This is a genomic window from Pseudomonas sp. B20(2017) (assembly GCF_002113125.1).
Classification (GTDB): Bacteria; Pseudomonadota; Gammaproteobacteria; order Pseudomonadales; family Pseudomonadaceae; genus Aquipseudomonas.
The window spans coordinates 1-57671 of the sequence record NZ_NEJP01000016.1; the positions used below are offsets into that span (position 1 = coordinate 1).

The following is a 57671-nucleotide window of genomic DNA, read 5'->3' on the forward strand; positions in this document are numbered from 1 at the left end:
CTCCTTGTATGTAGGCCATAACGAAAAATGCTCCGTATCTTTCGATACGGAGCATTTTCTTAAAGGGCCGGACAGATTGCTAGGTTTTCACACAGTCTGTCGCGGGCCTTTTTGCTTTTCCGGGTTTTGCTTTTCTTCAGGCAAAAAAAAGGGGCGGTTTGACCCGCCCACATTTTTTCCCTATTCCCTGTGTTCCTTTTCATCGTCCTGATGAATCGCTTCCTGCGATATCCATTCCCCTCTTCCCTGAAGGGCGTGTCTATCCGTCGACACAACCCAGATACTAGAGATTTCCCCGCCGGGGGCAACTGGCCTCCGGCGCACAAACCTGCTGTCATAAGCCCTTCACATTAAAAAATAACCATATAAGTCATTAAGTTATGAATCAACAACGAGCGTAATCGCCTTCAGCGGCAGTGTACAAATAACGAACACTTACGACACAGTCAGCAAAGGCTTACAACGCAAACCTACAAGCTGGGAACGTATCCCGCTTTCAGTGCGCCAACAAAAAGCCCCGAACCAGTCGGGGCTTTCTGCATAGCGGTCATGCGGGTGGCTTATTGAAACAGCGACTCGCTCGACAGGCCGTTTTTCTCAAGGATTTCACGAAGGCGCTTGAGGCCTTCAACCTGGATCTGTCTTACCCGTTCCCGGGTCAGGCCGATCTCCAGGCCTACATCTTCCAGCGTGCTGCTCTCGTGGCCGCGCAGGCCGAAGCGACGCACGACCACCTCGCGTTGCTTGTCGGTCAGTTCAGAGAGCCATTGATCAATGCTCTGCGAGAGGTCGTCATCCTGCAGCAGTTCGCACGGATCGGTCGGACGATCGTCCGTCAGGGTGTCCAGCAGGGTTTTATCCGAATCCGGACCCAGCGAGACGTCGACCGAAGAAACCCGCTCGTTCAGGCCCAGCATGCGCTTGACCTCGCCCACCGGTTTTTCCAGCAGGTTGGCAATTTCTTCGGGTGAAGGTTCGTGGTCGAGCTTTTGCGTCAGCTCCCGTGCAGCCCGCAGGTACACGTTGAGCTCCTTGACCACATGGATCGGCAACCGGATGGTCCGGGTCTGATTCATGATCGCGCGTTCGATGGTCTGACGAATCCACCAGGTCGCGTAGGTCGAGAAGCGGAAGCCGCGCTCGGGATCGAACTTTTCCACCGCGCGGATCAGTCCGAGGTTGCCCTCTTCGATCAGATCCAGCAGCGACAGCCCCCGATTGACGTAACGCCGGGCGATTTTGACCACCAGCCGCAGGTTACTTTCGATCATGCGCTTGCGCCCGGCAGGATCGCCACTTTGCGACAAGCGCGCAAAATGAACTTCTTCTTCCGGGGAGAGCAGTGGGGAAAAGCCGATTTCGTTGAGGTACAGCTGCGTGGCATCGAGTGCCCGAGTGTAATCGATGTACTTGTGTTGTTTAAGTGAAGCGGAGTGTTTGGATTTGGCACGAACGGAAGGTGGAGCAGCCCCTTCATCATTCGACATCGAATCCGAATCGATGCCGGTCTCCATCAGGAGAACCTCATCGTCGATGTCAAACTCCGGCACTTCTTTACTGAGAGCCATTGTTATAGTCCTTTGGTGAGTTCGACCCCAAGCTCAAGCGGCGCCTTTATCCTTGGCAACGCTGGAGCCTGTCCCCTCTACGCGACGGAACAGGCTGGTCTGCAAATCAACGTCTTGGCAGGAACTGCAGCGGATCTACAGGTTTACCTTGTCGGCGAATCTCAAAATGCAGTTTCACCCGGTCTGTACCCGTTGACCCCATTTCGGCAATTGTCTGTCCGACCTTGACCTGCTGCCCCTCCCGTACCAACAGCCGACGGTTGTGTCCGTAAGCACTGACGTAGGTTTCGCTGTGTTTGATGATGACTAATTCGCCGTAGCCCCTTAAGCCACTCCCGGCGTAAACCACCGTCCCATCAGACGCAGCTAAAACAGGCTGTCCCAAATCTCCGGCGATATCAATTCCTTTATTCAAACTACCGTTTGAAGAGAATTTACCAATCAGAATGCCATTAGATGGCCATCCCCAGCCGGCCGGGGCCGGGCCCGGAGGAGGCAATGGAGCGGGCGTTTGCTTGTTGGCGACGGACGGTACAACCGTCGTAGAAGCCGCGCCGGACCCCGTAGTTGTGGTGGTCGTCGTGCCATTCGCCTGGCGCCGGATAACCGTGGTTTTACTGGACGAAGACGCTGAAGAACCGGCGTTGCTGACGACCGCCGTCGACGTTGAACCGGTGCGGCCGTCGAAGCGAATCGTCTGACCCGGATGGATCGTGTATGGCGTAGGAATATTGTTCCGGGCGGCGAGGGCTTTGTAGTCCCAGCCGTAGCGAAAAGCGATGGAAAACAAAGTATCGCCCGGACGGACTACATACTGCCCGGTCGTCACGACCGGACGCTGGGCCACCGCATTGTTGCGATCGACGACCCGAACGTTGCTCGATTTTGTGCTGGAGCAACCGACCAGCAAGGTGCTCAAGACAAGGCCAGTCACCAGGCGCTGAAAGCTCGTGTTACCCATACGCTGCGCAATGACTGTGAGACTCACCCGCCGCTCCCTTTGTGGTGGCTGAAAAAAGTGGAATGCCGACTCCGGCATGAAACTTCGCAAGTATAACGGGCGCAACCGGCTTTACCTTTATAGAAGCGCTATTGCTCGACGCACACGTTTGCTTGTAAACGATCCATCCTGTTTAAACACTCGCTGCCGCTGTAAGACAGGCGCGCTCGACAGGAATTCAGCATCCTGAAACAAATGCTCAGGCCAGTGGACCGTTGAGCAACGGTACGAAACGCACTGCCCCCAGAACGTGTCGGGAGAAGCCGTTTTCTTCGCGCACGATCAGCATCAATTGCTGCACTTCACCCGAACCGACGGGGATCACCATCCGCCCGCCCGGAGCCAGTTGATCAAGCAGAGCCTGAGGCACATCGGTGGCGACCGCCGTGACGATGATGCCGTTGTACGGCGCCAGCGCCGGCCAGCCTTCCCAGCCATCACCCCAGCGAAACACCACGTTGCGCAGGTTGAGTTCGACCAGGCGTTCCTTGGCCCGATCCTGCAACACCTTGATGCGCTCCACCGAGAACACCCGCTCGACCAGTTGCGACAGCACCGCCGTCTGGTAACCGGAACCGGTGCCGATTTCCAGCACTTTATCCAGTGGCCCGGCTTCCAGCAGCAGCTCGCTCATGCGCGCCACCATATAAGGCTGGGAAATGGTCTGGTTGTTGCCGATCGGCAGCGCGGTGTCCTCATAGGCACGGTGCGCCAGCGCTTCATCGACGAAAAGGTGTCGCGGGGTACGGCGGATCACTTCCAGCACGCTGGCGTTGGAAACGCCCTCTTCGTACAGACGCTGGATCAGGCGCTCACGGGTCCGCTGGGACGTCATCCCGATGCCGCTGCGCAGCCTGTCGTCTTGTTCACGAGCCATCAGTTGAGCCCCTCCAGCCAGCCGTCGAGACTTCTGAAGGCATCATTGAAGGTGCGATCGAGCTGCAACGGAGTGATGGATACGTAACCTTGCATTACCGCATGGAAATCGGTGCCCGGCCCGCCGTCTTCCACGTCGCCTGCCGCTGCGATCCAGTAACCGGCCTTGCCGCGCGGGTCCACGACTTTCATCGGTGCAGCCGCACGGGCGCGATGGCCGAGACGGGTCAGTTGAATGCCGCGAATGTGATCGATCGGCAGATTCGGAATGTTCACGTTCAATACCGTGCGCGGAGGCAGATCGAGCCCGGCATGGGCCTCGACCAGTTTGCGCGCAAAGTAGACGGCCGTGGGCAAGTTGTCGACCTGCCGCGAAACAAGCGAGAAGGCAAACGACGGGCGCTCGAGAAAGCGGCCCTCGAGGGCGGCTGCCACCGTTCCGGAATACAGCACGTCATCACCCAGGTTGGCGCCCAGGTTAATACCCGAAACCACCATGTCCGGCTCGCGTTCGAGCAAACCGTTGAGCCCCAGATGGACGCAGTCGGTCGGCGTGCCATTGAGGCTGATAAAGCCGTTGGCCAGGTATTGCGGGTGCAGCGGACGGTCGAGTGTCAGCGAACTGCTGGCGCCGCTCTTGTCCTGTTCCGGGGCGATAACCACGCACTCGGTGTAATCCGCCAACGCAGCATAAAGCGCGGCAAGACCGGGCGCAGTCACCCCGTCGTCGTTAGAAATCAGAATACGCATGGGCTGTCCGTCTGCCCCACCGGCACCAGATCAACGAGTTCGCGCACCAATACGGTGGCGAAGCATCCGGCCGGGAGGACGAATTCCAGTTGCAGAATGTCAGGCTCGGGATAATGCCACGTCAACCCGCCAATGGGCAGCCGCAGGATGCGACGTTCGTGGCTCATACCGGCATTAATCAACCAATCGCGCAGATCCGCCTCGCGTGCGGCAATCCCCTGCTCCAGATCATGGACAACCCCGGCCGCCGGCGAGTCACCTTCGCCCCACTGCGGGCCGGTCGGATGCAGATCGAGAATCGCAAGGCGCGGGTCGCTGCATTCGGCTTCACCGGCCGGAAAAAAGCTGCGGCTGTCGGTGAATGCCAGCAGATCGCCGACCTGCGCGCGCTGCCAGGTGCCATCGGCCACCCGCGCCGCGAGCACTTGATTGAACAGAAAACTGCGCGCGGTCGACAGCAAGCGCGAGCGCACATTGCGCTGCTCCGGCAGTGCCTTGCGCGCGGCCCACGAACGGGCATCGACCACGTTGCCACCGTCATGGCCGAAACGCTGGGCGCCGAAGTAATTCGGGATGCCCTGTTTGGTGATCAGTTGCAGACGCTCGTCGATGGCGGCCTTGTCGCCATTGAACTGAGTCAGACGCAGCGTGAAACCGTTGGCCGAATGCGCGCCACGTTGCAGCTTGCGCTTGTGGCGGGTGGTCTTGAGGATTTTCAGCGTGTCGTTTTCCGCCGCCGACAGATCCGGATCGGCCTTGCCCGGCAATTGCACGCTGAACCACTGACGGGTCAGCGCCTGACGATCCTTGAGCCCGGCGTAGCTCACCGTACGCAAAGGTACACCGGCAGCCTTGGCGATGCGGCGTGCAGCCTCTTCTGTATTCAGGCCGCGTTTTTCCACCCAGATCCACAGGTGCTCGCCGTCACCGCTGAACGGAATGTCGAGGACTTCATCAACCTGGAAATCTTCGGCGATGGCTTTCAGTACCGCGGTGCCGAGGGCATCGCCATAGGCCCGCGGGCCGAGCAGTTGCAGTTCGTTCATGCGCGCAGCAACAAGGCAACGGAATGCACGGCGATGCCTTCTTCGCGACCGACGAAGCCGAGCTTCTCGGTGGTGGTGGCTTTCACGTTCACTTGATCCAGTTCTACTTGCAGATCCTCGGCAATCAGCGCGCGCATCGATTCGATATGAGGGGCCATCTTCGGCGCCTGGGCAACGATGGTGTTGTCGACGTTGCCGACCTTCCAGCCTTTGGCGTGGATCAGACTGACCACGTGACGCAGCAGTACGCGGCTGTCGGCGCCCTTGAATTGCGGGTCGGTGTCCGGGAAATGCTTGCCGATATCACCCAGCGCCGCCGCGCCGAGCAAGGCGTCGCTCAAGGCGTGCAGCAAGACGTCACCGTCGGAGTGAGCGAGCAGCCCGAAGCCGTGTGCGATTCGCACGCCGCCCAGAGTAATGAAATCGCCTTCAGCGAAACGGTGCACATCATAGCCGTGGCCAATACGCATAAAAAAACGCCCCGAATTTTGTCAGGGCGTGATTCTACCTGCATTAACCCTTCAGGGCGCGTGCGTGATGCTGCAAGTGGTCGTCAATGAAGCTCGCGATGAAGAAATAGCTGTGGTCGTAGCCCGGTTGCAGGCGCAACGTCAGCGGATGCCCCGCCTGTTTTGCCGCTTGTTGCAGGGCTTCAGGCTTGAGCTGGGTGGCGAGGAAATCGTCGCGGTCACCCTGATCCACCAGCAATGGTAGTTTCTCGTCGGCCTCGGCGATCAGCGCACAGGCATCCCACTCGCGCCATTTCGAACGATCTTCGCCCAGATAGCGGCTGAACGCTTTCTGGCCCCAAGGGCAATCAATCGGATTATTGATCGGCGAGAACGCAGACACCGACTGATAACGTCCCGGATTGCGCAACGCACAGACCAGCGCACCGTGACCGCCCATCGAGTGGCCGCTGATGCTGCGTTTTTCCGACGCCGGGAAATGCGCTTCAACCAGTGAAGGCAATTCCTGCACAACGTAGTCATGCATCCGATAGTGACGCGACCACGGTTCCTGCGTGGCATTCAGGTAGAACCCGGCACCGAGGCCGAAATCCCACGCGCCCTCCGGATCGCCCGGTACATCCGGGCCGCGCGGACTGGTGTCCGGCGCCACGATGATCAGGCCAAGTTCGGCCGCCATGCGCATGGCACCGGCCTTCTGCATGAAGTTCTCGTCCGTGCAGGTCAGGCCCGACAGCCAGTACAGCACCGGTAGCTTGCCGCCCTGCTCCGCCTGCGGCGGCAGGTACACGGCGAACACCATGTCACAGCCCAGCACTTCGGAGCGATGACGATAGCGCTTGTGCCAACCACCGAAACTTTTCTGACAGGAGATGTTTTCCAGACTCATGTAGGACTCCTACGCAACCACGGCTGCACGCTGGCAGCCGTGGCATCGCGATTGATCAGAAATGAATGACAGTGCGAATGCTCTTGCCTTCGTGCATCAGGTCGAAGGCCTTGTTGATGTCTTCCAGGCCCATGGTGTGAGTGATGAAAGTATCCAGCGGGATTTCGCCGCTTTGCGCCATGTCGACATAGCTTGGCAATTCGGTACGGCCACGCACGCCACCAAACGCCGAACCACGCCAGACGCGACCGGTCACCAACTGGAACGGACGGGTAGCGATTTCCTGGCCGGCACCGGCTACGCCGATGATGACCGACTCGCCCCAGCCCTTGTGGCAGCACTCGAGGGCCGCACGCATCAGTTGCACGTTGCCGATGCATTCGAAGGAGAAGTCGACGCCGCCGTCAGTCATGTCGACGATCACTTCCTGGATCGGACGATCGAAGTCTTTCGGGTTCACGCAATCGGTGGCACCCAGTTGTTTGGCGATCTCAAACTTGGCCGGGTTGATGTCGATGGCGATGATGCGCGAAGCCTTGGCCTTCACCGCGCCAATCACGGCCGACAGACCGATGCCGCCGAGACCGAAGATGGCCACGGTGTCACCTGGCTTGACCTTCGCGGTGTTGATCACTGCGCCGATACCGGTCGTCACGCCGCAACCGAGCAGGCAGACCTTTTCCAGCGGCGCGTCCTTGGAAATCTTGGCCACGGAGATTTCCGGCAGCACGGTGTACTCGGAGAACGTCGAAGTACCCATGTAGTGGAAAATCGTTTGGCCCTTGTAGGAAAAACGCGAAGTGCCGTCCGGCATCAGCCCCTTGCCCTGGGTGGCGCGAATGGCCTGACACAGGTTGGTCTTGCCCGACTTACAGAATTTGCACTGGCCGCATTCCGGGGTGTACAGCGGAATCACGTGGTCGCCGACGGCCACGGAAGTCACGCCTTCGCCGATCGCTTCAACGATGGCGCCACCTTCGTGGCCGAGGATCGACGGGAAGATACCTTCCGGGTCAGCGCCGGACAGGGTGTAAGCGTCAGTGTGGCAAACCCCGGAAGCCACCACGCGCAGCAACACTTCACCGGCCTTGGGCATGGCGACATCGACTTCTACGATTTCCAGCGGCTTCTTGGCCTCGAAGGCAACGGCGGCGCGCGACTTGATCATGCTGTCTCTCCAGTGAATCCATTGAATAAAAAATCAGACAAGGAGTGTAGTCCAGCGCTGCTTGATGAATAATCCGGACAAAAGCAAAACATTATTGCCATACAGGGATAATCCCGATGTCCGAAAACCGCTGGGAAGGTATCGACGAGTTCGTCGCCGTCGCCGAATGCAGCCAGTTCACCGCGGCTGCCGAACGCCTGGGCGTCTCTTCCTCGCACATCAGTCGACAAATCGTACGGCTGGAAGAGCGTTTGCAGACGCGACTGCTTTATCGCAGCACCCGGCGCGTCACCTTGACCGAAGCGGGCCAGACATTTCTGCAACATTGTCAGCGCCTGCAGGACGGACGCGAAGAAGCGTTGCGTGCGGTCGGCGACCTGACCAGCGAGCCGAAAGGCATGCTGCGCATGACCTGCGCCGTGGCGTACGGCGAACGCTTCATCGTGCCGCTGGTGACCCGGTTCATGGGGCATTACCCGCAACTGCGCATCGATATCGAACTGACCAACCGCCAACTTGATCTGGTGCATGAAGGCCTCGACCTGGCGATCCGGCTTGGGCGTCTTCAGGATTCCCGGCTGGTGGCCACCCGCCTGGCACCACGGCGCATGTATCTGTGTGCGTCGCCTTCCTACCTGGAACGGTACGGGCGCCCACACAGTTTGTCGGAACTGGGACGGCACAATTGCCTGATCGGCAGCTCGGATATCTGGCAGCTTGAGCAAAACGGGCGAGAATTTTCTCAGCGGGTGCAGGGAAACTGGCGCTGCAACAGTGGGCAAGCGGTGCTGGATGCGGCACTACAAGGCGTTGGGCTTTGTCAACTGCCGGACTATTACGTGCTGGAGCATCTGCACAGCGGTGCGTTGATTTCGCTTTTGGAGGCGCATCAACCGCCGAATACGGCGGTGTGGGCGCTGTATCCGCAGCAGCGGCACTTGTCGCCGAAGGTGCGCAAACTGGTGGACTTTCTCAAGGAAGGTTTGGCCGAGCGGCCGGAGTACCGGATTTAACGCCGGTTGGTCCAGCGCTGGCGCAACCATTCGAGGTCTTCCGGGCGGGTGACTTTCAGGTTGTCCGCACGGCCCTCGATTAGACGCGGCGCCATGCCTGCCCACTCCATCGCCGAGGCTTCATCGGTGATCACTGCATCGGCCACCAGACTGTCCGCCAGTGCGCGGTGCAAAGCACCGAGGCGGAACATCTGCGGCGTGTAGGCCTGCCAGATCACGCTGCGATCGACGGTTTCGACCACCCGACCGTGCTTGTCGACCCGTTTCAGGGTGTCCTTCGCCGGCACGGCAAGCAGGCCACCGACCGGATCATTTGCCAGCTCAGCGAGCAGTTTGTCGAGATCTTCACGGCTCAGATTAGGTCGTGCAGCATCGTGCACCAGTACCCAATCCTCATCGTCGGCACCTTGTGCGTGCAAATGCAGCAAGGCGTTGAGCACCGAACCAGAACGCTCGGCGCCACCATCGACCCGTTGAATGCGCGGATCGCTGGCACTGGCCAGGGTCGGCCAATAAGGATCATCAGCGGCAAGACTGACCACCAGGCCCTTCAGGCTCGGGTGATCGAGGAAACAGCCGAGGCTGTGTTCGAGAATTGTGCGCCCGCCCAGTTGCAGATATTGCTTGGGACGATCCGCGGCCATACGGGCACCGACGCCCGCGGCAGGAATCACGGCCCAGAAGGCCGGCAGGGAATCGATCATTGGGCCAACTGGTAAAGGGTTTCGCCGTCCTTGACCATGCCCAGTTCGTGACGAGCCCGCTCTTCAACGGTCTCCATGCCTTTCTTCAACTCGCTGACTTCAGCGTCCATCACCCGGTTGCGCTCCAGCAAGGCTTCGTTCTCGGCGTGTTGATCAGCAATCTGCTGATTCAGTTCGGCGACTTGCGCCAGACTGCCATTGCCCACCCACAGGCGGTACTGCAGACCGGCCAGCAGCAAGAGCAAGACGAGAAACAACCAGTAAGGACTGCGCATCGAATATCAGGTATCCAGTGAAAAAAGACAGCCACGCCAAAACTTTGAAGCATCTGATAGCACGAAGCCTGGAATATCCAGGCTTGTGCATATAAGGCATCAGATTAGTGGCAAATCCATCGCTGTCACGACTTTTCCGACACAATCCGGTGTCTTTTTAACATGTAGCAATCAGCCGCGGAACTCGGAGCGACCGTTGTACTTGGCCTTGCCATTCAACTGCTCTTCGATACGCAGCAGTTGGTTGTACTTGGAAACGCGGTCGGAACGGCACAGCGAACCGGTCTTGATCTGGCCAGCCGAAGTACCCACAGCCAGGTCGGCGATGGTCGAATCTTCGGTTTCGCCCGAACGGTGCGAGATCACGGCGGTGTAACCGGCAGCCTTGGCCATCTGGATGGCTTCCAGGGTTTCAGTCAGGGTGCCGATCTGGTTGAACTTGATCAGGATCGAGTTGGCGATCTTTTTATCGATGCCTTCTTTCAGGATCTTGGTGTTGGTCACGAACAGGTCGTCGCCGACCAGTTGGGTCTTCTCGCCGATCTTGTCGGTGAGGATCTTCCAGCCAGCCCAGTCGGACTCGTCCAGACCGTCTTCGATCGAGATGATCGGGTAACGTTCGGTCAGACCTTTGAGGTAGTCGGCGAAACCTTCAGCGGTGAACACCTGGCCTTCGCCGGACAGGTTGTACTTGCCGTCTTCGAAGAATTCGCTGGCTGCGCAGTCCAGAGCCAGGGTCACGTCGGTGCCCAGTTTGTAACCGGCGTTGGCGACTGCTTCGGAGATTACTTTCAGTGCGTCTTCGTTGGAAGCCAGGTTCGGTGCGAAACCGCCTTCGTCACCAACAGCGGTGCTCAGGCCACGAGCCTTCAGCACGGCTTTCAGGTGATGGAAAATCTCGGTGCCCATGCGCAGACCTTCCGAGAAAGACTTGGCGCCAACCGGCTGAACCATGAATTCCTGGATGTCGACGTTGTTGTCGGCGTGTTCGCCACCGTTGATGATGTTCATCATCGGAACCGGCATCGAGTACACACCCGGTGTGCCGTTCAGGTTGGCGATGTGTGCGTACAGCGGCAGGTCCTGATCCTGTGCAGCCGCCTTGGCCGCAGCCAGAGACACGGCGAGGATGGCGTTGGCGCCCAAGGTCGCTTTGTTTTCAGTACCGTCCAGCTTGATCATCGCGTGATCCAGCGCTTTCTGGTCGCTTGGGTCGGTGCCCAGCAGCAGATCGCGGATCGGACCGTTGATGTTGGCTACCGCCTTGAGCACGCCCTTGCCCAGGTAACGGCTCTTGTCGCCATCACGCAGCTCGAGCGCTTCACGCGAGCCAGTGGATGCACCGGACGGCGCGCAAGCGCTGCCGATGATGCCGTTGTCGAGAAGCACGTCCGCTTCCACGGTGGGATTGCCACGGGAGTCGAGAACTTCACGACCTTTGATGTCGACGATTTTTGCCATTGTTGTAAACACTCCAAAGTTGACGAAAACGACGCAGCTAGAGGAAATCTTTTTACCGTCGGCAAGTGGTGTGCAGCGGGCAGCTTGCAGACGACAACGCTCATACCCGAGGGCATGAGCGACAAATCGTGCGGTACTTTACCGGAGAATTGAGGTTTACGCGGTTTCTACCGTCGGAAAACTCTTCACCAGTTCGTCCAGGGCTTTGAGCTGGGCCAGGAATGGCTCCAGTTTGTCCAGACGCAAGGCGCAAGGGCCGTCGCATTTGGCGTTGTCCGGATCCGGATGCGCTTCGAGGAACAGCCCCGCCAGCGACTGGCTCATGCCAGCCTTGGCCAGGTCGGTGACTTGGGCGCGGCGACCGCCGGCGGAGTCGGAACGACCGCCAGGCATTTGCAGCGAATGGGTCACGTCGAAGAATACCGGGTACTCGAACTGCTTCATGATGCCGAAGCCGAGCATGTCGACCACGAGGTTGTTGTAGCCGAAGCTCGAACCGCGCTCGCAAAGGATCAACTGATCGTTACCCGCTTCCACGCACTTGTTCAGGATGTGTTTCATTTCCTGAGGCGCGAGGAACTGGGCTTTCTTGATGTTGATCACAGCGTTGGTCTTGGCCATCGCGACGACCAGATCGGTCTGGCGCGACAGGAAGGCCGGCAACTGGATGATGTCGCAGACCTCGGCGACGACCGCGGCCTGGTCAGGCTCGTGGACGTCGGTGATGATCGGCACGCCGAAGGCTTGTTTGATGTCCTGGAAGATGCGCATGCCCTCTTCCAGGCCAGGACCACGATAGGAGGTCACAGAAGAACGGTTGGCCTTGTCGAAGCTGGCCTTGAACACGTAAGGGATACCGAGTTTTTCGGTGACCTTCACGTACTCTTCGCAAACCTGCATGGCCATGTCACGGCTTTCCAGCACGTTCATGCCACCGAACAGCACCATGGGTTTGTCGTTGGCAATCTCGATGTCGCCGACGCGGATGATCTTCTGTGCCATCGGGGTTACGCCTTCTTCTGGTGTTGAGCCAATGCCGCTTTGACGAAGCCGCTGAACAGCGGATGGCCATCGCGTGGCGTCGAGGTGAACTCAGGGTGGAACTGGCAAGCGACGAACCATGGATGATCCGGAGCTTCGACCACTTCAACCAGCGCTGCATCGGAAGAACGACCGGAAATCTTCAGGCCGGCCTCGATGATTTGCGGCAGCAGGTTGTTGTTCACTTCGTAACGGTGACGGTGACGTTCGACAATCACATCCTTGCCGTAGCAGTCGTGCACCTTGGAGCCGGCTTCGAGCAGGCATTCCTGAGCGCCGAGGCGCATGGTGCCGCCCAGATCGGATGCTTCAGTACGGGTTTCGACTGCACCGGTAGCGTCTTCCCACTCGGTGATCAGACCGACAACCGGATGGCCGCTGGCACGATCGAACTCGGTGGAGTTGGCGTCTTTCCAGCCCAGCACGTTACGGGCGAACTCGATGACCGCCACTTGCATGCCCAGGCAGATACCCAGGTACGGAACCTTGTTTTCGCGAGCGTACTGAACGGCAGTGATCTTGCCTTCCACGCCACGCAGACCGAAGCCGCCCGGTACGAGGATCGCGTCGACGCCTTCCAGCAGCGCGGTGCCCTGGTTCTCGATGTCTTCGGAATCGATGTAGCGCAGGTTGACCTTGGTACGGTTGGTGATGCCGGCGTGACTCATCGCTTCGATCAGCGACTTGTAGGCGTCCAGCAGTTCCATGTACTTGCCGACCATCGCGATGGTGACTTCGTGCTCCGGGTTCAGCTTGGCATCGACGACCTTTTCCCACTCGGACAGGTCGGCGCCATTGCATTGCAAGCCGAAACGCTCGACGACGAAGTCGTCCAGACCCTGAGCGTGCAGCACGGCCGGGATCTTGTAGATGGTGTCGACGTCTTCCAGGGAGATCACCGCACGCTCTTCAACGTTGGTGAACAGCGCGATCTTGCGACGCGACGACACATCCACCGGATGGTCGGAGCGGCAGATCAGCACGTCTGGCTGCAGACCGATCGAACGCAGCTCTTTTACCGAGTGCTGGGTCGGTTTGGTCTTGGTCTCGCCCGCGGTAGCGATGTACGGAACCAGGGTCAGGTGCATCAGCATCGCGCGCTTGGAACCGACTTCCACACGCAACTGGCGGATGGCTTCGAGGAACGGTTGCGACTCGATGTCGCCAACGGTGCCGCCGATTTCCACCAAGGCCACGTCGGCATCGCCGGCACCCTTGATGATGCGACGCTTGATTTCGTCGGTGATGTGCGGAATCACCTGGATGGTTGCACCCAGGTAGTCACCACGGCGCTCTTTGCGCAGCACGTGCTCGTAGACACGGCCGGTGGTGAAGTTGTTGTTCTGGGTCATGGTCGTGCGGATGAACCGCTCGTAGTGGCCCAGGTCCAGGTCGGTCTCGGCGCCGTCGTGGGTGACGAACACTTCACCGTGCTGGAACGGGCTCATGGTGCCCGGGTCGACGTTGATGTACGGATCCAGCTTCAGCATGGTGACCTTAAGCCCCCGCGCCTCCAGGATGGCCGCCAATGAAGCCGATGCAATGCCTTTCCCCAAAGAAGAAACAACACCGCCCGTGACGAATATGTAGCGCGTCATGAAAAACCCTAGAAGTCTGCGTTAAAGCGGTCCGAGCCGCCGGGGAAAGCGAAGGAAGGCCGAAGCCCCCGATCACCTGCATTAATCACAGTGCACCTTTCAAAAAAACCGCCGCGTTGGGACAGACCGGAAGTGAAAACACCGGTACGTTGCTCGCTACACATTTTTTGGAATCGCCCAGCAAAGACTGCTTGGTAATCGGCAACTCCTGCAATTCAGGCGAATCCACAGAAGTTGTATCAAGAAGGGAGCGTAGTCTACCGGAATGCCCCCTTCATCTCAAACCTTGATCTTCGTCAGAAGGCTGCCAATGCAATCGCCAACCTTCCAGCGCATTGCCGTCGAGCCCCGGCAGGTTCGCCACGGCGAGCAATTCTTCACCGCGAAACAGCAGCGGCAATCTGCCACGCACGAAGCCCGGCACCGCGCGCTCATTGAGCAGGCGCTTGAGATCACGATGACCGCGATCCGTCAGATCCATCACCTCGCCGCCCTGCCGATAGCGGATTTGCAGCGGCCCGGCGGGAGTCTGGCCGATGAACATGACACGTCCGTTATCGGGCAAGCCTAGCGCTGACGACAGGTCGTGCCAGTCGCCGCTGACCACCGGCGTACGTAGCCATTGCCCGCTGAGCCACCACAAGCGACCGGCGCTTCGATGCAACTCGCCATCCGCCAGACGCCAGATTGGCGAGGCATCGATGCCAGCATCACGCAGATCCACCCAACCCGACCAATGGTCGGTGTCCGGCAGTCGGGTCAGCGACCCAAGCCAATGGCTGAGCGCGTTTCGCTGGCGGGCATCGGACAAGTTCGCGATAGCCGCAAACTCCAGTGACGGCAATCCCGACCACCCGAACTCACCGGGCAAGCCCGCCGTAGCCAGATCGATTCGCGCCAGCTCATCGAGCAAGCCTTGCGCCTCACGCAGATGCGCCGCACTACGGGCCATGCTGGCCTGCGCCTGCGGCCAGCGGCCGATCAGCAGCGGCATGACCTGATGGCGCAGATAGTTGCGCGAGAACTGCCGATCCTGATTTGACGGGTCCTCGACCCAACGCAGGCCATGATCCCGCGCATAGGCTTCCAACTCTGCGCGTGTGACGTCGAGCAACGGCCGCACCAGACTGCCCTGCCCCAGCGCTCGCGTGACCGGCATACCGGACAGCCCACGCACGCCGGCGCCACGCAGCAGACGGAACAACAGCGTTTCTGCCTGATCATCGCGATGCTGCCCGGTCAGCAACACATCATTGGCCTGTGTCGCCTCACTGAACGCCGCATAGCGCGCATCCCGCGCCGCGCGCTCCACACTCGCCCCCGGCTGCACCTGCACAAGCACAACTTGCAATGGCACCGCCAGTTCATCGCAGAAAGCCTGACAATGCGCCGGCCACGCGTCGGCCGCAGCCTGAAGGCCGTGATGAACATGGATGGCGCTTAGCGCCGGAATGGATTCGGTTTTGGCGAGATTGGCCAGGAGGTGCAGCAGAACGGTGGAATCGAGGCCACCGGAGAAGGCGATGCGCCAATGGGATGCACAGAGCCAGGGCTTGAGGTTGCGCAGAAGTCTGGAAGGCAAATCAATCGAGGGCTGACCCATTTTTCTACCTTTTCACAAACCAAATGTGGGAGCGGGCTTGCTCGCGAAAGCGGTGAAACAGCCAACACAGTCGTTGAATGTTACATCGCATTCGCGGGCAAGCCCGCTCCCACAGTGTTTTGCATTGTCAGCCAAAACGGCGTTCGATCAGAGACCGTAGCTCATCAGACGATCGTAACGACGCTTGAGCAGCGCTTCGTTGTCGAACTTCTTCAGCATCGCCAGTTGCGAGCTCAGCTCGGCGCGGATCGATGCAGCGGCCGCGGCCGGATCGCGGTGAGCGCCGCCCAGAGGCTCGCTGATCACCTTGTCGACGATGCCCAGGCCTTTCAGACGCTCGGCGGTGATGCCCATCGCTTCAGCAGCATCCGGCGCTTTCTCTGCGGTTTTCCACAGAATCGAAGCGCAACCTTCCGGCGAGATCACCGCGTAGGTCGAGTACTGCAGCATGTTCAACTGGTCGCACACACCGATTGCCAGTGCACCGCCGGAACCACCTTCACCAATCACGGTGGCGATGATCGGGGTTTTCAGGCGAGCCATGACGCGCAGGTTCCAGGCGATCGCTTCGCTCTGGTTGCGCTCTTCGGCATCAATACCAGGGTAGGCACCCGGGGTGTCGATGAAGGTCAGGATCGGCATCTTGAAACGCTCGGCCATTTCCATCAGGCGGCAAGCCTTGCGGTAGCCTTCCGGACGCGGCATGCCGAAGTTGCGGCGCACCTTTTCACGCACTTCACGGCCCTTCTGGTGACCGATCACCATCACTGGCTGGTCTTCCAGACGTGCCACGCCGCCCACAATGGCCGCGTCGTCGGAGAAGTGACGGTCACCGTGCAGTTCGTCGAACTCGGTGAAGATGTGGTCGATGTAGTCCAGGGTGTAAGGACGTTTCGGGTGACGCGCCAGACGTGCGATCTGCCAGCTGGTCAGCTTGCCGAAGATGTCTTCGGTCAGCGTCTTGCTCTTGTCCTGCAGGCGGGAGATCTCATCGCCGATATTCAGCGAATTGTCATTACCGACCAAGCGCAACTCTTCGATCTTGGCTTGCAGGTCGGCGATCGGCTGTTCGAAATCTAGAAAATTCGGGTTCATAGGCGTCCGTCTTGGGTCGTGTCCCAAGTGAGCTTGGGCCGGCCGGTTGTCTATTCGCGCCCTACCTTAAGGGAGAGGCGCGCTGAGGTCGAGATTAAAAATTCAGGTTGTGGGCAGGCGCTTTGATAGCACCTGCCGGTCAACGGTATTGGAGGAAGACGTTGTCTCGCCCGAACTGGTCACGCAGGGCTTGAATCAAGGCATCCGCCGGGTCGATCCGCCAGGTCTCGCCAAACTGCAGCAAGGTCTTCGCATCAGGACTGGTGTATTCCATGGTGATCGGGCAGGCCCCGCGATGACGCTTGAGCAAATCACCCAACCAGCGTAGCTGATCGCCTTTCAGATCCTGGGTCTGCAACTTCAGGCGCAGGCTCTCGGCCAGGTTGGTGCGCGCATCTTCCATGCTCATCACCCGCTTGACCCGCAGGCGCAGGCCGCCGGAGAAATCATCGTTGCTGACCTCGCCTTCGACCACCACCATCGCATCGGTCTGAAGCAGCGATTGCGCGGAGTGGAACGCATCGGCGAACAGCGACGCCTCGATCCGCCCGGAGCGGTCGTCGAGGGTAATGAAGCCCATCTTGTCGCCCTTTTTGTTCTTCATCACCCGCAGGGCGATGATCATCCCCGCCACGGTCTGCGTGTCCCGGGCCGGTTTCAGGTCGATGATGCGCTGACGGGCGAAACGGCGGATTTCACCTTCGTACTCGTCAATCGGGTGACCGGTCAGGTACAGGCCCAAGGTGTCTTTTTCACCTTTGAGGCGTTCCTTGAGGGTCAGCTCTTTCGCCTTGCGGTGGATCGCGTAAACGTCCGCGTCTTCCTCGACGAACAGCCCGCCAAACAGGTCGGCGTGGCCGCTGTCGCGGGTGCGCGCGGTCTGCTCGGCCGACTTGATCGCCTCTTCCATCGCCGCCAGCAGCACGGCGCGGTTGCGGTCGATGTTGGCCTGATAAGCCTTTTGTTCGTCGTGGAAATACGGACCGAGGCGATCCAGCGCACCGCTGCGGATCAGACCGTCCAGCGTGCGCTTGTTGATGCGTTTGAGGTCGACTCGGGCGCAGAAGTCGAACAAATCCTTGAACGGACCGGCCTGACGCGCCTCGGTGATCGCTTCCACCGGACCTTCGCCGACACCTTTGATCGCGCCCAGGCCGTACACGATGCGGCCTTCGTCGTTCACCGTGAACTTGAACTCCGAGGTGTTCACGTCCGGTGCGTCGAGGCGCAGCTTCATCGTGCGCACTTCCTCGATCAAGGTCACGACCTTGTCGGTGTTGTGCATATCCGCCGACAGTACCGCGGCCATGAATGGCGCCGGGTAGTGGGCTTTCAGCCAGGCGGTCTGGTACGAGACCAGGCCGTAGGCGGCGGAGTGGGATTTGTTGAAGCCGTAACCGGCGAACTTTTCTACCAGGTCGAAAATGTTACCGGCTAGATCCGCGTCGATGTTGTTCTTCGCGCAACCCTCGATGAAACCGCCGCGTTGCTTGGCCATTTCCTCAGGTTTCTTTTTACCCATCGCCCGACGCAGCATGTCCGCACCACCGAGGGTGTAACCGGCCATCACCTGGGCGATCTGCATCACCTGTTCCTGATACAGGATGATGCCGTACGTCGGCGCCAGTACCGGCTGCAAACCTTCGTACTGGTAATCCGGGTGCGGATAAGCAAGCTCCGCGCGACCGTGCTTACGGTTGATGAAGTCATCCACCATGCCCGATTGCAGCGGGCCCGGACGGAACAGGGCCACCAGTGCGATCAAGTCTTCGAGGCAGTCAGGCTTGAGCTTTTTGATCAGCTCTTTCATGCCGCGGGACTCAAGCTGGAACACTGCGGTGGTTTCAGCTTTTTGCAGCAGTTGATAAGTCGGCTTGTCATCCAGCGGGATGAACGCGATGTCCAGCGGCGGCTCGTTGACCTTGGCGCGGTCGCGGTTGATGGTCTTCAGCGCCCAGTCGATGATCGTCAGGGTCCGCAGGCCGAGGAAGTCGAACTTCACCAGACCGGCCGCCTCGACGTCGTCCTTGTCGAACTGGGTCACCAGACCATCGCCAGCCTCGTCGCAATAAATAGGCGAAAAGTCGGTCAGCTTGGTCGGCGCAATTACCACACCACCGGCGTGTTTACCGACGTTCCGCACCACGCCTTCGAGCTTGCGCGCCATCTCCCAGATTTCCGCCGCTTCTTCATCGACCTTGATGAAGTCGCGCAGGATTTCTTCCTGCTCGTAGGCTTTTTCCAGGGTCATGCCGACTTCGAACGGAATCATCTTCGACAGGCGATCCGCCAGGCCGAACGACTTGCCCTGGGCCCGCGCCACGTCACGCACCACAGCCTTCGCGGCCATGGAACCGAAGGTGATGATCTGGCTTACGGCGTTACGGCCGTATTTTTCGGCCACGTAATCGATTACCCGGTCGCGACCATCCATGCAGAAGTCGACGTCGAAGTCGGGCATCGATACCCGTTCCGGGTTGAGGAAACGTTCGAACAGCAGGTCATATTCCAGCGGGTCGAGGTCGGTGATCTTTTGCACATAGGCCACCAGCGATCCGGCACCCGACCCCCGGCCAGGGCCTACCGGCACACCGTTGTTCTTGGCCCACTGGATAAAGTCCATCACGATCAGGAAGTAACCAGGGAACCCCATCTGGATGATGATATCCAGCTCGAAATTCAGCCGGTCAACGTAGACCTGACGCTTGGCCTCGTAGTCCTCGGTGGTGTCCTTGGGCAGCAGCACGCTGAGGCGCTCTTCCAGGCCATCGAAAGAAACCTTACGGAAGTACTCGTCGATGGTCATGCCATCGGGAATCGGGTAATCCGGCAGGAAGTGCTTGCCCAGCTTCACATCGATGTTGCAACGCTTGGCGATCTCGACGGTGTTCTCGATCGCATCCGGCAGGTCGCTGAACAGCTCGGCCATTTCCTCGGCGCTTTTCAGATACTGCTGGTCGCTGTAGTTCTTCGAACGCCGCGGATCGTCGAGGGCCCGGCCCTCACCGATGCAGACACGGGTTTCGTGAGCGGCGAAGTCCTCCTGCTTGATGAAGCGCACGTCGTTGGTGGCTACCAGCGGCGCACCGAGCTTGTCGGCCAGGGCCACGGCGCCGTGCAATTGTTCTTCGTCGTTCGGACGATTGGTGCGCTGGATTTCCAGATAGAAGCGATCCGGGAACACCGCCATCCATTCGCGCGCCAGGGTTTCGGCCTCGGCAGGGTTGCCGCCGATCATGGCCATGCCGATCTCGCCTTCCTTCGCGGCGGACAGCATGATCAGGCCTTCGTTGGCCTCGGCGACCCACTCGCGCTCGATGATGACCATGCCGTTGCGCTGACCGTCGATGAAGCCACGGGAAATCAGCTCGGTCAGGTTGCGATAGCCCTGGGCATTCATGACCAGCAGGCTGAGGCGGCTCAGCGGACCATCCGGGTCCTTGTTCGACAGCCACAGGTCGGCGCCGCAGATCGGCTTGATCCCGGCGCCCATGGTGTTTTTATAGAATTTGACCAGCGAACACATGTTGTTCTGGTCTGTCACCGCAACGGCCGGCATGCCCATGCCGGTCAGGGCCTTGACCAGCGGCTTGATCCGCACCAGCCCGTCGACCAGGGAGTATTCAGTGTGCAGGCGTAGATGAACGAATGAAGCCGGCATAGTGATCCTGTCCAGTTACATAGAGACAACAAGGCCCGGATTGTACCGGGCCCTGAACAAAACATCAGCCTTGCCGCTAAACCTGCGTCAGGCCTTCGAGCGCTTCATAAGCCTGCCGCACCGGGGCAAACGAACGCCGGTGAATCGGCGTCGGCCCGAGGCGTGACAGCGCTTCCAGATGAACGGGGGTCGGATAGCCTTTATGGCCGCCGATGCCGTAACCCGGGTAGATCAATTCGAACGCCGCCATCTCGCGGTCGCGGCTGACCTTGGCCAGAATCGATGCTGCTGCAATCGCCGGCACCTTGCCGTCGCCCTGCACCACGGCTTCGGAACGCATTGGCAGTTTCGGACAGCGGTTGCCGTCGATCATCGCCAGTTTCGGCTGGATGTGCAGGCCAGCGACCGCGCGCTGCATCGCCAGCATGGTGGCGTGGAGGATGTTCAGCTCGTCGATTTCTTCGACTTCGGCGCGGGCGATGCACCAGCTCAACGCTTTTTCGCAAATTTCATCGTAGAGCTTTTCACGCCTGGCTTCGGTCAGTTTTTTCGAGTCGTTGAGACCGAGGATCGGCCGGTTCGGATCGAGGATAACCGCTGCCGTGACGACCGCACCGCACAACGGGCCGCGACCGACTTCATCGACGCCGGCCACCAGCTCTTCGACTTCGGCGACCAAGTTGAAATCCAGGCCCATCTGCATGCTTGTCTTGCTCATCGTGTTTGCCCGATCAGGTTCAGAACGGCGTCAGCCGCCTGATTGGAAGCGTCCAGACGCAGAGTGCGATGGATCTCGTCGAAGCCTCGCGTCTGCTCTTCGCCACCGTCGATCAACGGCGACAAGGTCTGGGCAAGTGCTTCGACCGTAGCATCATCCTGCAACAATTCCGGTACCAGCAATCGCTGGGCCAGCAGGTTCGGCAGAGATACGTACGGGCTCTTGACCATGCGCTTGAGAATCCAGAACGTCAGTGGTGCAAGACGGTAGGCCACGACCATCGGGCGCTTGTACAGCAGCGCCTCGAGGGTCGCAGTGCCTGACGCGATCAGGACTGCGTTGCACGCTGCCAGGGCCAAGTGGGATTTGCCGTCGAGCAAGGTCACCGGCAGGTCGCGACCGGCCAGCAGCTCTTCGAGCTGGGCACGGCGCTCGGGGTTGGCGCACGGTATGACGAAACGCACGCCCGGGCGCATGGCGCGCAGGCGCTCGGCGGTATCGAGGAACAGCGCGCCCAGACGACTGACTTCACCGCCACGGCTACCGGGCATCAACGCAACCAGCGGACCGTCCGGTAGACCCAGTTCGGCGCGCGCAGCGGTGCGATCGGCTTCCAGCGGAATGGTGTCGGCCAGCGTGTGGCCGACGAACCGCACCGGTACGCCCTTCTCTTCGTAAAATCTTGCTTCGAACGGCAGCAGCGTGAGCATCAGGTCGCAGCCTTCGCGAATCTTCAGCACCCGCTTCTGCCGCCACGCCCACACCGAAGGGCTGACGTAGTGCACGGTCTTGATCCCGGCCTGACGCAGCTTGAGTTCGATATTGAGATTGAAGTCCGGTGCGTCGATACCGATGAATACATCCGGCTTTTCAGCGATAAGCGTGGCGATCAGATCCTTGCGGCGCTTGAGCAGTTCACGCAACCGACCAAGAACCTCCACCAGCCCCATGACCGACAAACGCTCCATCGGAAAGTACGAGGTCAGGCCTTCGGCCTGCATCAGCGGACCGCCAACACCGATGAACTCCACCGCAGGATGCTGTGCCTTGAGGGCACGCATCAGACCGGCGCCCAGAATGTCACCGGAAGCTTCCCCCGCCACCAGCGCAATACGCAGATTGGCCATGGTCAGCGAGTGATGCCGCGGGTCGACGACTGGATGGAGTCACGGAACATCGCGACTTCCGGGAACTGTGCAGACGGCTCGGCCAGTTCTGCCAGCGCCTGTTCGACGGTCAGTCCCTGGCGATACACCGTTTTGTACGCACGGCGCAGCGCGTGAATGGCGTCTTCGCTGAAACCGCGACGGCGCATGCCCTCGAAGTTCATGCTGCGCGCTTCGGCCGGGTTGCCGAATACGGTGACGAACGCCGGAACGTCCTTGCCGATGGCCGTGCCCATGCCGGAAAAGCTGTGGGCGCCAATGTGGCAATACTGATGCACCAGGGTGAAACCGGACAGGATCGCCCAGTCATCAACGTGCACATGGCCAGCCAGCGCGGTGTTGTTGACCAAGATGCAGTGGTTGCCGATGACGCTGTCATGTCCGATGTGGGCATAGGCCATGATCAGGTTGTGATCACCCAGGGTCGTTTCGGAACGATCCTGAACCGTGCCACGGTGAATCGTCACGCCTTCGCGGATGACGTTGTGGTCACCGATCACCAGGCGAGTTTCTTCGCCTTTGTATTTCAGGTCCGGGGTGTCTTCGCCTACCGAGGAAAACTGGTAGATGCGATTGTGCTTGCCGATACGGGTCGGACCTTTGAGGATCACGTGTGGCCCGATCACCGTACCCTCGCCGATTTCCACACCTGCACCGATGATCGACCACGGGCCGACCTCGACGCCGTCAGCCAGAACGGCCGACGGATCGATGATTGCGCGAGGGTCAATCAAATTCATACTTTTTGTTCCGCACAGATGATCTCGGCCGAGCAGACCGGTTTGCCATCGACCGAAGCCTGGCATTCGAACTTCCAGATCTTGCGCTTGCAGCTGATAAACGTGGCTTCCAGGATCAACTGGTCACCAGGCTTGACCGGCTGACGGAAACGCAGTTTGTCGGAGCCAACGAAGTAGTACAAAGTGCCATCAGCCGGCTTCACGTCGAGCATCTTGAAACCGAGGATCCCGGCAGCCTGAGCCATCGCTTCAATGATCAGCACACCCGGCATGATCGGATGCGCAGGGAAGTGGCCATTGAAGAACGGTTCGTTGATGCTGACATTCTTGTAGGCGCGAATGCGCTTGCCTTCCGTATCCAGCTCCACTACCCGGTCCACCAGCAGGAACGGGTAACGGTGAGGCAGGTATTCGCGAATCTCGTTGATGTCCATCATTTCGGGGGGAAGCCTATGTAAAGATTGGGAGTGCGACTGACGCGCACTCCTCTAGCAAATCAAGGAGGCAGTCCAGAGGCTGTGCACACTTGATATGGAAATGGTATCAGCCTTCAGATGAAGCATTACCGCCAGGGGTCACTTCCCCTGCCTGCTTTTCCAGCTGTCGCAAACGTCGCGCGATGTCATCGAGCTGACGGATGCGTGCCGCGCTTTTGCGCCACTCGGCAGCCGGCTGCATGGCCGTTCCGGAAGAGTAGGCGCCCGGCTCGGTAATCGAGTGGGTCACCATGGTCATCCCGGTCAGGAATACGTTGTCGCAAATATCGATGTGTCCTACCAGGCCGACACCGCCAGCAAGCATGCAATGCTTGCCGATCTTGGTACTGCCGGAAATCCCGACACATGCCGCCATGGCGGTGTGATCACCGACCTGAACGTTGTGGGCGATCTGAATCTGGTTATCCAACTTCACACCGTTGCCGATCACGGTATCGGCCAAGGCGCCGCGGTCGATGGCGGTATTCACGCCGATCTCCACATCGTCGCCTATGGTCACGCCGCCGATCTGCGCGATCTTCTGCCAGATACCTTTCTCGTTGGCAAAACCGAAGCCTTCACCACCGAGTACGGCGCCGGACTGGATTACCACACGCTTACCAATCCGCACATCGTGATAGAGCGTGACCCGTGGGGCGAGCCAGCCGCCCTCGCCGATTTCGCTGCGGGCACCGATGACGCAATGAGCACCGAGGGTCACGTCCGCGCCAATTCGGGCACCAGCTTCGATCACCACGAAGGGGCCGACACTGGCGCTCGGATCGACCACGGCATCCTCGGCGATCACCGCCGTCGGATGAACGCCGGCAGTTGCCTTGGGCTTCGGATCGAACAGATGAGAAATGCGTGCGTAAGCCAGGTAAGGATCCGGCACCACTAGCGCATCACCGGCATAACCTTCGGCATCGGCAGCCTTGAGCAACAGGGCTGCAGCTTGCGAGCCTGCCAGGTATTTACGGTATTGGGGGTTTGCCAGAAAGCTCAACTGAGCTGGGCCAGCCTCCTGCAAGGTGGCCAGCCCAGTAATTTGCTTCTCGGGGTCGCCACTCAGGGTGGCGCCGAGGAACTCGGCCAACTGGCCGAGCTTGATAGTCACGGTCATGGGTTACTTCAGCTGATTCATGCGCTCGATAACCTGGCGCGTGATGTCGTACTGAGGTTTGACATCGATCACTGCGCCACGCTCGAACACCAGGTCAAAACCACCTTTCTTGATGACTTCTTCCACTGCGCTATCCAGTTTCGGCTTCAGTTGCTTGAGCATTTCGCGGTCGGCAACGGCTTTGGCTTCGTTCAGCTCCTTGGACTGGAACTGGAAGTCACGGGCCTTTTGCTTGAACTCGAGCTCCAGACGCTCGCGCTCGCCTTGCTGCATTTTGTCGCCACCAGCCATCAGACGATCCTGAATGCCCTTGGCGCTGCTTTCCAACGTCTTGAGCTTGGTCAGTTGCGGACCGAATTTCTTCTCGGCATCCACGGCGTATTTCTTGGCCGCGTCGGATTCCAGCAGAGCCATCTGATAGTTCAGGACGGCGATTTTCATGTCGGCAAATGCCGGGCCTGCCACCAGTACGGAGGCCAGGAGAACCAATTGAGTCAACTTACGCACGATGCACTCCTACAAAATCCATTGTCGTTGTCTTGGGTCAGACGCTTAGAAAGTCTGGCCGAGGGAGAATTGGAACACTTGAGTTTCAGCGTCATCCGGTTTCTTGATCGGCATCGCCAGTGCAAAACTCAGCGGGCCCAGTGCGGTGACCCAAGTCACGCCGACACCGACGGAACTGGCCATGTTGCTCAGACTGATGTCGTTGCATTGGGTGTTCGATTTCGTACCGTTGGCGTTCGTAGTATCGGAACACTTGGAGTCGAATACGTTACCGACATCCCAGAATACCGAAGTACGCAGGGAACGCTGATCCTTGACGAACGGCAGCGGGAACAGAACCTCGACACCGCCCTGGATCAGGACGTTACCACCGAACGGCAGCGGATCCTGGTCCGGGTCTCTCAGGGTGCCTGGGTTACTACCGGTACTTGGCGTGCTTCGCGGGCCAAGGGTGCTGTCTTTGAAACCACGGACCGAGTTGAAACCACCAGCATAGTAGTTTTCATAGAACGGCAGGCCGTCGGTCGAACCGTAACCGTCGCCATAACCCAGTTCGGTGTGTAGACGCAGGGTGTAGTTTTCGCTGATCGGCTGGAACAGCTGGCCACGGTAGTCAAGTTTGTAGAACGACAGATCGCTGCCTGGAATGGTGGTTTCCAGCGTCAGGCTCTGGGAACGACCGCGGGTCGGCAGTACACCCTTGTTCAAGGTGGATTCGGACCAGCCGGCCGAAGCCTTGAAGTTCAGGTACTTGTCGCCTTCCTTGTTAACGAAGTCGAAAATCTCGTCAACGGTGTAGGTACCGGTCTTGATCTCGTCCTGCTGAGCGGACAGACCAAAGGTCAGACGCGAAGTCTCGCTGATCGGGTAGCCCACGTTCACCCCGGCACCCAGGCTGTCTACCGCATAGCTCGCTACGTCGACGTCGAGGTCTTTGTAGTCGGTGGTGCGGTAGAACGCGTTGTAACCCAGGCTCACGCCATCGGCGGTCCAGTAGGGGTCCACGTAGCCGAAGTTGTAGCGGCTCTGGTATTCGCTGCGGGTCAGGCCGACGCTGACGCGGTTACCTGTACCCAGGAAGTTGTTCTGGGTGATCGAACCACCGAGGATCAGACCGGCGCTCTGGGCGAAACCGACGCTGGCGGTGATCGAACCGGAAGCCTGTTCTTCAACGCTATAGTTCACATCAACCTGGTCGTCGACGCCCGGTACGGCCGGGGTCTCGACGTTGACTTCTTTAAAAAAGCCCAGACGCTCCAGACGGGTCTTGGACTGGTCGATCAGGTAGGTCGAAGCCCAGCCACCTTCCATTTGACGCATTTCACGACGCAGCACTTCGTCCTCGGACTTGGTGTTGCCACGGAAGTTGATGCGGTTGACGTAGGCACGCTTGCCCGGATCGACAGCAAACAGGATATCGACGGTGTGATCTTCGTCGTGCGGTTGCGGCACGCCGTTGACGTTGGCGAAGGTGTAACCCTCGTTACCCAGACGACGGGTGATCAGTTCGGAAGTGGTGGTCATCAGCTTGCGCGAGAACACCTGGCCCTTCTGTACCAGCAACAGCGACTTGACTTGATCTTCAGGGACTTTCAGGTCACCGCTGAGCTTGACATCACGAACGGTGTACTTTTCACCTTCGTTGACGTTGACGGTGATGTAGACATGCTTCTTGTCCGGGGTGATGGACACCTGGGTCGAAGCGATATCCATGTTGATATAACCGCGATCCAGGTAGTAGGAACGCAGACGCTCCAAGTCACCGGAAAGCTTTTCACGAGCGTACTTGTCGTCGTTCTTGAAGAACGACAGCCAGTTGGTGGTTTTCAGTTCGAACAGGTCGGTCAGGTCTTCCTCGGGAAAAACCGTGTTGCCTACCACGTTGATGTGCTGAATGGCGGCGACGGTGCCTTCGTTGATCTTCACTTTCAGGCCGACACGGTTGCGCGGCTGCGATACCACTTCGGTATCGACGGTAGCCGAGTAACGACCTTGAGCAACGTATTGACGTTGCAGCTCGTTACGCACGCCCTCGAGGGTCGCGCGCTGGAAGATCTCGCCTTCGGCCAGACCGGATTGTTTCAGGCCTTTCATCAGGTCTTCGGTAGAGATCGCCTTGTTGCCTTCGATCTCGATGCTCGCGACCGAGGGACGTTCAACGACGGTGATCACCAGAACGTTGCCTTCGCGACCCAGCTGGATATCTTGAAAGAAACCGGTTTTGAACAACGCACGAGTGGATTCCACCAGGCGACGATCGTCTACCTGTTCACCGACGTTCAACGGCAACGCCCCAAAGACGCTACCCGCGGAAACCCGCTGGAGGCCGTTGACGCGAATATCAGAGATGGTGAAGGACTCGGCGTGAACTTCGGCGATCATCAATGCGGTAAGCACCGCAGTTAGCAGCAGACGTTTCATGAAGTCCTTTCTTATTCCAACTGGCAATAAACAAACTGCCGCAAAATGCGGCAGATTCGCAATTCAGCGAAGCGTTACAGACGACCCAGATCGTTGACCAGAGCAAGCAACATCACCCCGACCACCAAACTGATGCCGATCTGTATCCCCCAACCTTGCACCCGATCCGACAAGGGACGACCACGCGCCCACTCGATCAGATAAAACAGCAAATGCCCCCCATCCAGTACAGGAATGGGCAGCAAATTCAGAACCCCCAGGCTAATACTCAGATAAGCAAGGAAATTCAGGAAATCAGCGACGCCCGACTGGGCAGAAGCGCCCGCCACTTTAGCAATGGTTATCGGTCCACTCAAGTTTTTTACCGAGAGCTCGCCGAAGAGCATTTTCTTCAGTGAATCCAGCGTCAGGACGCTCATGGTCCAGGTACGTCGGGCACCCTCGCCAATCGCTGCCAAAGGCCCGTAGCTGACCTCGCGAATCATCTCCGGCGGCCAGTCGACAGCCTTCACACCTGCCCCCAGGTAACCGCTTGGCGACTTTTTATCGCCACGTGCAGCCAGCGTGACAGGGACGTCGATTTGAACACCGTCGCGCTCGACGCGCAGCACGATTTTGGTATCAGGACGCGTACGAACGGTGTCGACCACCTGCTGCCAGTCATCCAGCGCCTTACCATCCAGCGCCAGCAGACGATCGCCGGTTTTCAGTCCGGCAGCCTGGGCCGGACCTTTCGGGTCGAGTTCGGCCAGCACCGGCGGCAGTGCGGGGCGCCAAGGGCGAATGCCGAGAGAACGAATCGGATCCGGCTCGTCAGCCCCCTTGAGCCATTTATCGAGTGCCAGTTCACGAGGCGTATCAGCCGTAGAGCCCTGCTCGCGCACCAGTACCTGCAAGGAACCGCTTTCTCCGAGACGTCGCACCAGTTGCAGGTTGACCGCCGCCCAGCCCGAGGTCGGCTCGCCGTCGATCGCGACAATTTCCTGACCGGCGCTCAGTCCGGCCGTTGCGGCGATGCTGCCCGGCTCCACCGAACCGATGACCGGGCGAATCTGCTCGCTACCGAGCATGGCCAGCACCCAGAAGAACGCCAGCGCGAGCAGAAAGTTGGCCACAGGGCCGGCCGCGACGATGGCAATGCGCTGACGAACAGACTTGCGATTGAATGACTGATGAAGCTGATCGGCCGGTACTTCGCCTTCGCGCTCATCGAGCATCTTGACGTAGCCACCCAGCGGAATGGCCGCGACCACGAACTCGGTGCCCTGTTTGTCATGCCAGCGCAGCAGCGGCATGCCGAAGCCCACGGAGAAACGCAGAACCTTGACCCCACAGCGACGCGCGACCCAGAAATGGCCGAATTCGTGAAAGGTGACCAGCACACCCAGAGCGATCAGGGTGCCGGCAATCATATAGAGCGCGCTCATCTACTTTCTCCGCAATCCTGTCCAGTGCCGCGTGAAGCCATGTGTTGCAAGACCTATCGGTCGTGACGCTTCAACCACTGCCCGGCCAATGCCCTGGCAGTCGCGTCCGCGGTAAACACCGCATCGAGATCGTTCAACGCCACTACCGGCTCGAGATTCAAGACTTCCTCGATGATACTCGCGATTTCCAGATAGCGAACCCGTCCGTCGAGAAACGCGGCAACCGCCACTTCATTCGCCGCATTGAGCATGGCCGGGGCGCTGTTTCCAGCCTCGGCAGCCTGGCGCGCCAGACGCAGGCACGGAAAGCGCTCTTCGTCGGGGGCTTCGAAATCCAGGCGCGCAACAGCGAACAGATCCAGCGGCGCCACACCCGAGTCAATGCGCTCAGGCCAAGCCAGGGCGTTGGCAATCGGCGTGCGCATGTCGGGATTACCCAACTGCGCCAGCACCGAACCGTCCACATAATCGACCAGCGAATGAATCACGCTCTGCGGATGAATCACCACCTCGACTTGCGAAGGCTTGGCATCGAACAACCAGCAGGCCTCGATCAACTCGAGCCCTTTGTTCATCATGCTGGCCGAATCCACGGAGATCTTGCGCCCCATCGACCAGTTCGGGTGTGCGCAGGCCTGATCAGGTGAAACATGCGCCAACTCAGCCATCGGCGTCTGCCGGAAAGGGCCGCCAGAGGCTGTCAGCAAAATCCGACGGACTCCAACGTTACTCAACCCGCGAGCAAAGTCCTGCGGCATGCACTGGAAAATCGCGTTGTGCTCGCTGTCGATCGGCAACAGCACCGAACCACTCTTGCGCACGGCCTGCATGAACAAGGCGCCGGACATAACCAGCGCTTCCTTGTTGGCCAGGAGAATCTTCTTGCCCGCCTCGACAGCCGCGAGAGTCGGGCGCAGACCAGCGGCGCCGACAATGGCGGCCATGACAGCATCCACCTCGGGCGCAGCAGCGACCTGACACAAGCCTTCCTCACCGACCAGCACCTGCGTCGACAGGCCTGCCGCACGCAAATCGTCCTGCAGGTTGCGAGCAGCGCCGGCTTCCGGCACTACTGCATATTTCGGGAGATGGCGAATACACAGGGCAAACAGTTCGCTCAAACGGGTAAAGCCGCTCAAGGCGAAAGCCTGATAACGCTCCGGATGCCGGGCGATGACATCCAGGGTGCTCAGACCGATCGAACCGGTCGCACCCAGAACTGTAACCTGCTGCGGGCGACTCACGACGCCGCCATCCACAACAGCACCGCAAAGACCGGGATCGCCGCCGTCAGGCTGTCGATGCGGTCCAGCACGCCACCGTGGCCGGGCAGCAGATTACTACTGTCCTTGATGCCAGACTGACGCTTGAACATGCTTTCGGTCAGATCGCCCACCACCGAGATGAAGACGATCACCGCAGCACCGATCAAGCCCTTGAACAGTTGCGCTACCGTCCAGTCACGGAACAGAGCGACCAGCGTGGTGATAACCAGGCTCAGCGCCAGACCGCCATACACGCCTTCCCAGCTCTTGCCGGGACTGACTTGCGGCGCCAGCTTGCGCTTGCCGAACGCACGACCGGAGAAATACGCCCCGATGTCAGCGCCCCAGACCAGCACCATCACCGCCATGATCAACCAGTTGCCGAGCGGGTATTGCTTGATCTGCACCAGCCCTTGCCAGGCGGGCAACAGAATCAGCAATCCGATCACCAGTTTGCTGGCGGCACTGGACCAGCGCTCGCTGGAACGCGGGTACGTCAGCACCAGCCATGTTGCCAGTGCCCACCAGATCACCGAAGCGCCCAGCACCCATGGCGCCAGCCCCGGCAGGATGTACATGACGAACAGCATCAGCGCGACCACCGCGGCGTAGCCGACACGAAATGCCTGCGCAGTGAAGCCGGCCAGACGCGCCCATTCCCAGGCGCCCAGGCTCACGACCAGACCGATGAACAGGGCAAAACCGGAACCCTCGAGCAGGAAAAAACCGCCCAGAGCGATCGGCAGCAGAATCAGTGCAGTGATGATGCGTTGTTTAAGCATTAAACCCGGGCTCCAGCTTCGACCTGCTCGCTCGTTTTACCGAAGCGGCGCTGGCGCAAAGCGAAATCGGCCAGTGCATTGCGCATGGCTTCGTGTTTGAAGTCCGGCCAGAACAGGTCGGAGAAGTACAACTCGGCGTAAGCCAGCTGCCACAAGAGGAAGTTGCTGATGCGGTGCTCGCCACCGGTGCGGATACACAAGTCGGGCAACGGCAGATCACCGGTGACCAGACAGGTCTGCAGCAGATCCGGCGTGATGTCTTCCGGCCGCAGATGACCGGCCTGGACCTCGCGTGCCAGACGCTGCGCCGCTTGCGCGATATCCCACTGACCGCCGTAATTGGCGGCGATCTGCAGGATAAAACGGTTGGCACCGGCGGTCATCGCTTCGGCTTCACGCATGGCTGCCTGAAGCTCCGGATGAAACCGCGTACGATCACCAATGATGCGCAGACTGATGTTGTTGTCGTTCAGGCGCTTGGCCTCGCGACGCAGCGCCTTGAAGAACAGATCCATCAAGGCACTGACCTCATCAGCCGGACGCTGCCAGTTTTCACTGGAGAAGGCGAACAGGGTCAGCACCTCGACCCCGGCCTCGGCACACACCTCGATCACCGCCCGAACAGCGTCCACGCCCGCTTTATGCCCGGCGACACCCGGCATAAAGCGTTTTTTCGCCCAGCGATTGTTACCATCCATGATGATCGCGACATGGCGCGGCACCGCGGACGGCGCAGTCTGCTTGGTCTTGTCCATTAAAACTCGACCCTTAAACGGCCATCAGATCCGCTTCTTTTTCCTTGGTAGCCGCGTCGATATCCGCTTCAGCCTTGTCGGTCAGTTTCTGGATATCAGCCGCTGCACGGCGCTCTTCGTCTTCGCTGATTTCCTTGTCCTTGACCAGTTTCTTCAGATCGCCCAGCGCATCGCGACGAATGTTGCGTACCGCGACACGAGCATCTTCGGCGGCAGCACGGGCCTGCTTGGTGAAGCCCTTGCGGGTTTCTTCAGTCAGAGCCGGCATGGAAACCAGCAGCAACTCACCCAGGTTGGTCGGGTTCAGGTTCAGGCCGGCATTCATGATCGCCTTGTCAACCGCGGTCAGCATGTTGCGCTCGAATGGCACGACCTGCAGGGTCCGGGAGTCTTTCACCGTGACGTTGGCAACACCGCTCAACGGTGTGTCTGCGCCGTAGTACGGCACCATCACGCTACCCAGGATGCTCGGGTGAGCCTTGCCGGTACGAATCTGGCCGAATGCATGACTCAGCGACTCGATCGACTTCTTCATGCGCTCTTGAGCGTCTTTCTTGATTTCGTTGATCATTGTTGGACTTCCTCGATCAGAGTGCCTTCAGCGCCACCATGCACGATGTTCAGCAGGGCGCCCGGCTTGTTCATGTTGAATACGCGCAGCGGCATCTTGTGATCGCGGCACAGGCAGATAGCCGTCAGATCCATTACACCCAGCTTGCGATCCAGTACTTCATCGTATGTCAGATGATCGAACTTCTCGGCATGCGGGTCTTTGAACGGGTCAGCGGTGTAGACGCCATCGACCTTGGTCGCCTTGAGCACGACATCAGCGTCGATTTCAATGGCGCGCAGGCAGGCTGCCGAATCCGTGGTAAAGAACGGATTGCCGGTACCGGCCGCGAAAATCACCACGTCTTTTGAGTTCAAGTGGCGCATGGCCTTGCGACGGTCATAGTGATCGGTCACACCGACCATGGAAATGGCCGACATCACGATGGCCGAGATATTGGCACGTTCCAAAGCATCGCGCATGGCCAGAGCGTTCATCACAGTGGCCAGCATGCCCATGTGGTCGCCCGTGACCCGGTCCATGCCGGCCTTGCTCAGCGCCTCACCGCGGAACAGGTTGCCACCGCCGATCACCAGACCGACCTGTACGCCGATGCCGACCAACTGGCCGACCTCCAGTGCCATGCGATCCAGCACTTTCGGATCGATCCCGAACTCTTCCGAGCCCATCAGGGCCTCGCCGCTAAGCTTGAGTAGAATGCGTTTATAGCGAGCCTGATAACCACTGCCCTGCTGAGCCATTGCGAATCTCTCCTGCGGCGTATTTTAAAAATTCTTTGCGAGCTGTTTACAGCTGGCGTTCACTCTAGCTTGGCGCTGCTTCAGCGCCATCGGAACATGGCTTTGTAAGTCAGTTCCAAGGGGAAACCAATAAAAATTGGTAACCCTATCTGAAAAGAGGCTGCGCGCGTGAGCGGGCAGCCTCTTTCGGGCGACAGTTGAAAAACCGTCTTACTGCTTGGCGGCAGCCACTTGAGCGGCAACTTCGGCAGCGAAGTCATCAACCGGCTTCTCGATGCCTTCGCCTACTTTGAAGTAAGTGAAGGAAACGATTTCAGCACCGGCTTTCTTGGCCAGCTCACCAACCTTGACTTCCGGGTTCATGACGAAAGCTTGCTCTTTCAGCGAGGCTTCGGCCTTGAACTTGGTAATACGACCGTTGATCATGTTCTCAACGATGTTTTCCGGCTTGCCAGCGATCTTGTCGGCATTCAGTTGCAGGAATACGTTCTTCTCGCGCTCGATGGCCTCGGCGGAGATTTCCGACGCGTCCAGGAACTCTGGGTTCGAAGCTGCAACGTGCATCGCGATATTCTTGGCCAGGTCGACGTCGCCGCCGTTCAGAACAACCACTGCACCAATCTTGTTGCCGTGCAGGTAAGCACCTACAACGTCACCCTCAACACGCGCCAGACGACGGATGTTGACGTTTTCGCCACACTTGGCAACCAGGGCTTCACGAGCAGCTTCACGCGAAGCGATCAACGGAGCCGCGTCAGTCAGCTTCTGAGCGAACGCTTCTTCAAGGCTTTCGCTGACGAAGTTCTTGAAGTCGTCCTGCAGGGCCAGGAAGTCGGTCTGCGAGTTCACTTCCAGCAGAACGGCGGACTTGCCGTCAGCCTTGACGGCGATAGCGCCCTCAGCGGCAACGTTGCCGGCTTTCTTGGCAGCCTTGATCGCGCCCGAAGCACGCATGTCATCAATGGCTTTTTCGATGTCGCCGCCAGCCTTTTCCAGGGCTTTCTTGCAATCCATCATGCCTTCGCCGGTACGCTCGCGCAGTTCTTTGACCAACGCTGCAGTAATTGCTGCCATTTTCAAATTCCTCTTGGATAGGTTTTCAACCATTCCACCCGATCGAACGGGCGTTCAATTCTTCCCGAACCACCTTGTAGCCGCTGCACGTTACAGATGCTGTAGCTGCGCTGCCGACAAATGGTTTTCGAGGTGGCAAAAAGGGGGCCAAGCCCCCTTTTTGCTTACTGAGTCAACGCCAGGGCGTCAATTACTCAGCTGCAGCCTGAGTTTCTTCAGCTGCGAATTCTACAGTGCCGCCAGCAACGTTGTTGCGACCGCGGATTACTGCGTCAGCCATCGAACCCATGTACAGCTGGATAGCGCGGATTGCGTCATCGTTGCCTGGGATGATGTAGTCAACGCCTTCCGGGCTGCTGTTGGTATCGACAACGCCGATGACCGGGATGCCCAGCTTGTTGGCTTCGGTGATCGCGATGCGCTCGTGATCAACGTCGATCACGAACAGTGCGTCTGGCAGACCGCCCATATCCTTGATGCCGCCCAGCGAACGATCCAGCTTTTCCAGGTCACGGGAGCGCATCAGCGCTTCTTTCTTGGTCAGCTTGGCGAAAGTACCGTCTTCGGCTTGTACTTCAAGGTCACGCAGACGCTTGATGGAAGCACGGATGGTCTTGAAGTTGGTCAGCATGCCGCCCAACCAGCGGTGATCGACGTACGGCGAACCGCAACGTGCTGCTTCTTCAGCAACGATCTTGCCAGCGGAACGCTTGGTGCCGACGAACAGAATCTTGTTTTTACCCTGGGCCAGACGCTCTACGAAAGTCAGAGCTTCGTTGAACATTGGCAGGGTTTTTTCAAGGTTGATGATGTGAATCTTGTTACGCGCGCCGAAAATGTATTTACCCATTTTCGGATTCCAGTAACGGGTTTGGTGACCGAAGTGCACACCGGCCTTCAGCATATCGCGCATGTTGACTTGGGACATGATAGTTCCTTGATAAGTCGGGTTGGGCCTCCACGTATCCCAATGACCAACCATTGATCCGAGGATCAAAGGCACCCAGGCCATCGTGTCGACACGTGTGTGGGTTAATGCTCTCGGGGCTATCCCCGGAAAGCGGCGCATTTTATACCACAGGGACGACGCAAACGGAACCCGGAATCTGCAATCGCGTCAGGGACATGCGCGCCAGCCCCTTGGAATCGGGACAATGCACCGCATTGTATAGAGAGAAGCGATGCACGCAGGCGCGGATTTGCGCCTTTGGTCTGTTAGAATCGCGTTTTTCAGGGCCGCAAAATCAACCGCCGCGCCCCTATTCGTATCAGCAAGCGCCGCCGAGCGCAGAGAGAGCCTGTATGACCGTCACCCTCAAAACCCCCGAGGACATCGCTGGCATGCGCGTCGCCGGCAAACTGGCCGCCGATGTGCTGGAAATGATTGCCGAGCACGTCAAACCGGGCGTGACCACCGATGAGCTGAACCAGATCTGCCACGACTATATCGTCAACGTCCAGCAGGCCATCCCTGCCCCGCTCAACTACAAGGGCTACCCGAAGTCGATCTGCACCTCGATCAACCATGTGGTCTGCCACGGCATCCCGAACGACAAGCCGCTGAAAAACGGCGACACCCTGAACATCGACGTCACGGTGATCAAGGACGGCTACCACGGCGACACCAGCCGCATGTTCCACGTCGGCACCGTGCCGGTCTGGGCCGAGCGCCTGTCGCAGGTCACCCAGGAATGCATGTACAAGGCGATCGAAATCGTCAAACCCGGCTGCCGACTCGGCGACATCGGCGAAATCATCCAGAAGCACGCGGAAAAGAACGGCTTCTCGGTGGTGCGCGAATTCTGCGGCCACGGCATCGGCAAGGTGTTCCACGAGGAGCCGCAGATCCTGCACTACGGCCGCGCCGGCACCGGCATGGAACTGAAGGCCGGCATGACCTTCACCATCGAGCCGATGATCAACCAGGGCAAGGCCGACACCAAAGTACTGGGCGACGGCTGGACCGCGATCACCAAGGATCGCAAGCTGTCGGCACAGTGGGAACACACTTTGCTTGTCACCGACACCGGCTACGAGATCTTCACCCTGCGCAGCGACGACACCATCCCGCGCATCTCGGCCTGATCCAGACACCGCTCCCAGCCTATAGAAGGAAAGCCAATCGATGCCGCAGGTGGATCCCGAACTCTTCGACCGCGGCCAGTTCCAGGCTGAACTGGCCCTGAAAGCGAGTCCCATTGCGGCGTTCAAGAAGGCGATCCGCCAGGCCCGCGAAGTGCTCGATGCACGTTTTCGGGCCGGTCGCGACATCCGGCGACTGATCGAAGACCGGGCCTGGTTCGTCGACAACATTCTGCAAAAGGCCTGGGACCAGTTCGACTGGAGCGAAGACGCCGACATCGCGCTGGTCGCGGTCGGCGGCTACGGTCGCGGTGAGCTACACCCTTACTCCGACATCGACCTGCTGATCCTGCTAGACAGCGCCGACCACGAAATTTTCCGCGACTCCATCGAACGTTTTCTGACGCTGCTGTGGGACATCGGCCTGGAAGTCGGTCAGAGCGTTCGTTCGGTCGACGAGTGCGCCGAAGAGGCCCGCGCCGACCTGACGGTGGTCACCAACCTGATGGAAAGCCGCACCATCTGCGGCCCCGAGCGCCTGCGCCAGCGCATGCTCGACGTCACCAGCACGGCACACATGTGGCCGAGCAAGGATTTCTTCCTGGCCAAGCGCGCCGAGCAGAAGGCTCGCCACCACAAGTACAACGATACCGAATACAACCTGGAACCCAACGTCAAAGGCTCGCCCGGCGGACTACGGGATATCCAGACGATTCTGTGGGTGGCCCGTCGTCAGTACGGCACCCTGAACCTGCGCGCCCTGGCCGGCGAAGGATTTCTGGTCGAGAGCGAAAACGCCCTGCTCGCGTCCTCTCAGGAATTCCTGTGGAAAGTGCGTTACGCCCTGCACATGCTCGCCGGTCGCTCCGAAGACCGCCTGCTGTTCGATCACCAGCGCACCATTGCCGGGCTGCTGGGTTTTGAAGGCGACGACGCCAAACAGGCCGTCGAAAACTTCATGCAGCAGTACTTCCGCGTCGTGATGAGCATCGCCCAGCTCAGCGACCTGATCATCCAGCACTTCGAGGAAGTCATCCTCGCCCCGGAAGACGAAGCGCCGCCGCAGCCGATCAACTCGCGCTTCCAGTTGCACGATGGCTACATCGAAGCACGCAACGACAACGTGTTCCGCCGCACGCCGTTCGCCATGCTCGAGATCTTCGTGCTGATGGCCCAGCAGCCGGAAATCAAAGGCGTACGCGCCGACACCATTCGTCTGCTGCGGGAAAACCGTCACCTGATCGACGACAACTTCCGCAACGACATCCGCAACACCAGCCTGTTCATCGAGCTGTTCAAGTGCAAGATCGGCATCCACCGCAACCTGCGGCGGATGAACCGTTACGGCATCCTCGGGCGCTACCTGCCGGAGTTCGGCTTCATCGTCGGGCAGATGCAGCACGACCTGTTCCACATCTATACGGTCGATGCGCACACGCTGAACCTGATCAAACACCTGCGCAAATTGCAGTACTCACAGGTGTCGGAAAAATTCCCGCTGGCCGCCAAGCTCATGGCCAAATTGCCGAAACCCGAACTGATCTACATGGCGGGTCTGTATCACGACATCGGCAAGGGCCGGCACGGCGACCACTCGGATATCGGCGCAGTGGATGCCGAGGCGTTCTGCCAGCGCCACCAACTGCCGGTGTGGGACAGCCGCCTGATCGTCTGGCTGGTGCAGAACCACCTGGTGATGTCGACCACCGCCCAGCGCAAAGACTTGTCCGATCCGCAAGTAATCCATGACTTCGCCTTGGCGGTCGGTGACGAAACCCGTCTCGACTACCTGTACGTGCTGACCGTGGCCGACATCAACGCGACCAACCCGACCCTGTGGAACTCGTGGCGCGCCAGTCTGTTGCGCCAGCTCTACACCGAAACCAAGCGTGCCTTGCGCCGCGGCCTGGAGAATCCGGTCGATCGCGAAGAGCAGATCCGCCAGACCCAGAGCGCAGCGCTGGATATCCTGGTACGCGGCGGCACCGATCCCGACGACGTCGAGCAATTATGGGCGCAACTGGGCGACGACTACTTCCTGCGTCACACCGCCGGCGATGTGGCCTGGCACACCGACGCCATTCTCCAGCAACCGGCCGACGGCGGTCCGCTGGTGCTGATCAAGGAAACCACCCAGCGCGAATTCGAGGGCGGCACGCAGATCTTCATCTATGCGCCGGACCAGCACGACTTCTTCGCCGTGACCGTGGCCGCGATGGACCAGCTCAACCTGAACATTCACGACGCCCGGGTCATCACGTCCAGCAGTCAGTTCACCCTCGACACCTACATCGTGCTCGATACCGATGGCGACTCGATCGGCGACAATCCGGTCCGGGTCAAACAGATTCGCGAAGGCCTGACCGAAGCCCTGCGCAACCCGGCCGACTACCCGACGATCATCCAGCGTCGGGTGCCGCGCCAGCTCAAGCATTTCGCGTTCGCCCCGCAGGTGACGATCCACAACGATGCCCAGCGCCCGGTAACGGTACTGGAACTCACTGCACCGGATCGCCCGGGCCTGCTGGCACGGGTCGGCGGGATTTTCCTCGAGTTCGACCTGTCGCTACAGAACGCCAAGATCGCCACCCTGGGCGAGCGGGTGGAAGACGTGTTCTTCATCACCGACGCCCACAATCAACCGCTGTCCGACCCGCTGCTGTGCAGCCGTTTGCAGGATGCCATCGTCGAACAGCTGAGCGTCAATCAGGAACCCGATATCAAACTGTCGCGCATCAGCATTTGATTGCGCGCCCGGCTTCAATCGCTTTGCACGAGATCCCGCACCGATGAACAACGCTCTGTCCCAGCTTCAGCCCTACCCGTTCGAAAAGCTCCGCGCCCTGCTCGGCAGCGTCACGCCAAACCCGGACAAGCGCCCGATCGCACTGTCCATCGGCGAACCGAAGCACCGCTCGCCAAGCTTTGTCGCCGAGGCGCTGGCGAACAATCTGGATCAGATGGCGGTGTACCCGACCACTCTCGGTATCCCGGCCCTGCGCGAAGCCATCGCCGCCTGGTGCGAGCGTCGTTTCAACGTGCCGGGCGGCTGGATCGACCCGGCGCGCAACGTGCTGCCGGTCAACGGCACTCGTGAAGCACTGTTCGCCTTTACCCAGACCGTGGTCAACCGTGGCGACGACGCGCTGGTGGTCAGCCCGAATCCGTTCTATCAGATCTATGAAGGCGCAGCGTTCCTCGCCGGCGCCAAGCCGCACTACCTGCCGTGCCTGGACGAGAACGGCTTCAACCCGGACTTCGACGCGGTTTCGCCGGACATCTGGAAGCGCTGCCAGATCCTGTTCCTGTGCTCGCCGGGCAACCCGACCGGTGCGCTGATCCCGGTCGACGTGCTGAAAAAACTGATCGCCCTGGCCGACGAATACGACTTCGTGATCGCCGCCGACGAGTGCTACAGCGAACTGTACTTCGACGAGCAGACTCCGCCGCCGGGCCTGCTCAGCGCCTGCGCCGAACTGGGTCGCAAGGACTTCAAGCGTTGCGTGGTGTTCCACAGCCTGTCCAAGCGCTCGAACCTGCCGGGCCTGCGCTCCGGTTTCGTTGCCGGCGATGCCGATATCCTCAAGGGCTTCCTGCTGTACCGCACCTACCACGGCTGTGCGATGCCGGTTCAGACCCAACTGGCCAGCGTTGCCGCGTGGAATGACGAAGTGCACGTGCGCGCCAACCGTGCGCTGTATCGCGAGAAGTTCGATGCCGTGCTGGCGATCCTCAGCCCGGTGATGGACGTGCAGCGTCCGGATGGCAGCTTCTACCTGTGGCCAAATGTGCAAGGTGACGATGCCGCGTTCTGCCGGGATCTGTTTGCCGAAGAGCACGTGACCGTGGTGCCGGGCTCGTACCTGTCCCGTGACGTCGATGGCGTCAATCCGGGTGCCGGGCGTGTGCGCATGGCACTGGTTGCGCCGCTGGCGGAATGCGTCGAGGCCGCCGAGCGCATCCGCGATTTCGTTTTGCGCCACAAGTAATGCCTGAACGCCCGTGCCGGGCAATCCGGCACGGGCGATCAAATATCACGTAACAGTTCCCCTCCTTTTCTACCCCACTCCCCTGCGCACCAGACGTTAGTCTTGAGCGGCGCCGTTCGCTGCGCATCACTAAAAACCGACCTTTGACTTCATGGAAGAAGTGAAAATGACAGAACTGCTCGATTGCCAACTCAATCAATGGCCCGACGATCAGGCGGCGTATATAGCCGCCATCAACGAAAATCCGGCCAATGCCGGCACCGCGACCGGCACTCGCCGCAAGCGCTCCGTCGTCAACTATTCAAAGCTGTGGGCCAACGGCCGCACACTGAAAATCGCCTTCCTGGATGCGCCCGATACCGATCACAAAAAGAAGATCATCGAAGCCGCCAGCCAGTGGCTGCCATACATCAACCTCACGTTCGAATTCGTCGATGACCTGCTGGGCGACATCCGTATCGCCACTAAAAACAACGACAACAGTTCGATGCTCGGCACCGATGCGCTGCTGATTCATCCGGACTATCCGACCATGAACCTGGGCGTAAAGCCGGATCACCAGGACTTCGAAGTGATCGTGATGCACGAGTTCGGGCATGCGTTGGGCGCGCTGCATGAACATCAGCACCCACAGGCAAAAATTCCGTGGGATAAACCGAAGGTGTATGAGTTCTACAAAAGTCGCGAGATGAACCCGCTGACCGAGGAGCAGGTCGACAGAAACCTGTTCGCCTCCTTCGACACGCTGGACGCGATCTACACCTCCTACGATCGCAGGTCGATCATGCACCACCCCGTGGCCAACACCTTGACGGTGGGCAACTGGGAAGTGCCGATCAACCGCACGATCAGCAAGAAAGACAAACGCCTGATGAGATTGCTCTATCCCAAGTAACGCTTTGCCTATTTGACCTGTCCCAAGTTGGCCTCACTCAAGTCGAGTTCACCCAAAACTTCCCTCAGCACGTCATCACCGATCTGGTGCTGACGGCTGAGGCTGTACAACTCAAGGCGTTGCGCGCGCAGTGCCTTGAGTCGCAGGCGGCGCTCCAGCAGATCCATCTGGAACGCCAGCGCCTGGGCTTCGGCCGAGTCATTGAAGACTTCCAGTTGATGGCGGTATTCGGACATGATCCGCGCCTTGAGCTCCGCTGCCAGCGCGGCTTGCGCGGCGTCCTGCGGGTTGACCTCCTCGGTCTCCAGCGCATGGATCGCCGCTTCCGCCGTCTTGCGCCAGGCGTCTCGCACTTCCTGGCGGCGCTTGTCGTCCGGGCTCTTTTCGATGCCGCGCAACAGCAAAGGCAGCGCAATACAGGCCGCCACCAGCGATAAAAGAATCACCCCGGCGGCGATGAAGATCAGCAGATCGCGCTCGGGGAACGCCTCGCTGCCCATCAGCATCGGCACCGACATCACGCCCGCCAGGGTCACCGCACCGCGCACGCCGCCGACGGTCAGCAGCCAGCAGGAACGGGTGGTCGGCACTTGCGTCAGATCACCCTTGCCGCGCAAACGGCGCAGCAACACCGACAGACGCCAAATGCTCTGCACCCAGATGAAGCGCAACAACACCAGCGCCAGGAAAATCGCCACCACATCGAGACAGCGATAGAACAGGGTCGGCCACAATGACGTCTCGTGGCTGACCACCGCTTTAATGATGTCCGGCAATTGCAGGCCGAGCAGCAGAAAGATCAAACCGTTGAAAGCAAACTCCAGCAACGACCAGACGCTGCGGTTGAGCAACCGGGTGCTGGTCTGGCGCGGCAGCAGATCGAGCCAGCTCTGCATCATCCCCGCCGCCACTGCCGAAAGAATGCCTGACGCGCCAAGCCGTTCGGCCAGCACGTAAGCGGCGAATGGCAGCAGCAACATGAACACCACGTGCGTTGCTGGATCGTCCCAGCCCCGTGCGATCATCCAGGCGCGCAACCGGCCAACCAGCCAGCTCAGCGCCACGCCGACCGCCAGCCCGCCGACCGCGACCAGCACGAAGGTCAGGCTGGCATTGGCCAGGGAGAATGCACCGGTCACCGCCGCGACCAGCGCGAACTTGAACGTCACCAGACCCGACGCATCGTTCATCAGCGCCTCGCCTTGCAACATATGCATCAGCGGCGTCGGCAAACGGTTTTGCGCGATGGCCGAGACCGCCACGGCGTCGGTCGGCGACAGCACCGCCGCCAGCGCGAAGGCCACCGGCAACGGAATCGTCGGCAGCAACCAGTGAATGAAGTAACCGGCCCCGACCACGGTAAACAGCACCAACCCGACCGCCAGCGTGAGTACTGGGCCGCGCAAGCGCCACAGTTCACGCTTGGGCATGCGCCAGCCATCGGAAAACAGCAGCGGCGGCAGGAACAGAAACAGGAACAGTTCGGGATCGAGGGCCACGTGCAGGCCGAGGGTCGGCCAGGCCAGCAAGGCGCCGGCGGCGATCTGCACCAGTGGCAGCGGCAGCGGAATCACCCGTCCCACCAGGCGCGAGACACTGACCAGCATCAGCAAGATCAGGACGGTATAAGCAGTTTGCATAAAGCGGAAATCCCGGACAATCGACAGCGTTGAACTGCCATATTAGCCGCTTAGGCTGTGCGTGACCGTTGCACCTATGTCGCAACCCCACAACGACATTCCAATGTGGGAGCGAGCTTGCTCGCGAATTACGGTGTGTCATAAACAGAGATTTTGACTGACACGGCCCCTTCGCCAGCAAGCTCGCTCCCACAGGGTTTTGCATTGCCAAATGAAGCCGGGCGCCCGAAACGGTTTGGTCATGGCATAATCCGACACCATTTTTTTCCAGCACCTGTAAAGGGGGCAATTCCTTGACCGTTTCAAGCAAAACGTTGCACCTTTTCGGCATCAAAGCCTGCGACACCATGAAAAAGGCGCGCACCTGGCTCGATGAACACGCTGTCAGCTATGACTTCCACGATTACAAGACCGCCGGCATTGACCGTGAACACCTGACCCAATGGTGTGACGAACATGGCTGGCAAACGGTGTTGAACCGCGCAGGCACGACCTTTCGCAAACTCGACGACGAACGCAAAGCCGATCTCGACCAGTCGAAAGCCATCGAACTGATGCTCGCTCAACCCTCGATGATCAAGCGCCCCGTGCTCGATCTCGGTGACCGAACCCTGATTGGCTTCAAGCCAGATATCTACGCGGCCGCGCTCAAGTAAGCAGCCCGTCACTTTTTGCAGAGGTATTCACATGTCCAACTCCCTGTTCAGTATTGCCTTCGGCGTCGGCACCCAGAACCGTCAAGGCGCGTGGCTGGAAGTGTTCTACGCCCAGCCGCTGTTGAATCCTTCGGCTGAGCTGGTCGCCGCTGTTGCACCGATCCTCGGCTACACCGAAGGCAACCAGGCCATCACCTTCACCACCGCACAAGCCGCCCAACTGGCTGAAGCCGTGAAAGGCATCGACGCGGTACAAGGCAAGTTGCTGACCCGTCTGGCTGAAAGCCACAAGCCGCTGGTCGCGACCCTGCTGGCCGAAGACGCTCAGCTGACTTCCACCCCTGAGGCTTACCTGAAGCTGCACCTGCTGTCCCATCGTCTGGTCAAGCCGCACGGCGTAAGCCTGGCCGGGATCTTCCCGCTGCTGCCGAACGTTGCCTGGACCAGCCAGGGCGCGATCGACCTGAGCGAACTGGCCGAGCTGCAACTCGAAGCCCGTCTGCGCGGCGAGCTGCTGGAAGTGTTCTCGGTGGACAAATTCCCGAAAATGACCGACTACGTGGTACCGGCCGGCGTGCGTATCGCTGACGCCGCGCGTCTGCGCCTGGGCGCTTACGTGGGCGAAGGCACCACCGTGATGCACGAAGGCTTCATCAACTTCAACGCCGGCACCGAAGGCCCGGGCATGATCGAAGGCCGCGTCTCCGCTGGCGTATTCGTCGGCAAGGGTTCGGACCTGGGCGGCGGCTGCTCGACCATGGGCACCCTGTCGGGCGGCGGCAACATCGTGATCAAGGTCGGCGAAGGCTGCCTGATCGGCGCCAACGCCGGTATCGGTATCCCGTTGGGCGACCGCAACACCGTCGAGTCGGGCCTGTACGTGACCGCCGGCACTAAAGTCGCGCTGCTGGACGAACACAACAATCTGGTCAAAGTGGTCAAGGCTCGTGAGCTGGCTGGTCAGACCGACCTGCTGTTCCGTCGCAATTCGGAAACCGGCGCTGTGGAATGCAAGACCCATAAATCGGCGATCGAACTGAACGAAGCGCTGCACGCTCACAACTAAGCGCCGCTGTGACCTTCTGTGGGAGCGGGCTTGCTCGCGAAGACGGTGTGTCAATCACCCTTGATTTCGACTGACACGACGCATTCGCGAGCAAGCCCGCTCCCACAAGGTTCGGTGTATATCCGCCCAAGTTCACAGGGCTGAACAGATGATGATTCCCTCCCCCTGGCGCGCCGATTTCCCGGCCATCGCCGCCCTGCAACGGCAAGACCAGACTTACCTGGACAACGCCGCCACCACGCAAAAACCCCAGGCCCTGCTCGACGCACTGGCGCATTACTACGCCAATGGCGCAGCCAACGTGCATCGCGCCCAGCATCTGCCCGGCGCCCACGCTACGCAGGCGTTCGAGGACAGCCGCCTGAAGGTCGCCCAGTGGCTGAATGCCGGTGACAGCGGGCAGATCATCTTCACCCACGGTGCCACCAGTGCGCTGAATCTCCTGGCCTATGGCCTGGAACATCTTTTCCATCCGGGCGACGAAATTGTCATCAGCGCCCTGGAGCATCACGCCAACCTGCTGCCGTGGCAGCAACTGGCCCAACGTCGCGACCTGAAGCTGGTGATCCTGCCGCTGGACAAGGACGGCGTGATCGATCTCGCCGCCGCCGTTCAGCTGATCGGCCCGCGCACCCGCTTGCTGGCGGTCAGTCAGTTATCCAACGTACTCGGTGCCTGGCAACCGTTGCCGGCATTGTTGGCGAAGGCCAAGGCGCACAACGCGCTGACCGTGGTCGATGGTGCTCAAGGCGTGGTTCATGGCCGGCATGACGTGCAGGCGCTCGGTTGCGACTTCTACGTGTTTTCCAGCCACAAGCTGTACGGCCCCGATGGCCTTGGCGTGCTGTTCGGGCGCAACGCAGCGCTCGAACAACTGCGCCCGTGGCAGTTCGGTGGCGAAATGGTACTGGAAGCCAATTATCACGACGCGCGTTTCCGCCCGGCGCCACTGGGTTTCGAAGCCGGAACGCCGCCGATTGCCAGTGTGATCGGACTTGGTGCGACTCTCGACTACCTCGCGGGTCTGGATCAGGACGCGGTGTCCGCCCACGAAGCCGCGCTGCACGATTACCTGTTGCGCGGCCTCGCCGCCCGCAATGGCATTCGTCTGTTGGGCAAGCCGCAGCTGGCGCTGGCCAGTTTTGTCGTCGAAGGCGTGCACAACGCCGACCTGGCGCACTTGCTGACCGAACAGGGCATCGCCGTGCGTGCCGGGCATCATTGCGCGATGCCGCTGCTCAAGCGCTTTGAACTGGCCGGGGCGATTCGTGTATCGCTGGCGCTGTACAACGACTCCGAAGATCTGGAGCGGTTCTTTGAAGCGCTGGATCAGGCGCTGGAGTTGTTGCGATGAGTCTGCCGGTCGAGGCCGCCGAGGCACTGCAAACGTTTCAGAACGCTGCTGGGTGGGAACAGCGGGCGCGGCTGTTGATGCAGTTTGGTGATCGCCTGCCGCCGTTGAGTGATGCAGACAAGTGCGAGGCCAATCGGGTGCACGGCTGTGAAAGTCAGGTGTGGCTGGTTGGCGAGTTGCGCGACGGCCACTGGCAGTTCGCGGCCAGCAGCGATGCGCGGATGATTCGCGGGTTGGTGGCGTTGTTGTTGCTGCGGGTCAACGGTTTGACCGCCGGCGAGTTGCAGTTGGTTGATCTCCCGGACTGGTTTAATCAGCTTGGGCTGTCGCGGCAGTTGTCGCCTTCGCGCAGCAATGGACTGAATGCCGTATTGCAGCGGATGCGTGAACTCGCCCCTGACTGATCGTTCCCACGTCGAGGCGTCGAACCGTCTGCGTGGGAATGCCTCAACGGACGCTCCGCGTTCGGCTCTTGATTTGGGACGCAGAGCGTCCCGGGCTGCATTCCCACGCGGAGCGTGGGAACGATCGGTCACTGGTCAGGCCTGAGGCTTGACCCGATCCGCCGGGCGCCGAACGCCCGCCACAATCTTGTCCACAGCCTTGGTCGCCGCGACCATGCCGAATGTCGCCGTCACCATCATCACCGCACCAAACCCGCCGGCGCAGTCCAGCTTGACGCCGTCGCCGACAAAACTCTTCTGCAGGCAAATGCTGCCGTCCGGTTTCGGATAGCGCAGTTGTTCGGTGGAGAACACGCACGGCACGCTGTAGTGACGGGTCACGGTGCGCGAGAAGCCGTAGTCGCGGCGCAACGTCGAGCGCACTTTCGAGGCCAGCGGATCGTTGAAGGTCCGGTTGAGGTCGCAGACCTGAATCAGCGTCGGGTCGATCTGCCCGCCGGCACCGCCGGTGGTGATGATCTGGATCTTGCGGCGCTTGCACCAGGCAATCAGCGCGGCCTTCGCGTTGACGGCGTCGATGCAGTCGATCACGCAGTCGATGTTCGGCGTGATGTATTCGGCCATGGTGTCGCGGGTGACGAAATCCGCCACGGCGTGCACCTTGCAGTCCGGATTGATCCCGCGCAGACGCTCGGCCATCACTTCGACCTTGGGCTTGCCGACGGTGCTATCGAGCGCGTGCAGCTGGCGGTTGGCGTTGCTGACGCAGACGTCATCGAGGTCGAACAGCGAAATCTCGCCCACCCCGCAACGGGCCATGGCTTCCGCCGCCCAGGAACCGACGCCGCCAACGCCGACAATCGCCACGTGGGCTGCACGCAGACGCTCGAGGCCCTCGATGCCATACAAACGGGCGATGCCTGCAAACCGCGGATCTTCTGTACTCATGACCATTACCCTGAAAACCGGCGCGCATTATAGGGCCGTCGGCGACCAAGAGCATCTTTGCGCTATGAACGGCGAACGCGCCTGCTTTAATTAAAGCTGCACATAACAAAGATTTGTCTTACACGCTGAAACGAAAGAACTTAAGTCAGGTTGGATTGCCAAACGTCCGGCATTTCCCTGTCTCTTGTAGGACTCGGCGAACTGCCGGTGTAGGATGCGCGCCCTCTTGGCGTCAACCAGCCGACCCTTCGTTCCACAGCCTTTGGAACCCGACACAGCTATGTCATCGCGTAAATTTGGACTCAACTTGGTGGTGGTTCTGGCAATCGCCGCCCTGTTCACCGGTTTCTGGGCGTTGATCAACCGCCCCGTCTCCGCGCCGAACTGGCCGGAGCAGATCTCCGGTTTCTCCTATTCACCGTTCCAGCAGGGACAGTTCCCACAGAAGGATCAGTATCCGTCCGACGATGAAATGCGCCGCGACCTGGAGATCATGAGCAAGCTGACGGACAACATCCGTATCTACTCGGTCGACGGTTCCCTGCAGGACATCCCGAAACTGGCGGAAGAATTCGGTCTGCGCGTGACCCTGGGGATCTGGATCAGCCCCGACCAGGAACGCAACGAGCGGGAAATCACTCGCGCCATCGAACTGGCCAATACCTCACGCAGCGTGGTTCGCGTAGTGGTCGGCAACGAGGCGATCTTCCGCAAGGAAATCACCGCCCAAGAACTCAGCGTACTGCTCGACCGGGTGCGCGCGGCCGTGAAAGTGCCGGTGACCACGTCCGAACAATGGCACGTCTGGGAAGAGCACCCGGAACTGGCCAAGCACGTCGACCTGATCGCCGCGCACGTTCTGCCTTACTGGGAATTCATTCCGGTGGACAAGGCCGGGCAGTTCGTTTTCGACCGCGCCCGCGACCTGAAAAAGATGTTCCCGAAAAAACCGCTGCTGCTGTCCGAAGTGGGCTGGCCGAGCAACGGCCGCATGCGCGGTGGCGCCGATGCGTCGCCGGCGGATCAGGCGATCTACCTGCGCACGCTGGTCAACAAACTCAACCGCCAGGGCTTCAACTACTTCGTGATCGAAGCGTTCGACCAGCCGTGGAAGGCGAGTGACGAAGGTTCGGTCGGCGCTTACTGGGGCGTGTTCAACGCCGCGCGCCAGCAGAAATTCAACTTCGAAGGCCCGGTGGTGGCGATCCCGCAATGGCGCGTGCTGGCCATCGGTTCGGTGGTGCTGGCGCTGTTGTCGCTGACGCTGCTGATGATCGACGGCTCGGCCCTGCGTCAGCGCGGCCGTACCTTCCTGACCTTTATCGCGTTCCTCTGCGGTTCGGTGCTGGTGTGGATCGGCTACGACTACAGCCAGCAATACAGCACGTGGTTCAGCCTGACGGTGGGTTTCCTGCTGGCGCTCGGTGCGCTCGGGGTGTTCATCGTGTTGCTGACCGAGGCCCACGAACTGGCCGAAGCGGTGTGGATTCACAAGCGTCGCCGTGAATTCCTGCCGGTGGTCGGCGATTCGGACTACCGCCCGAAAGTCTCGATCCACGTGCCCTGCTACAACGAGCCGCCGGAGATGGTCAAACAGACCCTCAACGCCCTGGCCAACCTCGACTATCCGGACTTCGAAGTCCTGATCATCGACAACAACACCAAAGACCCGGCGGTCTGGGAACCGGTGCGCGACTACTGCGAAACCCTCGGCCCGCGCTTCAAGTTCTTCCACGTCTCGCCCCTGGCCGGTTTCAAGGGCGGTGCGCTGAACTACCTGATCCCGCACACCGCCAAGGACGCCGAAGTGATCGCGGTGATCGACTCGGACTACTGCGTGCACCCGAACTGGCTCAAGCACATGGTGCCGCACTTCGCCGACCCGAAAATCGCCGTGGTGCAGTCGCCGCAGGACTATCGCGACCAGAACGAAAGCACCTTCAAGAAGCTCTGCTACGCCGAATACAAAGGCTTCTTCCACATCGGCATGGTCACCCGCAACGACCGCGACGCGATCATCCAGCACGGCACCATGACCATGACCCGACGCTCGGTTCTGGAGGAACTGGGCTGGGCCGACTGGTGCATCTGTGAAGACGCCGAGCTCGGTCTACGGGTATTCGAGAAAGGCCTGTCGGCGGCGTACTACCACGACAGTTACGGCAAGGGTCTGATGCCGGACACCTTCATCGACTTCAAGAAGCAGCGTTTCCGCTGGGCCTACGGCGCGATCCAGATCATCAAACGCCACACCCGCAGCCTGCTGCGCGGCAAGGACACCGAGCTGACTCGCGGCCAGCGTTACCACTTCCTCGCGGGCTGGCTGCCGTGGGTGGCGGACGGCATGAACATTTTCTTCACTGTCGGCGCGCTGTTGTGGTCGGCGGCGATGATCATCGTGCCGCAACGGGTCGACCCGCCGCTGCTGATTTTCGCGATCCCGCCGCTGGCGCTGTTCGTGTTCAAGGTCGGCAAGATCATCTTCCTCTACCGTCGCGCCGTGGGCGTGAACCTCAAGGATGCGTTCTGCGCGGCACTGGCCGGCCTGGCGTTGTCGCACACCATCGCCAAAGCGGTGCTGTATGGCTTCTTCACCAGCAGCATTCCGTTCTTCCGCACCCCGAAAAACGCCGACAACCATGGCTTCTGGGTGGCGATTTCCGAGGCCCGGGAAGAGCTGTTCATCATGCTGCTGTTGTGGGGCGCGGCGCTGGGGATTTACCTGGTGCAAGGCATTCCGAGCAATGACATGCGTTTCTGGGTGGCGATGCTGCTGGTGCAGTCGCTGCCGTACGTGGCGGCGCTGATCATGGCGTTCCTGTCGTCGCTGCCGAAACCTGCGGCTGCGCCTGAACCGGCACCGGTGGTCTAAATCCTTGCGGATGCACTAAACGGCGGCCAATGGTCGCCGTTTTGCTTTAAGATAACCGCCATTTTGCGGGGCTTGGCGTGATATCTAACCCTGTGGGAGCGAGCTTGCTCGCGAAGGCTTTGTAACATTCAACCCTTATGTTGCCTGATACACCGCATTCGCGAGCAAGCTCGCTCCCACATTGGCCCTTGCCCAATTTCAAGCATCCGGAGTTTTCCATGACGGCCCACGCCGACCTTTCGCCGACCCTCCAACTCGCCATCGACCTGATCCGCCGTCCGTCCGTGACGCCGGTCGACGCCGATTGCCAGAAGCAGATGATGCAGCGCCTGGGCGATGCCGGTTTCACCCTGGAGCCGATGCGCATCGAAGATGTGGATAACTTCTGGGCGACCCACGGCAAAGGCGACGGCCCGGTGCTGTGCTTCGCCGGTCACACCGACGTGGTGCCGACCGGTCCGGTGACCGCCTGGCAGATCGACCCGTTCAATGCAGTGATCGACGAACACGGCATGCTCTGCGGCCGTGGCGCGGCGGACATGAAAGGCAGCCTGGCTTCGATGACCGTCGCCGCCGAGCGCTTTGTCGCCGACTATCCGGATCACAAGGGCAAGGTTGCGTTCCTGATCACCAGCGACGAAGAAGGCCCGGCGCATCACGGCACCAAGGCTGTGGTCGAGCGTCTGGCAGCCCGCAACGAGCGTCTGGACTGGTGCATCGTCGGCGAACCGTCGAGCACCACTTTGGTGGGCGACGTGGTGAAGAACGGTCGTCGCGGCTCCCTCGGTGCCAAGCTGACCGTGCGCGGCGTGCAGGGCCACGTGGCCTATCCGCATCTGGCGAAGAACCCGATCCACCTCGCGGCCCCGGCTCTGGCCGAGCTGGCAGCCGAGCATTGGGATCACGGTAACGACTTCTTCCCGCCGACCAGCTTCCAGATTTCCAACGTCAACTCCGGCACCGGCGCGACCAACGTGATTCCGGGCGATCTGGTGGCGGTGTTCAACTTCCGTTTCTCCACCGAATCGACGGTCGAAGGCCTGCAGAAACGCGTCGCCGACATCCTCGACAAGCACGGCCTGGACTGGCACATCGACTGGGCGCTGTCCGGTCTGCCATTCCTCACCGAGCCGGGTGCGCTGCTCGATGCGGTGTCGTCGAGCATCAAGGACATCACTGGCCGCGAGACCAAGGCGTCCACCAGCGGCGGCACCTCCGACGGTCGTTTCATCGCGACCATGGGCACCCAGGTTGTTGAACTGGGCCCGGTCAACGCGACCATCCACCAGGTCAACGAGCGCGTGCTGGCGGCCGATCTCGACGTGCTGACCGAGATCTACTACCAGACCCTGATCAAGTTGCTCGCCTGATGCTCGCGTGCCCGATCTGCAGTGAACCGCTGAACGCGGTGGACAACGGTGTCGCCTGCCCCGCCGGCCACCGCTTCGACCGTGCGCGTCAGGGTTACCTGAACCTGCTGCCGGTGCAGCACAAGAACAGCCGCGATCCCGGCGACAATCAGGCGATGGTCGAGGCCCGCCGCGACTTTCTGAACGCCGGGCATTACGCGCCGGTGGCCAAGCGTCTGGCGGAACTGGCGGCGGGTTATGCGCCTGCCCGCTGGGTCGATATCGGTTGTGGCGAGGGTTACTACACCGCGCAGATCGCCGAGGCTTTGCCGGACGCCGATGGCTACGCACTGGATATCTCGAAGGAAGCGGTCAAACGCGCCTGCAAACGCAATCCGGCGCTGACCTGGTTGATCGCCAGCATGGCCCGAGTGCCACTGGCCTCCGGCAGCTGCCAGTTTCTGGCCAGCGTTTTCAGTCCGCTGGACTGGGAGGAAGCCAAGCGCCTGCTCAGCGTTGGCGGCGGCCTGATGAAAGTCGGACCGACCAGCGGCCATCTGATGGAACTGCGCAAACGCCTGTACGACGAAGTACGCGAGTACACCGACGACAAGCACCTGGCCCTGGTGCCGCAAGGCATGGCGCTGGCGCACAGTGAAACCCTGGAATTCAAACTGACGCTGGACAAGCCCGAGGATCGCGCCAACCTGCTGGCGATGACACCCCACGGCTGGCGCGCCAGTGCCGAGCGCCGCGCGGCGGTGATCGAACAGCCCGAGCCGTTCGTGACCACGGTCTCGATGCGCTACGATTATTTCGTTCTTCAATAACTTTTGGTCTCGGGCAACGACCCGGGGCCGGCTAAATCCGCGAATGGATTTTTCAGACCCGCAGTGAGGATATCCATGCGCCAACCGGACATCGAGATTTACCTGAAAGACGCCGACGTCGACCACAAGGCCATTTCCGCCTGGCTGGGCGCCGCTCTCGGCCCGTGCAGCGACTGGGTACAGAAAGGCCAGACTTACAAGTGCAAGGCCGGCAACATCCCGGTGACCTGGCTGCCGAAAGCCGTGGGCAAGTGGAACAGCCTGTATCTGGAAAGCGATGCGACCCCATGGGACGACGACATCGCCTGCGCCCGCGCCGCCTTTGCCGCGCTGAACGTTGAGGTGCGCTGCGCGCCGGGGACGTGGGTCGAGGAAGAAGGTGAGGAAACGGCGGATCGCTGGATCCGGATCAGCGCCGATGGTGAAGAAGAGATCACCTGGAAAACTGCGTAAAAATTAGCTTCGAGCTTGATCGTTCCCACGCTCCGCGTGGGAATGCAGCCCGGGACGCTCCGCGTCCCAAAGCGGACGCAGAGCGTCCATTGAGGCATTCCCACGCAGAGCGTGGGAACGATCATTACAGGCCTACAACGTCTTCAGCCTGCAACCCCTTCTGCCCTTCCACCACCGCGTATTCAACCTGCTGACCCTCGGTCAGCGAACGGTGGCCTTCGCCGCGAATCGCGCGGTAGTGCACGAACACGTCCACCCCGTCTTCGCGCTGAATGAAGCCGTAGCCTTTGGCGTCGTTGAACCACTTCACGTTGCCGGTTTCACGTGTTGCCATCTGTCCATACTCCTTTTTTATTATTGAACAGGCTTTTCGCAGGAAAGCCTTTGCGGAACGTCAGCCTGCGTCCGACGTCCATAAGAGGGCCCCGGCGACAGACCGCCGAGTATATGACAGGCGGCAAAACTCTCAACAGGAGATTACTTCGCCGCTTTTTTGCCGATTTTCGCCCAATACGGCAAACTGTCGACCGCCCGAGCAAACGCTCGGTTTATCCACTCACGCAGAAGCCGTATGACCCGTTCCCCGTTCCGCCGTCTTGTGTTTGGCACCTTGCGCCGACTGTTGTATCTCTGGGTTCGCTCCGAGACGATCAACCAGTCGTCGTTCACCCTCAACCTCGACCGCAGTCGTCCGGTGTTCTACGTCCTGCAAAATCCATCGCTGACTGATCTGGCGGTGGTCGACACCGAGTGCACCAAGGCCGGCCTGCCGCGCCCGGTGCTGCCGGTGTCCGTAGGTTCGCTGATCGAGCCGGCGGCGTTCTTCTACCTGACGCCTGACCCGGACTGGCTCGGCCGCCAGGACAAGCGCGGCGCACCGCCGACCCTGACCCGACTGGTCAGCGCTCTGAGCCAGAACGCCGCCGAAGACGCGCAGATCATTCCGGTCAGCGTGTTCTGGGGCCAGTCGCCGGACAGCGAAAACAGCCCGTGGAAACTGCTGTTTGCCGACAGCTGGGCCGTCACCGGACGCCTGCGTCGGCTGCTGAGCATCATGATTCTGGGGCGCAAGACCCGCGTGCAGTTCTCGGCGCCGATCCACCTGCGCGAACTGATCGAACACAACAAGGGCCACGAACGCACCGTGCGCATGGCCCAGCGGATCCTGCGGGTACACTTCCGCAACCTGAAAGCTGCGGTGATCGGCCCGGACATTTCCCACCGCCGTAACCTGGTCAAAGGCCTGCTCAACCAGCCGTTGGTCAGGCAGGCGATCCTCGACGAAGCCGAGCGCGAAAACATCTCGCCGGAAAAAGCCAAGGCCCAGGCCCTGCGCTACGGCAACGAGATTGCCTCGGACTACACCTACACTGCGATCCGTTTTCTGGAAGTGGTGCTGAGCTGGTTCTGGAACAAGATCTACGACGGGATCAAGGTCAACCACATCGAAGGCGTGCAGAAGGTCGCCCAGGGTCACGAAGTGATCTACGTGCCGTGCCACCGCAGCCACATCGACTACTTGCTGCTGTCGTACTTGTTGTTCCGCAACGGCCTGACCCCGCCGCACATCGCCGCCGGCATCAACCTCAACATGCCGGTGATCGGTAGCCTGCTGCGCCGAGGCGGTGCGTTCTTCATGCGCCGCACGTTCAAGGGCAATCCGCTGTACACCTCGGTGTTCAACGAATACCTGCACACCCTGTTCACCAAAGGCTTCCCGGTCGAATACTTCGTCGAGGGCGGTCGCTCGCGTACCGGCCGCATGCTGCAACCGAAAACCGGGATGCTGGCGATCACGATGCGCAGCTTCCTGCGTTCGTCGCGGATGCCGATCGTGTTCGTGCCGGTGTACATCGGATACGAGCGCGTGCTCGAAGGGCGGACCTACCTCGGCGAGCTGCGTGGCGCGAGCAAGAAGAAAGAATCGATCTTCGACATCTTCAAAGTCATCGGCGCGCTCAAGCAGCGCTTCGGCCAGGTGGCGGTGAACTTCGGCGAACCGATCAAGCTCGCGGAATTCCTCGACAGCGAACAACCGGGCTGGCGTCAGCAGGAACTCGGCCCGCAGTACAAACCGGCCTGGCTCAACGAAACCACCAACCGTCTCGGCGAGAAAGTCGCGCAGCACCTGAACGAAGCGGCGGCGATCAACCCGGTCAACCTTGTGGCGCTGGCCCTTCTGTCGACCACCCGACTGGCACTGGACGATCGCGCTATGGCGCGGGTGCTGGATCTGTATCTGGCTCTGTTGCGCAAGGTGCCGTACTCGCCGCACACCACCCTGCCGGAGGGTGATGGCCGGGCATTGATCGAACACGTCAAAGACATGGATCTGCTGTCCGAGCAAAACGATGCGCTGGGCAAGATTCTCTATCTGGACGAGCAGAACGCCGTCCTGATGACCTACTACCGCAACAACGTGCTGCATATCTTCGCCCTGCCGGCGCTGCTGGCGAGCTTCTTCCAGAGCACCTCGCGCATGAGCCGCGAGCAAATCCTGCGCTACACCCGCGCGCTGTATCCGTATCTGCAAGCGGAGCTGTTCATCCGCTGGAGCCTGGACGAACTGGATGCGGTGATCGATCAGTGGCTGGAGGCTTTCGTCGAACAAGGCCTGCTGCGCTTCGAGAAAGACGTGTACCTGCGCCCGGCGCCGAGCTCGCGGCATTTCGTGCTGCTGACCCTGCTGTCGAAGAGCATCGCCCAGACCCTCCAACGCTTCTACATGACCGTGTCGTTGCTGCTCAACGCAGGCCAGAACACCATCAGCGCCGAAGAGCTGGAGGATCTGTGCACGGTCATGGCCCAGCGCCTGTCGATTCTGCATGGCTTGAATGCACCGGAATTCTTCGACAAGAGCCTGTTCCGCCACTTCATCCAGACCCTGCTCGACCTCGACGTACTGCGTCGCGACGAAGCCGGCAAGTTGAGCTACCACGAACTGCTCGGCGAACTGGCCGAAGGCGCGGCCAAACGGGTGTTGCCGGCGGAGATTCGCTTGTCGATCCGTCAGGTGGCACTGCATCGCAGCGAAGATGCGGCCGATCAGGTCGCCCCCGCTGTGCAAAACGACTAAATTCCTACAGGCGCCGGCTTGTTCTGGCGCCGTCGATACGGAGATCTGCGATGAAAAAACTTTCTCTGCTGGCCGCCGCCACCCTGCTCAGCGCCTGCCAGTCGACCTCTCCGGCCGGCAAGGTCAGCCTCGACGGCGAAGTGTTCTACCTGCAACGGATCGCCCTGCCGCCCAGTGCGACCTTGAGCGTGAGCCTGCAAGACGTTTCGCTGGCCGACGCGCCAGCCATCGTACTCGATGAGCAGAAAGGCCCGGTCAAAGGCCAGGTGCCGCTGCCGTTCCACTTGAGCTACGATCCGGCCCAGATCAAACCCGGCCACCGCTACTCGGTCAGCGCACGCATTGAAGTCAACGGCGAGCTGATGTTCATAACCACTGAAAACCATGCCGTGCAGCTCGATGGCAAGGATCCGCAGCCGCTGAAGATCCGCGTCGACTCGGCCCGTTAACGTGCTTTCATACAAGGAAGCTTTCATGCTCCGTCCTACCCTTCGCTTCGCCGGCCTTTGCGCGGGCCTGATGATCTCCGCCAGCGCACTGGCCCTGTCCCTCAGCGACCTGTCGCAAGGCGACGCCACCGGCGGTCTCAAGGATGCCCTGACCCAGGGCGCGCAACTGGCCGTCAAACAACTCGGTACTCCGGGCGGCTTCAGCAACAACCCGGACGTGAAAATCGAACTGCCGGGCAAACTCGGCAAAGTCGCCGGCAAGATGAAAGCCTTCGGCATGGGTGCCCAGGTCGACGAACTCGAAACCGCCATGAACAAGGCCGCGGAAACCGCCGTCACCCAGGCCCAGCCGATCCTCGTCGACGCCGTGAAGAAAATGAGCGTGGAAGACGCCAAAGGCATCCTCAGCGGCGGCAACGACTCCGCCACCCGATACCTGGACAAATCCAGCCGCGAACAGATCCGCACCAAGTTCCTGCCCATCGTCAAACAGGCGACCGACAAAGTCGGCGTAGCCCAGAAATACAACGCCTTCGCCGGCCAGGCCGCGACCTTCGGCGTGGTCGATGCGAAAAGCGCCAACATCGAAAGCTACGTGACCGAACAAGCGCTGAACGGCCTGTTCGAGATGATCGGAAAACAGGAAGAAACCATCCGCAAGAACCCGGCCGCTGCGGCGACGAGTCTGGCGAAAAAAGTGTTCGGTACCCTCTAAACCGGCACCACACGGGAGTGAGCTGTCTCACTCCCGTTGATCAATCCGCCACCAGCAGATACACGTAAAAAGTACACCCACTCGCGCCCCATTTTCTTCTTCTCGAAAACCTGCAGCTCAACCAACCCGCTCAACGCCGACACCGCTGTGTTGTAGGCACAACCAAGGTGCTCCTTGACGTTCCCCGCCGTGAACTCCTTCGCCACCCCACTTCTGGCCACCTGATAAATCGACCGCTGTCGCTCTGTCAGCCGATCAAAAAAGCCCGAACAGGTCAGCCAGCGTTCGAAGCCTTCGCTGTACGCCACGCTCTTGCGGTACACATCGGTAAAACCCTCTACCGCCCGCAAAATCACCGAACACTGAAACTCGATGAAGTACGTCAGGTCGAGCTCATCAGCCTCGCTGTGCAAATACGACCGCCCGTACTTTACCGGCGCGTTGCGCAGTAAAAGACTGATCGCGATATAGCGAAACGCCGAAAACTCGTGCTTGAACATGAACCAGTAAAACAGCGCCCTGGCGACCCGCCCGTTGCCATCGCGAAAGGGATGTTCATAGCCCAGGGCAAAGTGCAGCGTGATCGCCTTGATCAGCGGATGCAGGTAGTTTTTTTGTCGAGGTGAGCCCTGTGGTTGATTGATCCACTGCGAGAGCAAATCCAGTCGCCTCACCAATCCGACCGCAGGCGGTGGCGAGTGCACGGTATTCCCTTCGCCGTCCTGCACCACCACTTCATCGTTCGTCCTGAAAAGCCCGGGGTCGTACTGCTCGTCATCAATACCCTCGACACCGACCCGATGCATCGACGCAATCAACTCCACGCTCAAAGGTTCGTAACGTTTTTCCCAGGCGAAATTCATCATCCGGTAATTACCCATGACCATCCGCTCATCCGGCGTCCGCGGCT

The 57671-nt window shown here is 60.1% G+C and carries 51 protein-coding genes (1 of these 51 running past the window's edge); 16 read left to right on the plus strand and 35 right to left on the minus strand.

The genetic code is table 11. From position 1 onward, the window contains the following. Nucleotides 1-560: 560 nt before the first annotated feature. From rpoS to CAF63_RS21820, 8 genes are all read right to left on the minus strand, one after another. Nucleotides 561-1568 carry an RNA polymerase sigma factor RpoS gene (gene rpoS, locus CAF63_RS21785; protein WP_007954831.1) on the minus strand — a complete coding sequence of 336 codons (1008 nt, stop codon included), beginning with the start codon at nucleotides 1566-1568 and terminating at the stop codon, nucleotides 561-563. Nucleotides 1569-1674: 106 nt separating this feature from the next. Beyond that, nucleotides 1675-2556: a peptidoglycan DD-metalloendopeptidase family protein gene (locus CAF63_RS21790; RefSeq protein WP_085688679.1), complete on the minus strand. Its 882-nt coding sequence runs from the start codon at nucleotides 2554-2556 to the stop codon at nucleotides 1675-1677. A 211-nt stretch (nucleotides 2557-2767) separates the two neighbouring features. Further along, nucleotides 2768-3403, minus strand: coding sequence for a protein-L-isoaspartate(D-aspartate) O-methyltransferase (locus tag CAF63_RS21795; protein ID WP_170844894.1), 636 nt, complete (start codon nucleotides 3401-3403; stop codon nucleotides 2768-2770). Nucleotides 3404-3444: 41 nt separating this feature from the next. Continuing rightward, nucleotides 3445-4194 (minus strand): 5'/3'-nucleotidase SurE, encoded by a 750-nt coding sequence (surE, locus tag CAF63_RS21800; protein ID WP_085688682.1) that lies wholly within the window; start codon nucleotides 4192-4194, stop codon nucleotides 3445-3447. Further along, nucleotides 4182-5240: a tRNA pseudouridine(13) synthase TruD gene (gene truD / locus CAF63_RS21805; RefSeq protein ID WP_085688685.1), complete on the minus strand. Its 1059-nt coding sequence runs from the start codon at nucleotides 5238-5240 to the stop codon at nucleotides 4182-4184. Before truD ends, surE begins: the two co-directional genes overlap by 13 nt. Beyond that, complete coding sequence (gene ispF, locus CAF63_RS21810; protein WP_085688687.1) at nucleotides 5237-5710, minus strand: 2-C-methyl-D-erythritol 2,4-cyclodiphosphate synthase; 474 nt, start codon at nucleotides 5708-5710, stop codon at nucleotides 5237-5239. Before ispF ends, truD begins: the two co-directional genes overlap by 4 nt. Before the next feature lie 43 nt (nucleotides 5711-5753). Then, nucleotides 5754-6599 carry an S-formylglutathione hydrolase gene (gene fghA / locus CAF63_RS21815; RefSeq protein WP_085688690.1) on the minus strand — a complete coding sequence of 282 codons (846 nt, stop codon included), beginning with the start codon at nucleotides 6597-6599 and terminating at the stop codon, nucleotides 5754-5756. Nucleotides 6600-6654: 55 nt separating this feature from the next. Continuing rightward, on the minus strand, nucleotides 6655-7767 hold the full coding sequence (locus CAF63_RS21820) for an S-(hydroxymethyl)glutathione dehydrogenase/class III alcohol dehydrogenase (RefSeq protein WP_007954819.1): 1113 nt from the start codon (nucleotides 7765-7767) through the stop codon (nucleotides 6655-6657). Nucleotides 7768-7883: 116 nt separating this feature from the next. Here CAF63_RS21820 and CAF63_RS21825 point away from each other — a divergent pair, with 116 nt between their 5' ends. Further along, on the plus strand, nucleotides 7884-8780 hold the full coding sequence (locus CAF63_RS21825) for a LysR substrate-binding domain-containing protein (RefSeq protein WP_007954817.1): 897 nt from the start codon (nucleotides 7884-7886) through the stop codon (nucleotides 8778-8780). Here CAF63_RS21825 and ispD read toward each other — a convergent pair. The 23 genes from ispD to rpsB form a co-directional block, all read right to left on the minus strand. Next, the gene (ispD, locus tag CAF63_RS21830; protein ID WP_085688693.1) at nucleotides 8777-9484 is read right to left on the minus strand and encodes a 2-C-methyl-D-erythritol 4-phosphate cytidylyltransferase; all 708 of its coding nucleotides are present in this window, start codon (nucleotides 9482-9484) and stop codon (nucleotides 8777-8779) included. The two genes, CAF63_RS21825 and ispD, sit on opposite strands and share 4 nt — an antisense overlap. Further along, complete coding sequence (gene ftsB, locus CAF63_RS21835) at nucleotides 9481-9759, minus strand: cell division protein FtsB (protein WP_003222158.1); 279 nt, start codon at nucleotides 9757-9759, stop codon at nucleotides 9481-9483. The genes ispD and ftsB overlap by 4 nt, the downstream gene beginning before the upstream one ends. A 171-nt stretch (nucleotides 9760-9930) precedes the next feature. Next, nucleotides 9931-11220, minus strand: coding sequence for a phosphopyruvate hydratase (gene eno, locus CAF63_RS21840; RefSeq protein ID WP_007954808.1), 1290 nt, complete (start codon nucleotides 11218-11220; stop codon nucleotides 9931-9933). A gap of 156 nt (nucleotides 11221-11376) precedes the next feature. Then, nucleotides 11377-12222 (minus strand): 3-deoxy-8-phosphooctulonate synthase, encoded by an 846-nt coding sequence (gene kdsA, locus CAF63_RS21845; RefSeq protein ID WP_007954807.1) that lies wholly within the window; start codon nucleotides 12220-12222, stop codon nucleotides 11377-11379. Between the two features lie 5 nt (nucleotides 12223-12227). Further along, nucleotides 12228-13859, minus strand: a complete 1632-nt coding sequence (locus CAF63_RS21850) for a CTP synthase (RefSeq protein ID WP_007954805.1) — start codon at nucleotides 13857-13859, stop codon at nucleotides 12228-12230. Nucleotides 13860-14133: 274 nt separating this feature from the next. Then, entirely contained in the window at nucleotides 14134-15462 is a 1329-nt protein-coding gene (gene tilS, locus CAF63_RS21855; protein WP_085688696.1) for a tRNA lysidine(34) synthetase TilS, read from the minus strand. A gap of 147 nt (nucleotides 15463-15609) precedes the next feature. Then, nucleotides 15610-16557 (minus strand): acetyl-CoA carboxylase carboxyltransferase subunit alpha, encoded by a 948-nt coding sequence (locus CAF63_RS21860; protein WP_064379018.1) that lies wholly within the window; start codon nucleotides 16555-16557, stop codon nucleotides 15610-15612. A gap of 139 nt (nucleotides 16558-16696) precedes the next feature. Beyond that, on the minus strand, nucleotides 16697-20218 hold the full coding sequence (dnaE, locus tag CAF63_RS21865; protein ID WP_085688699.1) for a DNA polymerase III subunit alpha: 3522 nt from the start codon (nucleotides 20216-20218) through the stop codon (nucleotides 16697-16699). Nucleotides 20219-20294: 76 nt separating this feature from the next. Next, nucleotides 20295-20921 carry a ribonuclease HII gene (gene rnhB / locus CAF63_RS21870; RefSeq protein ID WP_143492486.1) on the minus strand — a complete coding sequence of 209 codons (627 nt, stop codon included), beginning with the start codon at nucleotides 20919-20921 and terminating at the stop codon, nucleotides 20295-20297. 11 nt (nucleotides 20922-20932) lie between these two features. Continuing rightward, nucleotides 20933-22063, minus strand: a complete 1131-nt coding sequence (gene lpxB, locus CAF63_RS21875; RefSeq protein ID WP_085688706.1) for a lipid-A-disaccharide synthase — start codon at nucleotides 22061-22063, stop codon at nucleotides 20933-20935. Nucleotides 22064-22065: 2 nt separating this feature from the next. Further along, nucleotides 22066-22842, minus strand: coding sequence for an acyl-ACP--UDP-N-acetylglucosamine O-acyltransferase (gene lpxA, locus CAF63_RS21880; RefSeq protein WP_085688708.1), 777 nt, complete (start codon nucleotides 22840-22842; stop codon nucleotides 22066-22068). After that, complete coding sequence (gene fabZ, locus CAF63_RS21885; RefSeq protein ID WP_016771469.1) at nucleotides 22839-23279, minus strand: 3-hydroxyacyl-ACP dehydratase FabZ; 441 nt, start codon at nucleotides 23277-23279, stop codon at nucleotides 22839-22841. The genes lpxA and fabZ overlap by 4 nt, the downstream gene beginning before the upstream one ends. Before the next feature lie 106 nt (nucleotides 23280-23385). Beyond that, on the minus strand, nucleotides 23386-24441 hold the full coding sequence (lpxD, locus tag CAF63_RS21890) for a UDP-3-O-(3-hydroxymyristoyl)glucosamine N-acyltransferase (protein ID WP_085688711.1): 1056 nt from the start codon (nucleotides 24439-24441) through the stop codon (nucleotides 23386-23388). Nucleotides 24442-24444: 3 nt separating this feature from the next. Then, nucleotides 24445-24948: an OmpH family outer membrane protein gene (locus CAF63_RS21895; RefSeq protein WP_003222140.1), complete on the minus strand. Its 504-nt coding sequence runs from the start codon at nucleotides 24946-24948 to the stop codon at nucleotides 24445-24447. A gap of 45 nt (nucleotides 24949-24993) precedes the next feature. Continuing rightward, on the minus strand, nucleotides 24994-27369 hold the full coding sequence (gene bamA / locus CAF63_RS21900; protein WP_085688714.1) for an outer membrane protein assembly factor BamA: 2376 nt from the start codon (nucleotides 27367-27369) through the stop codon (nucleotides 24994-24996). 74 nt (nucleotides 27370-27443) lie between these two features. Beyond that, a complete protein-coding gene (gene rseP / locus CAF63_RS21905; RefSeq protein WP_085688717.1) occupies nucleotides 27444-28796 on the minus strand; it encodes a sigma E protease regulator RseP in 1353 nt (450 codons plus the stop codon). 53 nt (nucleotides 28797-28849) lie between these two features. Further along, a complete protein-coding gene (gene ispC / locus CAF63_RS21910; RefSeq protein WP_085688720.1) occupies nucleotides 28850-30040 on the minus strand; it encodes a 1-deoxy-D-xylulose-5-phosphate reductoisomerase in 1191 nt (396 codons plus the stop codon). After that, nucleotides 30037-30843 (minus strand): phosphatidate cytidylyltransferase, encoded by an 807-nt coding sequence (locus tag CAF63_RS21915; RefSeq protein ID WP_007954781.1) that lies wholly within the window; start codon nucleotides 30841-30843, stop codon nucleotides 30037-30039. Before CAF63_RS21915 ends, ispC begins: the two co-directional genes overlap by 4 nt. Further along, nucleotides 30843-31598: a polyprenyl diphosphate synthase gene (gene uppS / locus CAF63_RS21920; RefSeq protein WP_085688724.1), complete on the minus strand. Its 756-nt coding sequence runs from the start codon at nucleotides 31596-31598 to the stop codon at nucleotides 30843-30845. Before uppS ends, CAF63_RS21915 begins: the two co-directional genes overlap by 1 nt. Nucleotides 31599-31611: 13 nt before the next feature. Further along, nucleotides 31612-32169, minus strand: coding sequence for a ribosome recycling factor (gene frr / locus CAF63_RS21925; protein WP_085688727.1), 558 nt, complete (start codon nucleotides 32167-32169; stop codon nucleotides 31612-31614). Beyond that, on the minus strand, nucleotides 32166-32909 hold the full coding sequence (pyrH, locus tag CAF63_RS21930) for a UMP kinase (RefSeq protein WP_011332683.1): 744 nt from the start codon (nucleotides 32907-32909) through the stop codon (nucleotides 32166-32168). The genes frr and pyrH overlap by 4 nt, the downstream gene beginning before the upstream one ends. Nucleotides 32910-33119: 210 nt before the next feature. Beyond that, nucleotides 33120-33983 carry a translation elongation factor Ts gene (tsf, locus tag CAF63_RS21935; RefSeq protein WP_085688730.1) on the minus strand — a complete coding sequence of 288 codons (864 nt, stop codon included), beginning with the start codon at nucleotides 33981-33983 and terminating at the stop codon, nucleotides 33120-33122. Between the two features lie 190 nt (nucleotides 33984-34173). Further along, nucleotides 34174-34911 carry a 30S ribosomal protein S2 gene (gene rpsB / locus CAF63_RS21940; RefSeq protein WP_003222119.1) on the minus strand — a complete coding sequence of 246 codons (738 nt, stop codon included), beginning with the start codon at nucleotides 34909-34911 and terminating at the stop codon, nucleotides 34174-34176. 374 nt (nucleotides 34912-35285) lie between these two features. Here rpsB and map point away from each other — a divergent pair, with 374 nt between their 5' ends. The 4 genes from map to CAF63_RS21960 all read left to right on the plus strand — a co-directional run bounded on the left by map (nucleotide 35286) and on the right by CAF63_RS21960 (nucleotide 40949). Next, nucleotides 35286-36068: a type I methionyl aminopeptidase gene (map, locus tag CAF63_RS21945; RefSeq protein WP_039769663.1), complete on the plus strand. Its 783-nt coding sequence runs from the start codon at nucleotides 35286-35288 to the stop codon at nucleotides 36066-36068. A gap of 40 nt (nucleotides 36069-36108) precedes the next feature. Then, nucleotides 36109-38811: a [protein-PII] uridylyltransferase gene (locus tag CAF63_RS21950; protein ID WP_085688733.1), complete on the plus strand. Its 2703-nt coding sequence runs from the start codon at nucleotides 36109-36111 to the stop codon at nucleotides 38809-38811. 43 nt (nucleotides 38812-38854) lie between these two features. Further along, on the plus strand, nucleotides 38855-40054 hold the full coding sequence (dapC, locus tag CAF63_RS21955; protein WP_085688736.1) for a succinyldiaminopimelate transaminase: 1200 nt from the start codon (nucleotides 38855-38857) through the stop codon (nucleotides 40052-40054). Between the two features lie 166 nt (nucleotides 40055-40220). Then, entirely contained in the window at nucleotides 40221-40949 is a 729-nt protein-coding gene (locus tag CAF63_RS21960) for a M12 family metallopeptidase (protein WP_085688739.1), read from the plus strand. A gap of 8 nt (nucleotides 40950-40957) precedes the next feature. On the opposite strand, the gene CAF63_RS21965 is transcribed toward CAF63_RS21960, so the two are convergent. Beyond that, entirely contained in the window at nucleotides 40958-42589 is a 1632-nt protein-coding gene (locus CAF63_RS21965; RefSeq protein ID WP_085688742.1) for a Na+/H+ antiporter, read from the minus strand. Nucleotides 42590-42882: 293 nt separating this feature from the next. On the opposite strand from CAF63_RS21965, the gene CAF63_RS21970 reads away from it, so the two are divergent. The 4 genes from CAF63_RS21970 (at nucleotide 42883) to CAF63_RS21985 (ending at nucleotide 46069) form a co-directional block, all read left to right on the plus strand. After that, nucleotides 42883-43245: an ArsC family reductase gene (locus tag CAF63_RS21970; RefSeq protein ID WP_003222107.1), complete on the plus strand. Its 363-nt coding sequence runs from the start codon at nucleotides 42883-42885 to the stop codon at nucleotides 43243-43245. A 31-nt stretch (nucleotides 43246-43276) separates the two neighbouring features. After that, nucleotides 43277-44311: a 2,3,4,5-tetrahydropyridine-2,6-dicarboxylate N-succinyltransferase gene (gene dapD, locus CAF63_RS21975; RefSeq protein ID WP_007954762.1), complete on the plus strand. Its 1035-nt coding sequence runs from the start codon at nucleotides 43277-43279 to the stop codon at nucleotides 44309-44311. Between the two features lie 148 nt (nucleotides 44312-44459). Next, complete coding sequence (locus CAF63_RS21980) at nucleotides 44460-45665, plus strand: aminotransferase class V-fold PLP-dependent enzyme (RefSeq protein WP_085688744.1); 1206 nt, start codon at nucleotides 44460-44462, stop codon at nucleotides 45663-45665. Beyond that, entirely contained in the window at nucleotides 45662-46069 is a 408-nt protein-coding gene (locus CAF63_RS21985) for a SufE family protein (RefSeq protein WP_085688747.1), read from the plus strand. The genes CAF63_RS21980 and CAF63_RS21985 overlap by 4 nt, the downstream gene beginning before the upstream one ends. Before the next feature lie 135 nt (nucleotides 46070-46204). On the opposite strand, the gene tcdA is transcribed toward CAF63_RS21985, so the two are convergent. Then, complete coding sequence (gene tcdA, locus CAF63_RS21990; RefSeq protein WP_039769652.1) at nucleotides 46205-47023, minus strand: tRNA cyclic N6-threonylcarbamoyladenosine(37) synthase TcdA; 819 nt, start codon at nucleotides 47021-47023, stop codon at nucleotides 46205-46207. A gap of 274 nt (nucleotides 47024-47297) precedes the next feature. On the opposite strand from tcdA, the gene CAF63_RS21995 reads away from it, so the two are divergent. The 4 genes from CAF63_RS21995 to CAF63_RS22010 all read left to right on the plus strand — a co-directional run bounded on the left by CAF63_RS21995 (nucleotide 47298) and on the right by CAF63_RS22010 (nucleotide 52521). Further along, nucleotides 47298-49889, plus strand: a complete 2592-nt coding sequence (locus tag CAF63_RS21995) for a glycosyltransferase (RefSeq protein WP_085688750.1) — start codon at nucleotides 47298-47300, stop codon at nucleotides 49887-49889. Nucleotides 49890-50107: 218 nt separating this feature from the next. Then, a complete protein-coding gene (gene dapE, locus CAF63_RS22000) occupies nucleotides 50108-51259 on the plus strand; it encodes a succinyl-diaminopimelate desuccinylase (RefSeq protein WP_085688753.1) in 1152 nt (383 codons plus the stop codon). Continuing rightward, the gene (locus tag CAF63_RS22005) at nucleotides 51259-52068 is read left to right on the plus strand and encodes a putative RNA methyltransferase (protein ID WP_085688756.1); all 810 of its coding nucleotides are present in this window, start codon (nucleotides 51259-51261) and stop codon (nucleotides 52066-52068) included. Before dapE ends, CAF63_RS22005 begins: the two co-directional genes overlap by 1 nt. Before the next feature lie 75 nt (nucleotides 52069-52143). Then, the gene (locus CAF63_RS22010; protein WP_039769649.1) at nucleotides 52144-52521 is read left to right on the plus strand and encodes a hypothetical protein; all 378 of its coding nucleotides are present in this window, start codon (nucleotides 52144-52146) and stop codon (nucleotides 52519-52521) included. A gap of 124 nt (nucleotides 52522-52645) precedes the next feature. Here CAF63_RS22010 and CAF63_RS22015 read toward each other — a convergent pair whose 3' ends face one another. Further along, nucleotides 52646-52855, minus strand: coding sequence for a cold shock domain-containing protein (locus CAF63_RS22015; protein WP_007954750.1), 210 nt, complete (start codon nucleotides 52853-52855; stop codon nucleotides 52646-52648). Nucleotides 52856-53092: 237 nt separating this feature from the next. Here CAF63_RS22015 and plsB point away from each other — a divergent pair, with 237 nt between their 5' ends. The 3 genes from plsB to CAF63_RS22030 are packed head-to-tail and all read left to right on the plus strand — an operon-like array spanning nucleotide 53093 to nucleotide 56761. Further along, a complete protein-coding gene (plsB, locus tag CAF63_RS22020) occupies nucleotides 53093-55597 on the plus strand; it encodes a glycerol-3-phosphate 1-O-acyltransferase PlsB (RefSeq protein ID WP_085688759.1) in 2505 nt (834 codons plus the stop codon). Nucleotides 55598-55647: 50 nt separating this feature from the next. Next, entirely contained in the window at nucleotides 55648-56046 is a 399-nt protein-coding gene (locus CAF63_RS22025; RefSeq protein WP_085688762.1) for a YbaY family lipoprotein, read from the plus strand. Nucleotides 56047-56071: 25 nt separating this feature from the next. Next, the gene (locus tag CAF63_RS22030) at nucleotides 56072-56761 is read left to right on the plus strand and encodes a DUF4197 domain-containing protein (RefSeq protein ID WP_085688765.1); all 690 of its coding nucleotides are present in this window, start codon (nucleotides 56072-56074) and stop codon (nucleotides 56759-56761) included. Here the strand turns inward: CAF63_RS22030 and CAF63_RS22035 are convergent. Beyond that, nucleotides 56758-57671: the 3' portion of a Fic family protein gene (locus CAF63_RS22035; RefSeq protein ID WP_085688768.1), read on the minus strand. It continues 481 nt past the right edge of the window; the window shows 914 of its 1395 coding nt (coding positions 482-1395); its start codon lies beyond the right edge, outside the window — the gene reads right to left on this strand; its stop codon occupies nucleotides 56758-56760. The genes CAF63_RS22030 and CAF63_RS22035 overlap by 4 nt on opposite strands.

Excerpts from the sequence above, each read along its gene's own strand:
- rseP (WP_085688717.1), bottom strand. The coding sequence starts at position 28,796 with ATGAGCGCGCTCTATATGATTGCCGGCACCCTGATCGCTCTGGGTGTG.
- CAF63_RS21820 (WP_007954819.1), bottom strand. The coding sequence starts at position 7,767 with ATGATCAAGTCGCGCGCCGCCGTTGCCTTCGAGGCCAAGAAGCCGCTG.
- lpxB (WP_085688706.1), bottom strand. The coding sequence starts at position 22,063 with ATGGCCAATCTGCGTATTGCGCTGGTGGCGGGGGAAGCTTCCGGTGAC.
- ispD (WP_085688693.1), bottom strand. The coding sequence starts at position 9,484 with ATGATCGATTCCCTGCCGGCCTTCTGGGCCGTGATTCCTGCCGCGGGC.
- CAF63_RS22025 (WP_085688762.1), top strand. The coding sequence starts at position 55,648 with ATGAAAAAACTTTCTCTGCTGGCCGCCGCCACCCTGCTCAGCGCCTGC.
- lpxD (WP_085688711.1), bottom strand. The coding sequence starts at position 24,441 with ATGACCGTGACTATCAAGCTCGGCCAGTTGGCCGAGTTCCTCGGCGCC.
- CAF63_RS21850 (WP_007954805.1), bottom strand. The coding sequence starts at position 13,859 with ATGACGCGCTACATATTCGTCACGGGCGGTGTTGTTTCTTCTTTGGGG.
- dapE (WP_085688753.1), top strand. The coding sequence starts at position 50,108 with ATGACGGCCCACGCCGACCTTTCGCCGACCCTCCAACTCGCCATCGAC.
- rnhB (WP_143492486.1), bottom strand. The coding sequence starts at position 20,921 with ATGCAGATGGGCCTGGATTTCAACTTGGTCGCCGAAGTCGAAGAGCTG.
- surE (WP_085688682.1), bottom strand. The coding sequence starts at position 4,194 with ATGCGTATTCTGATTTCTAACGACGACGGGGTGACTGCGCCCGGTCTT.
- frr (WP_085688727.1), bottom strand. The coding sequence starts at position 32,169 with ATGATCAACGAAATCAAGAAAGACGCTCAAGAGCGCATGAAGAAGTCG.
- truD (WP_085688685.1), bottom strand. The coding sequence starts at position 5,240 with ATGAACGAACTGCAACTGCTCGGCCCGCGGGCCTATGGCGATGCCCTC.
- pyrH (WP_011332683.1), bottom strand. The coding sequence starts at position 32,909 with ATGGCTCAGCAGGGCAGTGGTTATCAGGCTCGCTATAAACGCATTCTA.
- tcdA (WP_039769652.1), bottom strand. The coding sequence starts at position 47,023 with ATGGTCATGAGTACAGAAGATCCGCGGTTTGCAGGCATCGCCCGTTTG.
- CAF63_RS22030 (WP_085688765.1), top strand. The coding sequence starts at position 56,072 with ATGCTCCGTCCTACCCTTCGCTTCGCCGGCCTTTGCGCGGGCCTGATG.
- fghA (WP_085688690.1), bottom strand. The coding sequence starts at position 6,599 with ATGAGTCTGGAAAACATCTCCTGTCAGAAAAGTTTCGGTGGTTGGCAC.
- plsB (WP_085688759.1), top strand. The coding sequence starts at position 53,093 with ATGACCCGTTCCCCGTTCCGCCGTCTTGTGTTTGGCACCTTGCGCCGA.
- dapD (WP_007954762.1), top strand. The coding sequence starts at position 43,277 with ATGTCCAACTCCCTGTTCAGTATTGCCTTCGGCGTCGGCACCCAGAAC.
- uppS (WP_085688724.1), bottom strand. The coding sequence starts at position 31,598 with ATGGACAAGACCAAGCAGACTGCGCCGTCCGCGGTGCCGCGCCATGTC.
- CAF63_RS21985 (WP_085688747.1), top strand. The coding sequence starts at position 45,662 with ATGAGTCTGCCGGTCGAGGCCGCCGAGGCACTGCAAACGTTTCAGAAC.
- CAF63_RS21795 (WP_170844894.1), bottom strand. The coding sequence starts at position 3,403 with ATGACGTCCCAGCGGACCCGTGAGCGCCTGATCCAGCGTCTGTACGAA.
- tsf (WP_085688730.1), bottom strand. The coding sequence starts at position 33,983 with ATGGCAGCAATTACTGCAGCGTTGGTCAAAGAACTGCGCGAGCGTACC.
- fabZ (WP_016771469.1), bottom strand. The coding sequence starts at position 23,279 with ATGATGGACATCAACGAGATTCGCGAATACCTGCCTCACCGTTACCCG.
- ispF (WP_085688687.1), bottom strand. The coding sequence starts at position 5,710 with ATGCGTATTGGCCACGGCTATGATGTGCACCGTTTCGCTGAAGGCGAT.
- eno (WP_007954808.1), bottom strand. The coding sequence starts at position 11,220 with ATGGCAAAAATCGTCGACATCAAAGGTCGTGAAGTTCTCGACTCCCGT.
- ftsB (WP_003222158.1), bottom strand. The coding sequence starts at position 9,759 with ATGCGCAGTCCTTACTGGTTGTTTCTCGTCTTGCTCTTGCTGCTGGCC.
- tilS (WP_085688696.1), bottom strand. The coding sequence starts at position 15,462 with ATGGGTCAGCCCTCGATTGATTTGCCTTCCAGACTTCTGCGCAACCTC.
- CAF63_RS21825 (WP_007954817.1), top strand. The coding sequence starts at position 7,884 with ATGTCCGAAAACCGCTGGGAAGGTATCGACGAGTTCGTCGCCGTCGCC.
- CAF63_RS22015 (WP_007954750.1), bottom strand. The coding sequence starts at position 52,855 with ATGGCAACACGTGAAACCGGCAACGTGAAGTGGTTCAACGACGCCAAA.
- CAF63_RS21980 (WP_085688744.1), top strand. The coding sequence starts at position 44,460 with ATGATGATTCCCTCCCCCTGGCGCGCCGATTTCCCGGCCATCGCCGCC.
- bamA (WP_085688714.1), bottom strand. The coding sequence starts at position 27,369 with ATGAAACGTCTGCTGCTAACTGCGGTGCTTACCGCATTGATGATCGCC.
- CAF63_RS21960 (WP_085688739.1), top strand. The coding sequence starts at position 40,221 with ATGACAGAACTGCTCGATTGCCAACTCAATCAATGGCCCGACGATCAG.
- CAF63_RS21915 (WP_007954781.1), bottom strand. The coding sequence starts at position 30,843 with ATGCTTAAACAACGCATCATCACTGCACTGATTCTGCTGCCGATCGCT.
- map (WP_039769663.1), top strand. The coding sequence starts at position 35,286 with ATGACCGTCACCCTCAAAACCCCCGAGGACATCGCTGGCATGCGCGTC.
- CAF63_RS21965 (WP_085688742.1), bottom strand. The coding sequence starts at position 42,589 with ATGCAAACTGCTTATACCGTCCTGATCTTGCTGATGCTGGTCAGTGTC.
- dnaE (WP_085688699.1), bottom strand. The coding sequence starts at position 20,218 with ATGCCGGCTTCATTCGTTCATCTACGCCTGCACACTGAATACTCCCTG.
- lpxA (WP_085688708.1), bottom strand. The coding sequence starts at position 22,842 with ATGAATTTGATTGACCCTCGCGCAATCATCGATCCGTCGGCCGTTCTG.
- CAF63_RS21860 (WP_064379018.1), bottom strand. The coding sequence starts at position 16,557 with ATGAACCCGAATTTTCTAGATTTCGAACAGCCGATCGCCGACCTGCAA.
- rpsB (WP_003222119.1), bottom strand. The coding sequence starts at position 34,911 with ATGTCCCAAGTCAACATGCGCGATATGCTGAAGGCCGGTGTGCACTTC.
- CAF63_RS22010 (WP_039769649.1), top strand. The coding sequence starts at position 52,144 with ATGCGCCAACCGGACATCGAGATTTACCTGAAAGACGCCGACGTCGAC.
- dapC (WP_085688736.1), top strand. The coding sequence starts at position 38,855 with ATGAACAACGCTCTGTCCCAGCTTCAGCCCTACCCGTTCGAAAAGCTC.
- rpoS (WP_007954831.1), bottom strand. The coding sequence starts at position 1,568 with ATGGCTCTCAGTAAAGAAGTGCCGGAGTTTGACATCGACGATGAGGTT.
- kdsA (WP_007954807.1), bottom strand. The coding sequence starts at position 12,222 with ATGGCACAGAAGATCATCCGCGTCGGCGACATCGAGATTGCCAACGAC.
- CAF63_RS21995 (WP_085688750.1), top strand. The coding sequence starts at position 47,298 with ATGTCATCGCGTAAATTTGGACTCAACTTGGTGGTGGTTCTGGCAATC.
- CAF63_RS22005 (WP_085688756.1), top strand. The coding sequence starts at position 51,259 with ATGCTCGCGTGCCCGATCTGCAGTGAACCGCTGAACGCGGTGGACAAC.
- CAF63_RS21950 (WP_085688733.1), top strand. The coding sequence starts at position 36,109 with ATGCCGCAGGTGGATCCCGAACTCTTCGACCGCGGCCAGTTCCAGGCT.